At 34.7% G+C, this 57,671-nt stretch carries 54 protein-coding genes (2 of these 54 cut by a window edge); 16 read left to right on the plus strand and 38 right to left on the minus strand.

Features of this window, described 5'->3' with window-relative positions; all coding sequences use genetic code 11:
- The 3 genes from Q0093_RS04100 to Q0093_RS04110 form a co-directional block, all read left to right on the plus strand.
- Positions 1-40 carry the 3' end of an outer membrane lipoprotein carrier protein LolA gene (locus Q0093_RS04100; protein ID WP_294177467.1) on the plus strand. Its footprint begins 587 nt before the window's first position, so the window shows 40 of its 627 coding nt (coding positions 588-627); the start codon falls outside the window, past its left edge; its stop codon occupies positions 38-40.
- A 26-nt stretch (positions 41-66) separates the two neighbouring features.
- Positions 67-1,014 carry a thioredoxin-disulfide reductase gene (gene trxB, locus Q0093_RS04105; protein WP_294177466.1) on the plus strand — a complete coding sequence of 316 codons (948 nt, stop codon included), beginning with the start codon at positions 67-69 and terminating at the stop codon, positions 1,012-1,014.
- A gap of 190 nt (positions 1,015-1,204) precedes the next feature.
- Complete coding sequence (locus tag Q0093_RS04110; protein WP_294177465.1) at positions 1,205-1,906, plus strand: Crp/Fnr family transcriptional regulator; 702 nt, start codon at positions 1,205-1,207, stop codon at positions 1,904-1,906.
- 95 nt (positions 1,907-2,001) lie between these two features.
- Here the strand turns inward: Q0093_RS04110 and Q0093_RS04115 are convergent, their stop codons facing one another.
- The 5 genes from Q0093_RS04115 to Q0093_RS04135 all read right to left on the minus strand — a co-directional run bounded on the left by Q0093_RS04115 (position 2,002) and on the right by Q0093_RS04135 (position 6,619).
- On the minus strand, positions 2,002-2,907 hold the full coding sequence (locus tag Q0093_RS04115) for a dihydroorotate dehydrogenase (protein WP_294177464.1): 906 nt from the start codon (positions 2,905-2,907) through the stop codon (positions 2,002-2,004).
- On the minus strand, positions 2,895-3,677 hold the full coding sequence (locus tag Q0093_RS04120) for a dihydroorotate dehydrogenase electron transfer subunit (RefSeq protein WP_297928538.1): 783 nt from the start codon (positions 3,675-3,677) through the stop codon (positions 2,895-2,897). The genes Q0093_RS04115 and Q0093_RS04120 overlap by 13 nt, the downstream gene beginning before the upstream one ends.
- Positions 3,678-3,742: 65 nt before the next feature.
- Positions 3,743-4,219 (minus strand): helix-turn-helix transcriptional regulator, encoded by a 477-nt coding sequence (locus tag Q0093_RS04125; RefSeq protein ID WP_297303285.1) that lies wholly within the window; start codon positions 4,217-4,219, stop codon positions 3,743-3,745.
- Between the two features lie 586 nt (positions 4,220-4,805).
- The gene (gene holA, locus Q0093_RS04130) at positions 4,806-5,825 is read right to left on the minus strand and encodes a DNA polymerase III subunit delta (RefSeq protein ID WP_297928539.1); all 1,020 of its coding nucleotides are present in this window, start codon (positions 5,823-5,825) and stop codon (positions 4,806-4,808) included.
- 14 nt (positions 5,826-5,839) lie between these two features.
- Positions 5,840-6,619: an AMP nucleosidase gene (locus Q0093_RS04135; RefSeq protein WP_294177460.1), complete on the minus strand. Its 780-nt coding sequence runs from the start codon at positions 6,617-6,619 to the stop codon at positions 5,840-5,842.
- 61 nt (positions 6,620-6,680) lie between these two features.
- Between Q0093_RS04135 and Q0093_RS04140 the strand changes: the two genes are divergently transcribed.
- Positions 6,681-7,157, plus strand: coding sequence for a type I restriction enzyme HsdR N-terminal domain-containing protein (locus tag Q0093_RS04140; RefSeq protein WP_297928540.1), 477 nt, complete (start codon positions 6,681-6,683; stop codon positions 7,155-7,157).
- 345 nt (positions 7,158-7,502) lie between these two features.
- Here the strand turns inward: Q0093_RS04140 and Q0093_RS04145 are convergent, their stop codons facing one another.
- The 12 genes from Q0093_RS04145 to Q0093_RS04200 all read right to left on the minus strand — a co-directional run bounded on the left by Q0093_RS04145 (position 7,503) and on the right by Q0093_RS04200 (position 17,762).
- A complete protein-coding gene (locus tag Q0093_RS04145) occupies positions 7,503-8,267 on the minus strand; it encodes a C4-type zinc ribbon domain-containing protein (protein WP_294177458.1) in 765 nt (254 codons plus the stop codon).
- 4 nt (positions 8,268-8,271) lie between these two features.
- On the minus strand, positions 8,272-9,366 hold the full coding sequence (locus tag Q0093_RS04150; RefSeq protein ID WP_297928541.1) for a Nif3-like dinuclear metal center hexameric protein: 1,095 nt from the start codon (positions 9,364-9,366) through the stop codon (positions 8,272-8,274).
- 8 nt (positions 9,367-9,374) lie between these two features.
- Entirely contained in the window at positions 9,375-11,132 is a 1,758-nt protein-coding gene (aspS, locus tag Q0093_RS04155) for an aspartate--tRNA ligase (protein ID WP_297928542.1), read from the minus strand.
- A gap of 120 nt (positions 11,133-11,252) precedes the next feature.
- Positions 11,253-11,744, minus strand: coding sequence for an RNA polymerase sigma factor (locus Q0093_RS04160; protein WP_297928543.1), 492 nt, complete (start codon positions 11,742-11,744; stop codon positions 11,253-11,255).
- 291 nt (positions 11,745-12,035) lie between these two features.
- Positions 12,036-12,590, minus strand: a complete 555-nt coding sequence (locus Q0093_RS04165; protein WP_294177454.1) for an NADH peroxidase — start codon at positions 12,588-12,590, stop codon at positions 12,036-12,038.
- A 26-nt stretch (positions 12,591-12,616) separates the two neighbouring features.
- Positions 12,617-13,045 carry a Fur family transcriptional regulator gene (locus Q0093_RS04170; RefSeq protein ID WP_294177453.1) on the minus strand — a complete coding sequence of 143 codons (429 nt, stop codon included), beginning with the start codon at positions 13,043-13,045 and terminating at the stop codon, positions 12,617-12,619.
- 244 nt (positions 13,046-13,289) lie between these two features.
- Positions 13,290-13,748, minus strand: coding sequence for a hypothetical protein (locus Q0093_RS04175; protein WP_294177452.1), 459 nt, complete (start codon positions 13,746-13,748; stop codon positions 13,290-13,292).
- A gap of 107 nt (positions 13,749-13,855) precedes the next feature.
- A complete protein-coding gene (locus Q0093_RS04180; protein WP_297928544.1) occupies positions 13,856-14,794 on the minus strand; it encodes a phosphatase PAP2 family protein in 939 nt (312 codons plus the stop codon).
- A gap of 4 nt (positions 14,795-14,798) precedes the next feature.
- Positions 14,799-15,461, minus strand: a complete 663-nt coding sequence (locus Q0093_RS04185; protein WP_297928545.1) for a CDP-alcohol phosphatidyltransferase family protein — start codon at positions 15,459-15,461, stop codon at positions 14,799-14,801.
- A gap of 18 nt (positions 15,462-15,479) precedes the next feature.
- Positions 15,480-15,980 (minus strand): GtrA family protein, encoded by a 501-nt coding sequence (locus Q0093_RS04190; protein WP_294177449.1) that lies wholly within the window; start codon positions 15,978-15,980, stop codon positions 15,480-15,482.
- Complete coding sequence (locus Q0093_RS04195; RefSeq protein WP_294177448.1) at positions 15,965-16,438, minus strand: phosphatidylglycerophosphatase A; 474 nt, start codon at positions 16,436-16,438, stop codon at positions 15,965-15,967. The genes Q0093_RS04190 and Q0093_RS04195 overlap by 16 nt, the downstream gene beginning before the upstream one ends.
- Before the next feature lie 34 nt (positions 16,439-16,472).
- Complete coding sequence (locus Q0093_RS04200; RefSeq protein ID WP_294177447.1) at positions 16,473-17,762, minus strand: inositol-3-phosphate synthase; 1,290 nt, start codon at positions 17,760-17,762, stop codon at positions 16,473-16,475.
- A 779-nt stretch (positions 17,763-18,541) separates the two neighbouring features.
- Between Q0093_RS04200 and Q0093_RS04205 the strand changes: the two genes are divergently transcribed.
- The 4 genes from Q0093_RS04205 to Q0093_RS04220 are packed head-to-tail and all read left to right on the plus strand — an operon-like array spanning position 18,542 to position 22,418.
- A complete protein-coding gene (locus Q0093_RS04205; protein WP_297928546.1) occupies positions 18,542-19,384 on the plus strand; it encodes a prephenate dehydratase in 843 nt (280 codons plus the stop codon).
- Complete coding sequence (locus tag Q0093_RS04210) at positions 19,359-20,543, plus strand: aminotransferase class I/II-fold pyridoxal phosphate-dependent enzyme (RefSeq protein WP_297928547.1); 1,185 nt, start codon at positions 19,359-19,361, stop codon at positions 20,541-20,543. The genes Q0093_RS04205 and Q0093_RS04210 overlap by 26 nt, the downstream gene beginning before the upstream one ends.
- A gap of 23 nt (positions 20,544-20,566) precedes the next feature.
- Entirely contained in the window at positions 20,567-21,640 is a 1,074-nt protein-coding gene (locus tag Q0093_RS04215; protein ID WP_294177444.1) for a bifunctional 3-deoxy-7-phosphoheptulonate synthase/chorismate mutase type II, read from the plus strand.
- Between the two features lie 4 nt (positions 21,641-21,644).
- A complete protein-coding gene (locus tag Q0093_RS04220) occupies positions 21,645-22,418 on the plus strand; it encodes a prephenate dehydrogenase/arogenate dehydrogenase family protein (protein WP_294177443.1) in 774 nt (257 codons plus the stop codon).
- Between the two features lie 180 nt (positions 22,419-22,598).
- On the opposite strand, the gene Q0093_RS04225 is transcribed toward Q0093_RS04220, so the two are convergent.
- Positions 22,599-23,318, minus strand: coding sequence for a methyltransferase (locus Q0093_RS04225; protein WP_297928548.1), 720 nt, complete (start codon positions 23,316-23,318; stop codon positions 22,599-22,601).
- Positions 23,319-23,485: 167 nt separating this feature from the next.
- On the opposite strand from Q0093_RS04225, the gene lon reads away from it, so the two are divergent.
- The 4 genes from lon to pgk all read left to right on the plus strand — a co-directional run bounded on the left by lon (position 23,486) and on the right by pgk (position 29,818).
- On the plus strand, positions 23,486-25,939 hold the full coding sequence (lon, locus tag Q0093_RS04230) for an endopeptidase La (RefSeq protein ID WP_297303557.1): 2,454 nt from the start codon (positions 23,486-23,488) through the stop codon (positions 25,937-25,939).
- Between the two features lie 532 nt (positions 25,940-26,471).
- Entirely contained in the window at positions 26,472-27,581 is a 1,110-nt protein-coding gene (gene prfA, locus Q0093_RS04235) for a peptide chain release factor 1 (protein WP_294177440.1), read from the plus strand.
- Positions 27,582-27,602: 21 nt separating this feature from the next.
- Positions 27,603-28,433, plus strand: a complete 831-nt coding sequence (gene pyrF, locus Q0093_RS04240) for an orotidine-5'-phosphate decarboxylase (protein WP_297928549.1) — start codon at positions 27,603-27,605, stop codon at positions 28,431-28,433.
- A 122-nt stretch (positions 28,434-28,555) separates the two neighbouring features.
- Positions 28,556-29,818, plus strand: coding sequence for a phosphoglycerate kinase (gene pgk / locus Q0093_RS04245; protein WP_294177438.1), 1,263 nt, complete (start codon positions 28,556-28,558; stop codon positions 29,816-29,818).
- Between the two features lie 204 nt (positions 29,819-30,022).
- On the opposite strand, the gene Q0093_RS04250 is transcribed toward pgk, so the two are convergent.
- The 3 genes from Q0093_RS04250 to Q0093_RS04260 form a co-directional block, all read right to left on the minus strand.
- Positions 30,023-31,036, minus strand: coding sequence for a DUF6340 family protein (locus Q0093_RS04250; RefSeq protein ID WP_294177436.1), 1,014 nt, complete (start codon positions 31,034-31,036; stop codon positions 30,023-30,025).
- A 276-nt stretch (positions 31,037-31,312) separates the two neighbouring features.
- The gene (locus Q0093_RS04255) at positions 31,313-32,371 is read right to left on the minus strand and encodes a hypothetical protein (RefSeq protein WP_294177434.1); all 1,059 of its coding nucleotides are present in this window, start codon (positions 32,369-32,371) and stop codon (positions 31,313-31,315) included.
- A gap of 131 nt (positions 32,372-32,502) precedes the next feature.
- Positions 32,503-33,339 (minus strand): S1-like domain-containing RNA-binding protein, encoded by an 837-nt coding sequence (locus tag Q0093_RS04260; RefSeq protein WP_294177432.1) that lies wholly within the window; start codon positions 33,337-33,339, stop codon positions 32,503-32,505.
- A 186-nt stretch (positions 33,340-33,525) separates the two neighbouring features.
- Between Q0093_RS04260 and Q0093_RS04265 the strand changes: the two genes are divergently transcribed.
- The 3 genes from Q0093_RS04265 (at position 33,526) to Q0093_RS04275 (ending at position 36,958) form a co-directional block, all read left to right on the plus strand.
- Positions 33,526-35,121, plus strand: coding sequence for an alpha-galactosidase (locus Q0093_RS04265; RefSeq protein ID WP_294177430.1), 1,596 nt, complete (start codon positions 33,526-33,528; stop codon positions 35,119-35,121).
- Between the two features lie 70 nt (positions 35,122-35,191).
- Entirely contained in the window at positions 35,192-35,956 is a 765-nt protein-coding gene (locus Q0093_RS04270) for an EFR1 family ferrodoxin (protein ID WP_297928550.1), read from the plus strand.
- Positions 35,957-36,073: 117 nt separating this feature from the next.
- Positions 36,074-36,958, plus strand: a complete 885-nt coding sequence (locus tag Q0093_RS04275) for a DUF3298 and DUF4163 domain-containing protein (RefSeq protein ID WP_294177426.1) — start codon at positions 36,074-36,076, stop codon at positions 36,956-36,958.
- Between the two features lie 107 nt (positions 36,959-37,065).
- Here Q0093_RS04275 and Q0093_RS04280 read toward each other — a convergent pair whose 3' ends face one another.
- Positions 37,066-39,687, minus strand: a complete 2,622-nt coding sequence (locus tag Q0093_RS04280; protein WP_297928551.1) for a valine--tRNA ligase — start codon at positions 39,685-39,687, stop codon at positions 37,066-37,068.
- 164 nt (positions 39,688-39,851) lie between these two features.
- Here Q0093_RS04280 and Q0093_RS04285 point away from each other — a divergent pair, with 164 nt between their 5' ends.
- On the plus strand, positions 39,852-41,348 hold the full coding sequence (locus Q0093_RS04285) for a family 10 glycosylhydrolase (RefSeq protein WP_297928552.1): 1,497 nt from the start codon (positions 39,852-39,854) through the stop codon (positions 41,346-41,348).
- Between the two features lie 261 nt (positions 41,349-41,609).
- Here the strand turns inward: Q0093_RS04285 and Q0093_RS04290 are convergent, their stop codons facing one another.
- The 16 genes from Q0093_RS04290 to rfbD form a co-directional block, all read right to left on the minus strand.
- Positions 41,610-42,725 carry a DUF1972 domain-containing protein gene (locus Q0093_RS04290; RefSeq protein ID WP_294177419.1) on the minus strand — a complete coding sequence of 372 codons (1,116 nt, stop codon included), beginning with the start codon at positions 42,723-42,725 and terminating at the stop codon, positions 41,610-41,612.
- Positions 42,726-43,094: 369 nt separating this feature from the next.
- Entirely contained in the window at positions 43,095-44,177 is a 1,083-nt protein-coding gene (locus Q0093_RS04295; RefSeq protein ID WP_297928553.1) for a glycosyltransferase family 4 protein, read from the minus strand.
- Positions 44,174-45,442: a glycosyltransferase gene (locus tag Q0093_RS04300; RefSeq protein ID WP_297928554.1), complete on the minus strand. Its 1,269-nt coding sequence runs from the start codon at positions 45,440-45,442 to the stop codon at positions 44,174-44,176. The genes Q0093_RS04295 and Q0093_RS04300 overlap by 4 nt, the downstream gene beginning before the upstream one ends.
- Positions 45,443-45,453: 11 nt before the next feature.
- Complete coding sequence (locus Q0093_RS04305) at positions 45,454-46,665, minus strand: hypothetical protein (protein WP_297928555.1); 1,212 nt, start codon at positions 46,663-46,665, stop codon at positions 45,454-45,456.
- A gap of 16 nt (positions 46,666-46,681) precedes the next feature.
- On the minus strand, positions 46,682-47,674 hold the full coding sequence (locus Q0093_RS04310) for a glycosyltransferase family 4 protein (RefSeq protein ID WP_297928556.1): 993 nt from the start codon (positions 47,672-47,674) through the stop codon (positions 46,682-46,684).
- A gap of 4 nt (positions 47,675-47,678) precedes the next feature.
- The gene (locus Q0093_RS04315; RefSeq protein WP_297928557.1) at positions 47,679-48,242 is read right to left on the minus strand and encodes a hypothetical protein; all 564 of its coding nucleotides are present in this window, start codon (positions 48,240-48,242) and stop codon (positions 47,679-47,681) included.
- Between the two features lie 121 nt (positions 48,243-48,363).
- Complete coding sequence (locus Q0093_RS04320) at positions 48,364-48,648, minus strand: hypothetical protein (protein WP_297928558.1); 285 nt, start codon at positions 48,646-48,648, stop codon at positions 48,364-48,366.
- 67 nt (positions 48,649-48,715) lie between these two features.
- Positions 48,716-49,354 carry an acyltransferase family protein gene (locus Q0093_RS04325; RefSeq protein ID WP_297928559.1) on the minus strand — a complete coding sequence of 213 codons (639 nt, stop codon included), beginning with the start codon at positions 49,352-49,354 and terminating at the stop codon, positions 48,716-48,718.
- Positions 49,351-50,346 carry an acyltransferase gene (locus Q0093_RS04330; RefSeq protein ID WP_297928560.1) on the minus strand — a complete coding sequence of 332 codons (996 nt, stop codon included), beginning with the start codon at positions 50,344-50,346 and terminating at the stop codon, positions 49,351-49,353. Before Q0093_RS04330 ends, Q0093_RS04325 begins: the two co-directional genes overlap by 4 nt.
- Entirely contained in the window at positions 50,343-51,239 is an 897-nt protein-coding gene (locus Q0093_RS04335) for a glycosyltransferase family 2 protein (RefSeq protein WP_297928561.1), read from the minus strand. The genes Q0093_RS04330 and Q0093_RS04335 overlap by 4 nt, the downstream gene beginning before the upstream one ends.
- Before the next feature lie 4 nt (positions 51,240-51,243).
- Positions 51,244-52,401: a Coenzyme F420 hydrogenase/dehydrogenase, beta subunit C-terminal domain gene (locus tag Q0093_RS04340; protein ID WP_297928562.1), complete on the minus strand. Its 1,158-nt coding sequence runs from the start codon at positions 52,399-52,401 to the stop codon at positions 51,244-51,246.
- A 10-nt stretch (positions 52,402-52,411) separates the two neighbouring features.
- Entirely contained in the window at positions 52,412-53,521 is a 1,110-nt protein-coding gene (locus tag Q0093_RS04345; protein WP_297928563.1) for a polysaccharide pyruvyl transferase family protein, read from the minus strand.
- 4 nt (positions 53,522-53,525) lie between these two features.
- Positions 53,526-54,659: a glycosyltransferase gene (locus tag Q0093_RS04350; protein WP_297928564.1), complete on the minus strand. Its 1,134-nt coding sequence runs from the start codon at positions 54,657-54,659 to the stop codon at positions 53,526-53,528.
- 2 nt (positions 54,660-54,661) lie between these two features.
- Entirely contained in the window at positions 54,662-56,191 is a 1,530-nt protein-coding gene (locus Q0093_RS04355; protein WP_297928565.1) for a lipopolysaccharide biosynthesis protein, read from the minus strand.
- A 6-nt stretch (positions 56,192-56,197) separates the two neighbouring features.
- Entirely contained in the window at positions 56,198-57,340 is a 1,143-nt protein-coding gene (locus Q0093_RS04360) for a dTDP-glucose 4,6-dehydratase (protein WP_297928566.1), read from the minus strand.
- Positions 57,341-57,346: 6 nt separating this feature from the next.
- Positions 57,347-57,671: the 3' end of a dTDP-4-dehydrorhamnose reductase gene (gene rfbD, locus Q0093_RS04365; protein WP_297928567.1), read on the minus strand. Its footprint extends 536 nt past the window's final position; 325 of the gene's 861 nt are visible here — the last part of the coding sequence; its start codon lies off the right edge, out of view — the gene reads right to left on this strand; its stop codon occupies positions 57,347-57,349.

Raw genomic sequence — 57,671 nt, forward strand, 5'->3', positions numbered from 1 at the left:
GAAAAAATATCCCCAAGCTGAGCTGATAGACTTGAGATAAAGATCAAATCAATCAAATAATTAAATATGGAAACAAACGAAAGAGTACGTTGCCTCATTATCGGATCTGGTCCGGCCGGATATACGGCTGCCATTTATGCCGGAAGGGCAAACCTTGCACCGGTACTTTATGAGGGAATACAGCCCGGAGGACAACTGACAACTACGACTGATATAGAAAATTTTCCGGGATATCCCGAAGGAATTTCAGGAACAGAAATGATGGAAGACTTGAAAAAACAAGCTTCCCGTTTTGGTGCGGACATTCGGTATGGAATAGTTACTGCTACTGATTTCGGTAAAGCTCCGTATCAGTTAACGATAGATGGCTCAAATAAAATAGAAGCTGATACTATTATCATTGCAACCGGAGCTTCCGCAAAATATTTAGGACTTCCGGACGAAACAAAATTTGCGGGTTTAGGAGTATCGGCTTGTGCCACATGCGATGGTTTTTTTTACCGTAAAAAGGTTGTCGCAGTTGTTGGAGGTGGCGATACTGCATGTGAAGAAGCTGTATATTTGGCGCACTTGGCCAGTAAAGTATATTTAATTGTCCGGAAAGATTATCTGAGAGCATCTAAGATTATGCAAAAACGGGTAATGGACACACCTAATATAGACGTTCTTTTCGAAACTCAAACAATCGGATTATTCGGAGAAAATAGTTTGAAAGGAGCACATCTTGTCAAAGCAAAGGGCACAGACAGGGAAGAATATATGGATATTGCTATAGATGGATTTTTCTTAGCAATAGGACACAAACCGAATACTGACATATTTCTTCCAGCACTACATGTAGATGAAAATGGATACATAAAAACTGTAGGAAATACGACTGCAACGAATATTCCGGGAGTATTTGCTGCCGGAGATGTGGCTGATCCACGTTACAGACAAGCTGTTACAGCTGCAGCATCTGGTTGTAAAGCGGCAATTGATGCTGAAAAATATCTAATAGAGAATGAATTATAATACTCCTACAAAATAAAGGGAAAGGTTGCAAACATGCGAAAAATGTAATCTTTTCCTTTTTCTTTTGAAATTTTACTCATATTGAAATCGCCAAAGGAAACTATTTTTTTGCCATTTTTTTCAGATTTAAAGACACCTTTTTATTTTTTTTATTTACATTTGTGCTATACAACAGTGTTATTTAGCAAATATGGTCAAAAAGAGCACAATAGAGTCGATTATCCGTGAAGATATGGCCGATATGTGGGCATTGCTTAATCCGGATGAAAAACGTGTTATAACCGATAACTTTCACATTCAGACATTTAAAAAAAACGAGATGATTTATAGTGAGGGTGAAAAAGCTACTCAGTTGATGTGTCTTATTAAAGGAAAGGTGAAAATATTCAAGGAAGGTGTCGGAGGCAGAAGTCAGATAATTCGTTTGATACGTCCTGTTCAATATTTTGGATATAGAGCCTATTTTGCCGGAGAAAATTATGTTACTGCCGCATCAGCATTTGAAACGGCGACAATAGGTTTTTTGCCTATGAATATTATTGAGACTCAAATCAGAAAAAATAATCAATTGGCTTATTTTTTTATAAAGGAATTGGCGATGGATTTAGGTATATCTGATACGAGAACCGTAAATTTGACACAAAAACATATTCGAGGAAGACTGGCGGAGTCCTTACTTATGTTGAAAGATAATTATGGACTTGAAGAAGATGGAGCGACGCTCAGTATCTATATGGCAAGAGAAGATCTGGCAAACTTATCAAACATGACAACCTCTAATGCAATAAGAACTCTATCTTGTTTTTCCAATGAAAAAATTATTATAGTTGACGGCCGGAAGATAAAGATCATAGACGAAGCAAAATTACGTAAAATAAGCAGATTCGGATAAATTCAGCACTAATTATTTTATTCTTAGAAAGATAAAAAAATCGGGACATTTGTTTTAAAATACAAAAGCCCCGATTTTTATAAGATTAGAAAGGTTTATACAAGCCCGATAATTTCCTGTACGGAATTGTAGCCGTGCCGTTTAAGATAGTCATCAATACCGTCGATAACTTTAATCGTAATTTGTGGATCAATGAAATTCGCAGTCCCGATCTGTACGGCAGTCGCACCAGCCAATAAAAACTCAACAGCATCTGTCGCATTCATAATCCCCCCCAATCCGATTATCGGAACTTTGACTGCTTTTGCTACTTGCCACACCATTCGCAAAGCGATAGGCTTCACGCAAGCCCCAGATAGTCCTCCAGTAACAGTCGATAAAATAGGCTTACGTCGTTCTGCATCAATTGCCATTCCCAACAATGTGTTGATGAGAGACACACTATCTGCCCCTTCGGCCTCGACAGCCCGAGCAATCTCTGCAACGTCAGTTACATTAGGTGATAATTTGACAATCAGAGTGCCCGGATAAACCCGTCGAACTGCTTTTACTACATTTCCGGCACTTTTACATGAAGTACCAAACGCCATACCGCCCTCTTTGACATTTGGACAAGAAATATTCAATTCTATAGCAGGGATCTTTTCTAATGTCGCGATCTTGGCAGCTGTCGCTACATAATCGTCAATTGCAGAACCCGAAACATTTACAATTATATTCGTATCGATGTTTTTAATTTCAGGATAAATTGCCTGAATAAAATACTCGACCCCCTTATTCTGTAAACCGACTGCATTTAGCATACCTGACGGTGTTTCTGCCATTCTGGGGTACGGATTTCCTTCTCTATGATGTAACGTTGTTCCTTTTACTATTATAGCACCTAACCGAGATAAGTCTATGAAATCAGCAAATTCTAAACCGTAACCGAAAGTACCGGACGCAGTCATGACGGGATTTTTCAACGTCAGTGAACCTATTTTTACATTTAAATCTGCCATAAGAGTTTATTTATATTAAATATAGGGCCTTCTTTACATACACATATATGGCCTTCTTTTGTATTTTCTACACAACATAAACATGCACCGACTCCACATGCCATATTATTCTCTAAAGACACTTCACAATCAATATTATATGTCTTTGCATATTTTGCAACCGCCATCATCATTGGCTTCGGTCCGCATGTGTATATTTTATCAAACTTATTTTTTATTAAAACGGAATGTTGTGTTACATATCCCTTTTCTCCTAAAGTTCCGTCTTCTGTCGTTATAAAGATATCACCTAATGTCTCGAATTCTTTTAATTGTAAAATATCTGTAGCAGAGCGTGCACCCAATAGAAAAATAGGATTATATCCCTGTTGCTTTAACACGTATCCTAAATAAAGCATAGGAGCTGTTCCGACCCCGCCTCCTATGAGTATTAGTCGTGAAGCTTTATCTTCGGGAATAGTAAAAGTATTACCTAATGGTAAAACCATATTAACTGTTTGTCCGGGAGAAACGGTCGATAATTTTTTTGTTCCATCCCCAACTAATTGGATTAGCAGCCAAAGTTCATTGTTATCCATATCAATGTAGTTTATCGATATAGGACGTCTCAGAAAAGTAGTAGGAGACCCATCAACCCGAACCTCTGCAAACTGTCCGGGAGCCATTGGTGGAAGGAATGATCCGTCAACTGTCGTAAATTTCAGCAAAACATAATTTGTGTGTAATCTCAAATTCTCAGTTACTTTCAGATCCAAAATGTATTTTTTCATCCGATAGCTGTTTTTCATTGTTTATGCAAAGATATAACAGTTACTCGATATACTAAAATTATTATTTATTTGAAAAAGTCGGAAGAAAATGTTTCAAACGTATTATCCGAATAAAAAACCATGATTTTAATAACCTTCCTATTATCTTGAGCCTTTTGAGTTTCTATATCCGAATTCAGATTTTCCTCCTTATTTAACTTACTATCAACATTGTCAGATACATTTCTTAATTCGTTTGATTGGAAATCCTTTACATATTTAGCATCCTCAGGAGAATCGTCTGGTTTTGCCCAAATCTCATCGAATAAAGATGCCGGAGTTTTAAGTTTTTCTTTTATATAGGGTTCTCCTTCTCCAAACATCAACCAGTTTACCGATACCTGAGGATATGCATTATGTATCTTCAATATAATATCTTTACTTACGTCATTACGACCATTTAAGCAATGAGACAATGTAGCGCGTTTTATTCCTGTACGGTCTGCAAACTCAGCATCTGTCAGTCCTTCGTGTTCGATAATTTGCTTTATACGAGTATTCATTCCTCCAAAACTATCATTAAGTAATTTACAAACATAAATTTTTGTGTTCTACAAATGTAATTACAAATAAATACTTTTGCAAATTATAATTGTAAATACGACCATATACAATTATATATCAATATTTATATACAAAAATATAAATGAAATATATTATATAAAGTATTACTTAAATAAAATACTTTATATATCTGATTATTAATTAATAATATTCATAATATATTGTATTCAATCGACTTTTTAGAAGCGTTGAAACGATTAATAGGCTATATATAAAGTAATACTTTATATATAACTATATTAATAATTGATTATATGTGATTTATATGTTGAAATATATTGCGATATAGCTTTCTACATGCTTAATATACAAGTGTATTACATAAATTCATCTGCTTATATATTATATTGTGTATTATGATATATAATTACAAAAATATATATTCGGATATAACAATATCTGAATATATCTATATAAAATATCCATTTGTAAATAGAAATTGTAATAAATAACCGAAATAAAAAAGCTTTGATTACTGTTACATAAGTAATCAAAGCTGAATATATTGAAAATCTAAAAGTTTATTTAGTGAAGGATTTTATAGGCAAGTTCTTTTAGTAAAGATGCTTCAGTTGTTCCAGATGCATTCTCTACCCCTTTAGAACGAGCATCATATTCTCGTATATAAGATATTATATCCATACATTTATAAGCGTTATAATTCTGCATTGCTGTCAAATAGTCCCTTGCCTGAAAAATATTTCGTAGTTTTAACTCAGCCATGATATTAGACTCCGATTTATCTTGTATAAAATATAAAAGCATTAGATTAGCATAGAAATTAAACAAAACGCTTATTGTTACGATTAAAGGATTAGATTTCGGATTTTTCTCAAAATATGCAATGATTTGATTAACTTTATATATGTTCTTGGTGATAAAAGCATTGAGTAACTCAAAGTTATTGAAATCTTTACTTATCCCGATATTGTGTTCTATCAATGCAGCTGTTATTCGGGTATTTCCTTGTAGAATTATTGAAAGTTTGTCTAATTCTCCGGTTAATCGACTTAAGTCATTACCAATAGCGTCTCCGAGCATGGCGATAGCTTTTTGTTCAATGGTAAATCCCTTTTCTGTCACATAACCGTTTATAAAAGGAGGTAATTGATAATCATATAATTTTTTCGATTCATAAACGATACCTACAGAATTTAATTCAGCAAGTAGTTTCTTATTTTTCAAACTCCCGTTTTTATAATTAAAAACCAAAACCGTACTCGTCAATGGCTTCTGTAAATAAAACTGTAAATCATCCAATCCTTTCAGCATTTGAGCTTCTTTTACGACAACCAATTGCCTGGAAGCCATCATCGGATAACGTTTTGCAGCATTGATTACAGTCGAAATCTCTACATCAGCACCATAAACTATCGTCTGGTTGAAATCTCTGTCAGCGTCATCTAAGGCATTATCTATAATAGTATCCGTAATAAGGTCAATATAATAAGGTTCGTCTCCCATTAAGAAGTAGACAGGCTTAAAATTCTTCTTTCTTATATCCGATATTATCTGTAAATGTACATTTTGCTCTTTTTTTGCCATGGCCTAAAAAGTTTTTATTCTTCCTCGAATCGGAGATGCTTTACAGTAGTACGTTTATCAATAAGCATCTTTAATGATTCAAATCCGATCATTACATGTTCATCTACAAAGTTTTGAGTTACCTTTTTATCACTTTCTTCGGTTTTAACACCTGTAGAGATCATCGGCTGATCTGTTACTAACAAAAGAGCTCCTGTCGGAATTTGATTTGCAAACCCTACTGTAAATAAAGTTGCCGTTTCCATGTCGATGGCCATACTGCGGGTCCTTCTCAAATATTCTTTAAATGAATCATCATACTCCCAAACTCTTCTATTAGTCGTATATACTGTCCCCGTCCAATAGTCTTTCCCGTGATTTCGCACGGTTGTAGATACAGCCCGTTGCAAACTGAAAGCTGGCAGCGCTGGGACTTCCGGGGGGAAATAATCATTTGATGCACCTTCTCCTCGTATCGCCGCTATCGGAAGAATAAAATCACCTAATTTATTCACTTTTTTCAGACCTCCACATTTCCCAAGGAATAAAACAGCTTTTGGAGCAACAGCACTTAATAAATCCATAACTGTCGCTGCATTAGCACTACCCATTCCGAAATTGATGATCGTAACACCTTCTGCCGATGCGTTGGGCATATTCCCATCCTCACCTAAAATAGGTACATTAAAATGATTGGCAAATATTTCAACGTATTTTGAGAAATTCGTCAATAAAATATGCTTAGTAAAATCTTTTACATTGCGCTTTGTATAACGCGGTAGCCAATTTTGGACAATCTCTTGTTTTGTCTTCATTTTTCTGTAATTTTGAAGTAAAAATACGGAATAATAACTTTCGGAACAAATAATCTTTCTTATGATAACACTAAATTTGCCAACTTTTGAGTATAAATTAAAAGAAGATAATGGCAGATATTTTATTTTCGATATTTTGAGAAAAAGATATATTATACTTACACCGGAAGAATGGGTTCGGCAACATTTCGTGAATTATCTCATTACGTATAAAGGATATCCGGGAGGAAGAATCGGGAATGAAATATCACTTGATTTAAATGGTCGGAAACGAAGGTGTGATACCGTAATATATCGTCAAAACGGAACACCCTTCGTAATTATTGAATATAAAGCTCCACATATTCCTATTACGCAGGCTGTTTTCGATCAAATCGTCAGATATAATATTGCATTGCAAGTAGAATATTTAATGGTTTCGAACGGAAAGATACATTATTGCTGTCATATAAACTATAAAGACCAATCATATTTGTTTCTCGAAGATATCCCTGATTATGACTCTATATTATCATATACAAATAAGAAAACGGAATGAAGAAAATTGACGAAACAAAAAGAAGGCTTGCAAAGAGAGCAACAGTTTTTTCGAGCGGAGGTTTCAGACCGACAAACTCCGACACTGAATTTAGATAGAACGAGTATATCTATATAAAGAAGATGAGTCCATTCCGACTGATAACGATGGTGAACCAATGCTACCTTTACTTCAGATATGTCTTGAAAGATTGCCTTATGTCCCAATGACTCTTCAAGACACTAAAGTTTTAACTTGTGTCTGTCAATATCGGTTTACAATTATCAAGCCATTTATATATATCCAAAATAAAAAAAGCCAGACAATTTTTTGAAATTATCTGGCTTATACTTTGTCGAATCAACTTTATTCATTAACTCCTGCTAATTCCGGGTCTATCATAATACGCCCGCAATATTCACAAACGATAATTTTTTTTCGGAGTTTAATATCAAGTTGTCTTTGTGGTGGAATCTTATTGAAACAACCGCCACATGCGTCACGTTGAATATAAACAACAGCTAATCCGTTTCTTGCATTTTTTCTTATTCTCTTGAATGCAGCTAATAAACGAGGCTCGATATGTTGCTCCAACTTTTTCGCTTTTTCACGCAGCTTTTCCTCATCTTGTCTTGTCTCTGCAACAATTTCATCCAATTCGCCTTTCTTTTCCTGCAAATCAGCTTTTCTTTCCTCAAGAGTAACCTGACAGTTTTCCACTTCTTCTTTCTTGGCTTTTTCCTGTGCCGAAAACTCTTTGATACGTTTTTCACAAAGTTCGATTTCCAAAGTCTGGAATTCAATTTCTTTAGTCAAAAAATCAAATTCCCGATTGTTTCTTACATTGTTCTGCTGTGCAGTATATTTATCAATTAAAGTTTGCGCATTCTGTATTTCCACTTTCTTCGCAGCAATAGCAGATTGCAACTCTCCTATTTCTGCATGAAAGTTCTGAACACGAGTTTCGAGACCTGCAATCTCATCTTCAAGATCTTGTACTTCCAAAGGAAGTTCTCCTCTTAAAGTTTTGATTCTATCGATCTCCGAAAGCATTGTTTGTAATTCGTACAGTGCTTTCAATCGATCTTCCACTGTATATTCTTTTTCAACTTTTGTCTTATCAGTAGCCATATGCTTACAAATAATTTATCGGATTTGTTTCTACCTTTGTATAATGAATTGCAAAGTTAGGGAATTTTTTTGTAATAATATCACAAAATATATCTTTTGTGTATTGTTCGGTTTCGTAATGCCCTACTTCTGTCAATAATATATGCTCATCATACCCAAAATAATCATGATATCTAATTTCTCCAGTAATAAATACATCTGCATCCGATGCTATTGCTTGGGGAATCAAAAAAGCCCCAGCCCCTCCACACAATGCAACCCTACGAATTCTACGATTTCGGAGATTAGAATATTTTATACATCCAGCATGAAACACTGTTTTGGTACGTTGCAAAAAATCCATTTCATCCATAGGACACAAAAGTTCCCCTACTACTCCTGATCCAGCTTTAACCCATTGGTTTTCAATTTTTATAAAATCAAACGCCGGTTCTTCATAAGGATGAGCTTTTAAGAGTGCCTGAGTCACTACCTCTTTTAAATATTCGGGGAGAACCGTTTCGATCCGAATTTCTTCTTCTTGATGTAAATTCCCGATAGTCCCACGATAAGGATGCGAATCTAATCCTGCACGAAAAGTTCCGAATCCATTACTATTGTAGCTGCACAAGTCATAATCTCCGATATTTCCACATCCTGCAGTAAATAAAACGTTTCGTACAATATCGGCATGAGAAACCGGAACATAGACAACAAGCTTAAGCAATTTTCCACCTTGAGGCATCAAAATAGAAAGATTCGTCAATCCGAGTTTTTCTGCCATTTTAAAATTGACACCCGACCAAGCATTGTCCAGATTGGTATGTGAAGCATAAATAGATACATTATGTTGTATTGCTTTTATAACCGTTCTTTCTACGTAATTCTTGCCTGTAAGAGACTTTACTCCTTTAAAAAGTAAAGGATGGTGCGATATAATTAAATTAGCACCTAAACCGACAGCTTCATCGACGACTTCTTCAGTGACATCTATGCACAATAGTACTCCCGTAGCTTCAGAACATTTATCTCCCACCTGCCAACCGGCATTATCGTAATCTTCTTGCAAAGATAGGGGAGCTATTTCTTCTATACACTTTGTTATATCACTGACTTTCATATATATGATTATTTGTCGTGAATATCCAATTTTAATTGCAATTCTTCCAATTGAGATTCATCCAATACAGCCGGAGCTCCGCTCATAGTATCACGCCCGGAATTATTCTTGGGGAAAGCAATACAGTCACGGATAGAATCTAAACCGGCAAATAAAGAGACTAACCGATCCAATCCAAATGCCAATCCTCCATGAGGTGGAGCACCATACTTAAACGCGTTTATTAAAAATCCAAATTGATATTGAGCTTTCTCTTCGGTAAATCCGAGAATTTTAAACATTTTATCTTGTAATTCACTATCATGTATTCGAATTGAACCTCCCCCTAACTCGACTCCATTAAAAACCATGTCGTAGGCATTGGCTCTTACTTTTCCGGGATCGGTATCCAATAAAGCAACATCTTCAGGTTTAGGCGAAGTGAACGGGTGATGCATTGCATAATAACGCTGAGTTTCCTCATCCCATTCCAATAACGGGAAATCGATAACCCATAACGGTGCAAATTTGTCCTTATCACGAAGACCTAACCGATTGCCCATTTCAAGACGTAATTCGCAGAGAGCTTTCTGTGTCTTTATTTTATCACCGGCAAGAACCAAAATCAAGTCCCCAGGTTTAGCATTGAATCGTTCTGCCCATTTTTGCAGATCTTCTGTGCTATAAAATTTATCCACAGAAGATTTAAACGCCCCGCTTTCATCATAACGAACATATACTAATCCTTTAGCTCCAATCTGAGGTCGTTTAACGAATTCTGTTAGCTCATCCAATTGTTTTCTTGTATATGCCGCACATCCTTCAGCGCAGATTCCGGCAATATATTCAGCACTATCGAATACTCCGAAGTTTTTTCCGATAGTCAAATCCTTTAATTCGACAAAACGCATTCCAAAACGCAAATCAGGCTTGTCACTACCATAATATTTCATTGCGTCAGTCCACGTCATTCTGGGAAATGGCTCAGTAAAATCAATCTGTTTTATTTCTTTAAAAAGATGTTTTATCATTCCCTCAAAAGTATTTAGGACATCTTCTTGTTCGACAAAAGACATCTCACAGTCGATTTGGGTAAATTCGGGCTGACGGTCTGCCCGCAAATCTTCGTCTCTAAAGCATTTTACAATTTGAAAATAACGGTCAAAACCGGAGACCATTAACAATTGTTTAAACGTTTGTGGTGATTGAGGCAATGCATAAAACTCTCCGGGATTCATTCTCGATGGTACGACAAAGTCTCGAGCACCCTCCGGAGTAGATTTGATCAACATCGGTGTTTCTATTTCAAGAAAATTTTGCTGATCGAGATATCTACGAACTTCAAATGCCATTTTATGACGTAACTCTAAGTTTTTCCGAACACAATTCCGTCTTAAATCCAAATAACGATATTGCATCCGCAAATCATCACCTCCGTCACTGTCGTCCTCAATTGTAAAAGGAGGAACGTCAGATGCATGTAATATGGCTAAATTAGATACGCTAAGCTCAATATCTCCTGTTGGTATATTTTTATTTTTATTTGATCTTTCTTTAACAATCCCTGAAACTTGAATCACAAATTCTCGACCTAACTTATTTGCTTGATCACAAAGCTCAGGATTATTTTCATGATTAAATACCAATTGGGTAATCCCGTAACGGTCACGAATGTCAATAAACGTCATTCCCCCCATTTTTCGTGTTCGTTGTACCCAACCAGCTAACGTAACATTTTTGTCTGTATCGGATAATCGCAACTCTCCACATGTATGCGTTCTGTACATATTTATAGATTTTTAATTTATAACCTCTCTTTTCGGGCAGCTATGTGCCAGAAGATATTTATGCAAAATTACGACAAAACATCGTTTGTGCAAGCAAAGACGAGGGAAAGTTTTTACCACTTATATCAGTTCTTTTAATTGTTTTTTCAACGATATTTTTATATTATGAATCTGACTTTTTACCGTACCGAGAGGAATATCCAGTTTTTCAGCAATTTCATCATATTGATAACTCGATAAATATAAACCGAAAATTATACGATTTTTCTTGCTCATCCCTGCAATAACCTTGTTTATCCATTCTAAATCATAATTCGCATCGGTCCCGTCGATCATACAAGGTTCTGATTTCAAATCATCTATACAACAAACCGACTCATGCGCCAATAAGAGCTTTCGATAATCATTAATAAAAGTGTTTTTCATAACAGTACACATCCAAGCTCTTAAATTGGTGTTTCCTATGAACTTTTCCCTGTTTTCTAATGTTTTAAGTAAAGTCTCTTGCAACAAATCTTTTGCCGCTTCATGATTCTTGGTCAGGGAATAAGCAAATCGGTATAAGAATGGCTGTAAGTTGGTTAACTCGTCAACGAAATTTACAAATTTCATAATAGATTATTCGATATTTATGTAAAAAGCCTCCGCTGACAAAAAGTGATCTCACCTACTTTTTTTGGAAAAACACGATATGACGTGTTCAGCGGAGGCTTTATAATGCTTCTACTGCACGTCATTCGATATTTCCATTTTGTAAGTGAGATGCGCAAAAATAAGGATAATTTTTAATAATTCGTGATTTCTCGTAAAATATTACTTTAAAAAAAAGGAATAATAGTTCAAATAATAAAAGAGTCCGCTTACTGTTTGCAAGCGGACTCTAAAACATTATTCAAGTCTTTCTTATTTTTTGAAATAACGATTGTATAGGCCTTCAAAACCTTTACCGTGACGAGCTTCATCTTTACACATTTCATGAACTGTATCATGAATTGCATCTAGATTTTGTTGTTTTGCCAACGTTGCAATCCGTTTTTTGTCTTCACAAGCTCCAGCTTCAGCTTCCATCCGTTTTTTCAAGTTCGTCTTGGTATCCCAAACAACATCGCCAAGTAATTCTGCAAACTTAGCAGCATGTTCAGCCTCTTCCCATGCATAACGCTTAAATGCTTCTGCTACCTCCGGATAACCTTCACGGTCAGCTTGACGACTCATCGCCAAATACATACCGACTTCGGTACACTCACCCATGAAATGGGCATTCAATCCCTCTAAAATTTCAGGATCGACACCTTTTGCAATACCCAATACATGTTCGTCTACAAATTGTAAAGCCCCTTCTGTCTCTATAAGCTCTTTGAATTTGCTCTTCGGTTGTTTACATTGAGGACAAAATTCTGGAGCTTCTTCCCCTTCATGAACATAACCGCACACTGTACAAATAAATTTCTTTTTCATAATGTAAGAATTTGAATTTAACTAATTTATGTATTTTCTGTTTCTATATTCTTCAGACATTGCGCACAATAGCCTTTACAATATAGTTGAACTTCGGTAATTTTTATTTTTTCTGAATTTTCTTTGAATATAATATTTTCTTTTATCGGTAAATCTTTTATACAACCACATTTACAACATCTAAAATGAGCATGAGGAGTTATATCTGCATCGTATCTACTGTTTTTATCATCGATTGTCAGCATTTGTACCGCACCCTGCTCTACAAGTATTTTCAATGTATTATATACAGTTGTACGAGATAATGTCGGAATATCAGGATATAAATCACTAAATATCATATCTACAGTCGGATGGGTACTATTCTCTATCAAATAATTCATAATAGCAATTCTTTGGAGAGAAGGTTTTATCCCATGAGAAACTAATCTTGTATATCCTTTTTCTTGACTCATTTTATATTTGTAATAATTACAAATTTTAATTTGATGCAAATGTAAAATACATTTTTAATTTCACAATTACATTTACAAAGATTAACATAAATAAAAATACAAGAGATGTTTAATTATTTACCGCTTATTCTGGTTACAATTAAATCAGAGTCAACTTATTAATCTTTTATTTTAAAAATATTCCCCAATATGAAGTTAGTTTCATATTGGGGAATGATCAATATTGTATTTATAAGCTAAATCACTATTCTACATCCGACATCAATTTTTCAAAAAATTCATCCAATTCTTTATCCATCTTATCTAAAAAATCATCTTCCAAATAAATCATGTCTTTATCATATGTCACTAATTCACATATTTGCTCAAAATTATCATCAACTAATATTACAGAAAAAGGACCTACAAAATCAAGAGACTCGAATTTCTGCTTAATATTATCTGTATTTAAAACGTATTTTAAAGAATCGATAACAGCCTCTTCGAAATTTTCAGAGTTTTCTTTCAGATTATCCCAATCATCGATAGTCTCCTGAAGAAGGATATTCTCGGAATCATCATAAATAATAAATGACAAGTCATCATATTTTACACATACATACATATCTGTTAATGTACAACCTTCATTTGTTCTTACTGTTTCTATAGCATCCGTAAATACCAATGAAATGTCATTGTAAAGCTTTTCTTTTGTAGCTTCCATTACTTATCCTCCCATATTTTATTCAAAGATACATAAAAATCAAGAATCAGAGTCTAAAGCTGATTTATTTCTTACATTATTTCTAAAAATTCACGATCCAAATAGCATCAAGCCTCTATATAATGCTGATATCGGTTGAAAAATTTCATGAATCCGGGAATTTTCATCAATCCTTTTTCAAAAATGAGAATTCCTAACAATGCACATGTAATACCGAGTAGAACATCAATAATATAATGGTGTGAAGAATAAACTGCGGTAAACCAAATTCCACACATAAGGCTTGCAAAGATCATGATAATGACCGGATGGCATTTTTTTATTAATGCATAATAAAAAGCCACAACCATATATGCTGCATGCAAAGATGGTACTGCGGCAAAAACATTCGAATTACGGCTATATAATGAATCGAAAATCGGCAATCCTATCAATTCATCAAAACGACCAAGAGCTGCAGTATTGCCCGGTGTATTAAGTATTGCTTCGAAGCCATAGTTTATTGCATACCAAGGGGGTGCTGCCGGATGAATATAGTAACCTATAAATCCTATTAAATTCACCAATAAAAAAACCATTGAAAATCGGAGATATAAACGTCTGTCTTTTTTCAGATATAGCCATATTCCGAAAGCGATAGGCACAGGTACCCAACATAAATAAAAAAAGCCGGCAAAAACATCTGCTATTACTGAATGGTGTAAAGCAAAATATTCACATGGAATCAATAAAGCTCCATTTTCTTTTATTCCGAACAAAGATTTTTCAAGATTATATAAATTCTGCACATCAATAGGGTTGACTTCATAATTGGGATATACACGCATCCAATCATATGAAATTCCGAAGATAAAAAAAGGTAATAATCCTACAGCAAACTTTCTTGTCGACTTTCCTGCAAAAAACAGGATTAAGAAAACAGATACCATTAATAAATGTTCCGGACGCAATCCAACAAAAACAGAAGTTATTACAATAAATATAATTGCAATAACGATTACGGTTAAGATTTCATTTTTTGGAGGTAGAGAGTTCAATATTTTCATAAATTCACAAATTCATTACTTTTCGACAATGAGCTAAACGAGCAAATGCCGTAATGTTAGAAAAAATAGCAATAATGAGCAGTGCTGCCTCAAATATATAAATAGGATTCAATAAAGATTCTTCATGTATAAAGCAAGCAGACACACCACATCCTAATGCTCCAATAGCCGTTAATACAACCCGTTCTGGACGCTGCATAAACCCTACTTTACATTCTATACCAAGACCTTCTGCCCTAGCTCTTACATAACTGACCATTAATGATCCGACTAATGCAATAAACGCAATTATAAATCCGGCAATATACCCTTGTGCCATCATATAAGAACATATCCCAAAAAACACAATTAATTCACTATATCTATCAAGTACCGAATCATATAGTGCCCCAAAGGAAGAACTCATTTTTCCAATACGTGCAACTTGTCCGTCTAACATATCGAATAATCCGGCAAACAAAATAACCCCGCCAGCCCAACCGATGTAAGAAAAATCGTTTTTTTCTCCGTATATTCCTCCATAAATTAATATAATGGTTGAAACAATATTAAAAAATAATCCTGTAGTAGTTACGATATTCGGTGTTATTCCAACTTTTACTAATCCATGTACTACCGGATTAATGATTTTATAAATTACTTGTTGAGCCCAATCTCTAAATTTCATTCTTAGTATGTTTTAAATTTAATTTTTACGTTTAAAAGAAAATTTCAGTTCGTGATTTTTATAAACAAAAATACGTTGCATATTATAATTCCAAAAAAAAGCGACTGCCAAAGCTACTAATACCTTAGAAAATATAAACAGATTATCCAAATAATGTCCGAAAATATTCCGAATCCATATTACCTTAGTAGTAGCTTCTGTCACAAGAAATGTTCCCCCGACATTGAGAAAAAGGCTTCCCCACCAAACCAGAATATATTTGACTGCAATATTTATCTTTTTACAATTTTCTGGTCGGAATGTCCACTTATAATTAATGATACAATTGACAATTCCTCCGAAAAAAGAACCCGCAAAAGTTGCATAGACATAATAAACGCTAAACAACTTTGCGAGTCCTATTGTAATAATAAAATCTACTATTGTCGCCAATTGAGAGGACAACTGTGCTCTCAAAAACATAAAGAAACCGTCTCTTTCCGAAACTATTTTTGCATATTTTTTTATCCGATCAACCATCTTAACCCCATCAGTAAAAGAAAACTGTATATTCCGGCCAAAATATCATCCGCCATTACACCGATTCCACCGTCCAACTGTTCCATTTTACGAATGCCTAGTGGTTTAAATATATCAAAAAAGCGAAACAATAAAAAAGCAAACAGAATATACCAGATATTCCCTTCCGGTACGGCAAGTAATGCAATCCAAACTCCCACCATTTCATCTATGACCACTTTTGACGGATCTTTCCCCCATTCTGATTCCATCTTATCGGCCGACCAAATTCCGGCTGCAGTAAAAAGAACTATAAGTAAACTTGTTACTATTAATAGAGTATTAAACGGTATTACATAAAATAATACCGTCCAAATAATAATAGCAACAAGAGCCCCTACTGTTCCCGGAGCGAACGGAGAAAATCCTGATCCGAAACCGGATGCGATGATTATATGGAATAATTTGGCTCTCTTCATAAATCCATCCGATAAAATTATGCGGCTATTATGACTAATCCAAATAACTTGGAGCAGTCTCTCCTACCATATTTCTAAGGGTTTCTTTTACGATTCGCCATTGTTGGAACAGATCATGCACCGGTTGATGTTCGAAATCATGCATCGGACTTTTACAGAAGAATGACAACCAAGTTTGGATACCACACATTCCTGCACGCATTGCAAGATCGCTGAAAATGACTAGATCAAGAGCGATAGGTGCTGCAAGAATAGAGTCCCGGCAAAGGAAATTGACTTTGATTTCCATAGGATATCCCATCCATCCGAAAATATCAATATTATCCCACGCTTCTTTATTGTCTTTACGCGGAGGATAATAATTGATACGCACTTTATGATATACATCACCATATAAATCAGGGAATTTTTCAGGCTCAAAAATATTATCGATAACAGATAATTTGCTGACCTCCTTTGTTTTGAAATTTTCGGGCTGATCAAGTACTTCTCCATCTCTGTTTCCTAAAATATTTGTAGAGAACCACCCGCTAACACCCAACATTCGAGTCTTGAACATCGGTGCGAGAACTGTCTTCATCAATGTCTGACCGCTCTTGAAGTCCTTACCTGCAATAGGAACATTTTGTTTTTTTGAGAATTCCCACATAGCCGGAATATCTACACACAAATTCGGAGCTCCCATAATAAACGGAGCACCTTCTGCAATAGCCGCATAGGCATAGCACATGCTTGGAGATATAACTTCTGTATTATTGTCTTTCATCGCTTTTTCCAATGAAGCAAGAGACTTATGTTCCTCACTCATTGGAATATAAATTTCGGTACTTGCAGCCCATAATACGACGATACGATCGCAGTTATTTGCAGCTTTAAAGCTACGAATATCTTCACGTAACTGTTCTACCATATCCCAACGTGTAGCGGCATTTTTAATGTGAGTGCCGTTCAATCGTTTTGCAAAATTATGGTCGAACGCGGCAGGCATTGGTTTAATCGCCTGCAATTCATCTTTTACGAGATTCAAATCTTTTTCTTTCAAAACCTCTGCATATAAGGCTGCATCGTATGTATTGTCCGGGAAAATATCCCAACCTCCGAATACGATATCGTTCAGGTCAACTAAAGGAACAATATCCTTGATAAGTTTCTCGTTACCGTCTTGCATACGCATTGTAGCCATCTGTGTGATTGAGCCGATAGCTTTTGTCAATCCCTTACGAGCAGCTAATGTTCCTGTAATCATTGTAGTTGAGACAGCACCACCTACTCCCACAACCAAGACACCCAAACGACCGTTTGCCGGCTTAATTTCCTGTTTCATTTCTTCCAAGTTTATAAAATTATGCGAACCTCCCGGGATTTCCCTGAATATCCGCTAGTTTAGATATTATTATCAGTTAATTAATTATTCTTTATTATACACACTCTAAGATCTCCTTAGAAACCAGCAAATTAACAAAATTACTCATTTACGATTTCCGAGGAGAAATTCAAACCTATAAATAAGATTATACAAAAATCAGGGAAAAGCCTCTTTTTACCGTCCTTACCCCCAATTTTTTCAATTAAAATTGAATACGAAGGTACGGATTCTATAATGTATAAAAAAAGGTCTATTTGGTAGAAAAAATGTTCTAAAAAGGACATTGATTTTACCACATATTAACCTGACATATTAAATCAATGAGCATTTTCGGATAGCAAATAAAAATATTTTTATCCATAATGCAAAAAAAAGACAAAAATATTTTGATTGAAAAAACAAATCATTACTTTTGTAGCCATAAAAATAACATAGTTGCATGATGAACACTTTTAGCTTTACATATTTTTATTTCTATTTTTACTTTAAAAGAAAGTAAAACGGGATTTTATTATAGAACAAAAAAATACAATATATTGAGAATCCCGTTCGAATGAGCGGGATTTTTTAATTTTAGAATAATTGATTATGAAAACTTTTCAGCGATTTTACTTTTATTATTTTTATTACTTTATGAGTACATAAGGTGGGATTCTATATATCCGATATATAACAAAATAAAGTATCCCACCTTTCAACGAAAGTGTGGGATTTTTTTAATTAGAAAATTCTTATAAATGAAAAAAGTTGCAATACAAGGAATACCGGGTTGTTATCACGAAATGGCTGCCCGATCTTATTTCACCAATGAAGAAGTCGAGGTCGAGCCATGTTTGACGTTTCCCAGCTTATTCGAGAAAATGAGCAAAGACGATTCTCTTCTCGGAATAATGGCAATAGAAAACACGATTGCCGGATCTTTATTACAAAATCATGAGCTATTACGCAAAAGCGATTTGAGTATTATAGGAGAATATAAATTGAGAATTTCTCATGTGCTAGCGGCCCTTCCCGGTGAAACTCTCGAAAATATATCCGAGATAAATTCTCACCCGATCGCTTTAATGCAATGCGAAGAATTTCTGAATCAATTACCTAATATTAAAATTGTAGAAAAAGATGATACCGCGGCAAGTGCTCGTGAAATACAAGAAAAAGGTCTCAAAGGTCATGCTGCAATTTGCAGCCGTCTGGCAGCAGAAATGTACGGGCTTAACATATTAGAATCCGGTATAGAGACAAATAAACGGAATTTCACCCGTTTTTTAGTATTAGCGGACAGTTGGCAACGAGATGATCTTACCGATCGCCAAACTATAAACAAAGCATCTCTTATTTTTACTCTTCCTCACACTAACGGAAGTCTGTCAAAAGTCTTGACAATATTATCGTTCTATGACATAAATCTCACGAAAATACAGTCTCTTCCAATAATCGGAAGAGAGTGGGAATACAGATTTTATGTCGATATAACATTTTCTGATTATACTCGATACAAACAATCGTTAGAAGCGATCAAACCACTAACTAAAGATTTTAAAATACAAGGAGAATATGCAGAATTTACAGAAACTCTCTGATATATGTCCGGCTAACAGAGTAAGCCAAATCAAAGAATACTACTTCTCGAAAAAGTTAAAAGAAGTAGCTGATATGAATGCAAAAGGGTTAAATGTTATCAGTCTTGGAATTGGTAGCCCAGACCGTCCACCTCATATCCGAACAATAGACGCACTATGTGAAGATAGCCGAAGGGAAGATGCACACGGATATCAGCCATACATTGGTATTCCAGCATTACGGGAAGCATTTTCGGATTGGTATAAACGGTGGTACGGCGTAGAATTGAATCCCAAAACCGAGATACAACCTCTTATCGGTTCTAAAGAAGGAATTTTACATATATCATTAGCCTTTTTAAATCCCGGAGATGGAGTTTTAGTTCCCAATCCCGGATATCCGACATATACATCGGTCAGTAAACTGGCTGAGGCGCATATTATCAATTATGAATTAACCGAAAAAAACGGCTGGTTACCAGATTTTGAAGCAATCGAGAAGAACGATCTGTCAAATGTGAAATTGATGTGGGTCAATTATCCGCACATGCCGACAGGAACTCCCGCATCCATAAATTTATTTGAAAGTCTAGTTGCATTCGGGAAAAAACATAATATCATCATTATAAACGATAATCCTTATAGTTTCATTCTTAACGAAAAGCCTTTAAGTATTCTTTCTGTTCCCGGAGCTAAAGATATTTGCATAGAAATGAATTCGATGAGTAAAGCTCATAATATGCCGGGATGGCGTATAGGAATGTTAGCATCGAACCCTCAATTCGTCGAATGGATTCTTCGTGTAAAAAGCAATATTGATTCCGGGACATTCCGTCCTATGCAAAAAGCAGCGGTTGCAGCTTTGTCTTCCGGTCCGGAATGGTATGAAGAAATGAATGCGATATATCGAAAACGAAGAAAAATTGCAGAACAAATTGCAGATGAGTTAGGATGTTCTTTTAATCCAGAACAAACAGGAATGTTCTTGTGGGCAAAAATCCCTGATCATATAACCGATAGTTCGGAACTTGCGGACAAAGTATTATATGAAGCCCAAGTTTTTATAACTCCGGGAATAGTCTTCGGAAGTTTAGGAGATCGATATATACGTCTCTCGCTTTGTGCTAATGAAACGACTTTATTGGAAGCTCTTGACAGAATTAAAAGTCGCCTTAAATAAAATCAATAAATAAGAATATAATTATGACAGAAACATTAAACTTCGAATCAATTTTATTATCCGGCATAGAAGCTAAGCGCCCCCTTATAATGGCTGGACCTTGCAGTGCCGAAACAGAAGAACAAGTGTTAGAAACCGCAAAAGGTTTGGCAGCACAGGGAATTAAAATATTCCGAGCTGGAATTTGGAAACCACGGACGAAACCGGGCGGTTTTGAAGGTGTAGGAACAGAGGGACTGGCTTGGTTAAAGAAGGTAAAAGAAACTACCGGAATGTACACGGCAACCGAAGTAGCCAATCAACATCACGTATTTGAGGCATTGAAGCATGGTATTGATATCCTTTGGATTGGTGCACGTACCACGGCAAATCCATTTGCAGTACAAGAAATTGCCGATGCTCTTAAAGGCGTAGATATTCCTATTTTAATTAAAAATCCGGTTAATCCCGACCTCGAACTTTGGATCGGAGCAATAGAAAGAATTTATAATGCCGGACTTCATCGAATCGGGGCAATACATCGAGGATTCAGTTCTTATGATAAGAGACTTTACCGAAATCTGCCACAGTGGCATATTCCTATCGAACTTCGTCGACGTCTTCCGAATTTACCGATAATTTGCGATCCGAGTCATATAGGGGGAAAACGTGATCTTGTAGCGCCCTTATGCCAGCAAGCTATGGATATGGGATTTGACGGGCTGATTATAGAATCCCATTGTAATCCTGATTGTGCATGGAGTGACAAAAATCAACAAGTAACACCTGATGTTCTCAACTTTATTTTAAACATGTTGGTTATCCGGGAGACTACTCAAACTACAGAAAATTTAGCAGAACTTAGAAGACAGATTGATGAATTGGATAATCAATTACTGGAATTATTGGCTAAACGGATGCGTATATCCCGAGAAATCGGACAATATAAGAAAGAACATGATATGACAGTCTTGCAGCCGACTCGTTATGATGAGATTTTGAGTAAACGGATCAACCAAGCAATAGATTTGGATATGGACGGAGAATTTATGAAATCGGTTTTACAGGCAATTCACGAAGAATCGGTAAGGCAACAAATGAATATTTTGAATAAATAAAGCGATGAAAATACTTATTCTCGGAGCTGGGAAAATGGGCTCTTTTTTTGCAGATGTACTAAGTTTTCAACATGAAGTCGCACTTTTTGATACTGATCCTAAACGGTTGAGATTTGTATTCAATACTTACCGAATGACAACGTTAGAGGAAGTAAAAGAGTTTCAACCGGAATTGGTCATTAATGCAGCAACCGTAAAATATACAATCGCTGCATTCGAAATGATATTGCCCCATATCCCTGCTAATTGCATTATATCCGACATTGCCTCTGTAAAAACAGGACTTCCGGAATTTTACCAAAAGGCCGGACACCCGTTTGTCTCGACTCATCCAATGTTCGGACCCACATTTGCAAACCTCAGTGACTTAAGTACTCAAAATACGATTATCATTTCCGAGTCCGACCACTTAGGAAAAGTCTTTTTTAAAGACCTATACAGTAATTTGAGGTTAAGAATATTCGAATATTCATTTAAGGAGCATGATGAAACAATCGCCTATTCATTATCGATTCCATTTGCATCTACTCTCGTTTTTGCTGCCGTAATGAAGCCTCAAGACGCACCGGGTACAACATTCAAAAAGCATATGGATATTGCCCACGGGCTTCTTTCCGAAGATGATTACCTCCTCACGGAGATTCTGTTTAATCCGCACACGCCCGAACAGGTATCGCAAATTCAAAAACAGCTGGATATACTGCTCGACATTATAAAACGTAAGGATAGTGACAAAATGAAGGCATATCTGACTCGCTTACGGGAAAATATTCGATAAAAAAACGCGGTGTAATACCGCGTTTTTTTTAAATCTGTTTAAATTCTGCTTGTATCAGTTTTGAGAATTTCTTTCGAGGAAAATCACGGGCTATCTAATAAATGAAAAAGAGAAAGCAAACCGAAAGAAAACGCAAAAATGATCTGATAATATTTTTCATCGGAGAATTTGGACAAGCTCTTACATTTTTAAATAAAAATCTTTAGTTAAAGCAATATATTCCAATGTATATGTCAAAGGAGCTGTCTCTATAACAAGCTCGTCTTCTATATAGCTTACGGGATACTTCCCCCACTCTACTAAAACTCTTTTAGGTGAGACATTCGGACGTCCTTTTATCCAGACTTTCCGAGACACCCACAATTTGTTGCAGACAGCTATACGGGTCAACTGTCTATCTTGGTCTGCGGGGTATATAACGGAGATGTGACCTTCAGGTTTCAATAACCTTACTGCATTGGATACAAGCCCTTCATAAGTTAGTGAAGCTGTATGTCGTGCCATTTGCCGAGAGAGACTTTGGGGAGGCAGAGTATTATCAAAATAAGGAGGATTAGACACAATATGATCATAGAGAGTTTCTGACATTTCCGCATACTCTTGTAAAGAACAATTAATTACTTGTATTCTATTGCTCCATGGAGAAGATGATATATTCTCTTTAGCTTGCAAGTACGCATCTCTATCGATCTCAATTGCATCGATAGATACTTGAGAAAACGAAGATCTTTGCGCCGCCATTAATGCGATTATTCCTGTTCCAGTTCCTATATCCAATATATTCCCATTTTTCGGGATATTACACCAAGCTCCAAGCAGCACGCCATCTGTACCTACCTTCATTGCACAGCGGTTATGATATACGGTAAATTGTTTAAACTGAAAATAATGAGTTCCCATAAATAAAAATTTCAGAATACAAATAAACAAAAAATAATAACAATTTTATGGGGATCTAAGTATTGTTTATTTTTTGGCACACTCATTGTACTATAATATAACATTGATTTTTCAGGAGTGCTGACAATGTATTTAATCCTAATTACTGACAAAATGACAATTAACATATGAAAAAATTTTTTTCTGATAATAATCTGCTTGATGATGCTAATGATAATGCCACTACAATTATGCCGATTTTCGCCGAAGTAGAAGGTAATCCGGATATAGAATGTCCGGGGGTGGCAGAAGTCGATCTGCCCATACTGCCATTGCGCAATATGGTGATGTATCCGGGAGTAGCTCTCCCTGTATCAGTCGGAAGGGCCAAATCTCTTCAACTTATTAAAGAAGCATACGCTCAAAAACAATATATCGGTGTAACATGTCAAAAAGATATGTACGTAGATGAACCTGAATACAAAGATTTGTATGAAATAGGTACTATTGCGGAGATCGTAAAAATACTGGAAATGCCAGACGGAAGCACTACCGTTATTTTACAAGGCAAACGACGTTTTCATTTAGATAATCTGACAACATTCACTCCTTATTTAAGAGGCAATATCTCTCTATTGGAAGAAAAAATGCCCAAATCGAATGACAAAGAATTCGAAGCGCTCATATCTGCAATAAAGGACATGACATTCAATATTCTGAAAACTTTGGGTGAACCTTCACGAGAGCTGATGTTTGCACTAAGGAATATTGAAAATTCTCACTATCTGATTAATTTTTTATGTTCCAATATTCCTTTAAATACCCAACAGAAACAGGATCTGCTTAATATCGACTCGGTCAAGCAACGAGCATTCAGTTTATATACGGCACTGAGTAAGGAAGCCCAACTTATTGAGATAAAAGCAAGTATTCAATCTCGTACGAGAGAAGATTTGAACCAACAACAAAGAGAACACTTTTTACAACAACAGATAAAAACTATACAAGATGAATTGGGTGGAAGCGTTCAGGAACAAGATATACAGGAACTGAAGGAAAAAGCTTCTAAAAAGAAATGGGATGCTTCAGTAGCTGCCATATTTGAAAAAGAACTACGTAAATTAGAACGTCTTTATCCTCAATCTCCAGACTTTTCGGTGCAATATAATTACTTGGAAACATTGACCGATTTACCTTGGAATGAATTTACAAAGGATAATTTTAATCTGAAACATGCACAGAAGCAATTAGATAAAGACCATTACGGGCTTGAAAAAGTGAAAGACCGTATTTTAGAACATCTGGCGGTATTAAAACTGCGAGGGGATTTAAAATCTCCGATTATATGCCTTTACGGACCTCCGGGTGTCGGAAAAACATCTTTGGGAAAGTCAATAGCGGAAGCTCTGAAAAGAAAATATGTGCGTATTTCTTTAGGGGGATTGCACGATGAAGCGGAAATCAGAGGTCACCGACGCACCTACATCGGAGCTATGCCCGGTCGTATTATACAGGGTTTATTGAAAGCCGGTTCGTCTAATCCTGTGTTCGTTTTAGATGAAATAGATAAAATCGGAAATGATTTTAAAGGAGATCCGGCATCAGCTTTGTTAGAGGTTCTCGATCCGGAACAGAACAACGCTTTTCATGACAATTATTTGGATATTGACTATGATCTGTCAAATATTTTATTTATAGCGACTGCCAATAATTTGAATACGATCTCCCAACCTTTATTAGATCGAATGGAGCTTATCGATATAACCGGATATATTTTGGAAGAAAAAGTAGAGATCGGTCGAAGACACCTTGTCCCGAAACAGCTCGAGAATCATGGGCTCGTAAAAGGTGATGTAGACATTCCTAAAAAGACGATGGAGGTCATAGTAGACTCTTATACTCGGGAATCGGGTGTTCGGGAATTGGATAAGAAAATTGCCAAAATTATGCGGAAAATTGCCCGGAAAAAGGCATTAGAAGAAGAATACCCACATACGATTACAATAAATGACTTACATGAATATTTAGGAATAAAAGAGTATTCACGAGATAAATACGAAGGAAATGAATATGCCGGAGTCGTTACAGGTTTGGCATGGACTGCCGTAGGTGGAGAGATATTATTCGTAGAATCAAGTTTGAGCAAGAGCAAAGGTGAGAAATTAACACTAACAGGAAATTTGGGCGATGTTATGAAAGAATCGGCAATAATAGCGATGCAATACATAAAAGCTCATGCCGAGATGCTGAATATCAGTGACGACGTATTCGATAAATGGAATGTACATATTCATGTACCTGAAGGTGCTATTCCCAAAGATGGGCCTTCTGCAGGTATCACTATGGTTACGTCTATTGCTTCATCCTTTACACAACGAAAAGTTCGCCCGAATTTAGCAATGACAGGAGAAATTACTTTACGGGGACGTGTACTACCGGTTGGTGGAATAAAAGAAAAGATCTTAGCTGCTAAACGAGCAAATATAAAAGATATTATCTTATCGGAGGAAAATAAGAAAGATATAGACGAGATTAAAGAAAATTATATTAAAGGGCTTACATTCCACTATGTACGGAATATCAAAGAAGTTCTTGACTTTGCGTTATTGAACGAAAAGGTAGAACACCCCATACAGTTATAAAATAGTAATTGGTAATACATCGGGCGAAGAATCTTTACCCAAAAATTCTCCGCCCGATGTATTTTTTAGAGCTTGTTTAAATTGACGTATTAGGAGCAAGAGAACAGACCGCAAAGAAATTCAAAAAATTTTTGGAGAAAATTCAAACAGATTCTTAACAGATTTTAATTTGATTCTTACAACAAAATACCCACAATAATTGTTTCCTCAATACTACTACTCTAATAAATAGTCGGACAATATACCTGAAGGTATCATTTTTCAGGAAAATGCCCGGCTATTTTATTTCCTCATTTCAATAAACATATATTAAAGCCTGCTTTAAATTTTGCTTGAATCGGATTGGAGAATTCCTTTTGAAATTTTTTTAGAGGATGAAATGTAGGGACTATCCTGATAAATGAAAACGGGAAAACAGTCCAAAAGAAAACATCAAGACGACCTGACTGAATTGCCTTGTTGGAAAATTTAAACAGCCTCTTAGATTTATTGGTTCACATTTTATATATTTGTGGGTCGAAAATTGTAAATAATGAGTGAGAATACATTATTAGATAAATTAGAAGGCCTTTCGATCCGTTTCGAAGAAGTTGGGACTCTTATCACAGACCCGGCAGTAATATCTGACATGAAGCGTTTCGTTAAACTTACCAAAGAGTATAGCGATCTTGAGAAAATTATTAAGGCCAAAAATCAATATGAGAAATTATTAAACAATATCTCTGAGGCCAGATCGATATTGGAATTGGAAAACGACCCGGAAATAAGGGAAATGGCAAAAGAAGAATTGGATGAGTCTCAAGAAAAACTTCCGGTATTGGAAGAAGAGATAAAACTACTACTCGTTCCCACCGATCCCCAAGATAGTAAAAATGCCATAGTAGAAATTCGAGGAGGTACAGGGGGTGATGAAGCCGCTATTTTTGCAGGGGATCTGTTTCGTATGTATTCTAAATATTGTGAGACCAAAGGGTGGCAATTAAGTATATCCAGTTATAGTGAAGGCTCTTCGGGTGGATATAAAGAAATCATCTTTACGGTAAGTGGTGAAAATGTTTATGGTATATTAAAATATGAGTCCGGAGTACATCGGGTGCAGCGTGTCCCAGCAACTGAGACACAAGGCAGAGTACATACCTCTGCTGCATCTGTGGCAGTTCTTCCGGAGGCAGAAGAATTTGATGTTGAGATTAATGAAGGTGAAATCAAATGGGATACTTTCCGCTCCGGTGGTGCTGGAGGACAAAACGTTAATAAAGTAGAATCTGGTGTCCGTCTCAGGTACGTATGGAAAAATCCCAATACAGGAGTTTCAGAAGAGATTCTTATCGAATGTACTGAAACCCGTGATCAACCCAAAAATAAAGAACGTGCACTTACCCGTTTACGTTCTTTTATTTATGATAAAGAGCATCAAAAATACCTTGACGATATTGCAGCCAAAAGAAAGACAATGGTCTCTACAGGAGATCGTTCCGCTAAGATACGTACATACAATTATCCTCAAGGGCGCATTACCGACCATAGAATCAACTATACTATATATAATCTTTCGGCATTCATGGATGGCGATATACAAGACTGCATAGATCACCTAATTATTGCCGAAAATGCCGAAAGAATGAAAGAAAGCGAATTATAGAAAATTTTTTGTACCTATCTTATGAACAAACAACAACTCTTTGAGAACATAAAACGTAAAAAATCATTTCTTTGCGTAGGTTTAGATACCGATATTAAAAAAATTCCGACACATTTGCTTAATGAAAAAGATCCTATTTTTGCATTTAATAAAATTATTGTCGATTCGACAGCAGATCTTTGTGTCGCTTATAAGCCCAATCTCGCTTTTTATGAAAGTTTGGGCATTCAAGGTTGGGGTGCCTTTGAAAAAACAGTACGATATATAAAAGAAAATTATCCGGATCAATTTATTATTGCCGATGCAAAACGCGGAGATATAGGGAATACTTCAGAAATGTACGCTCGCAGTTTTTTTGAACATCTCGATATCGACTCGGTAACAGTTGCTCCTTATATGGGAGAAGATAGCGTAAAACCTTTTCTCGTATATCCAGGTAAATGGGTCATTGTTTTGGGATTAACGTCTAATAAAGGATCTCAAGATTTTCAATTTACGGCAGATGCTTCAGGAGAACGGCTTTTTGAAAAAGTAATGCGTATTTCCCAAACTTGGGCAACTGATGATCAAATGATGTTTGTTGTAGGGGCAACCCAAGGGAAATTATTTACGGACGTACGCAAAATAGTACCAGATCACTTTTTATTAGTTCCGGGAGTAGGCACTCAAGGCGGAAGTTTGCAAGATGTTGCTAAATATGGAATGAATAAGCAATGCGGTCTTTTAGTAAATTCCTCACGAGGAATCATATATGCCGATAAGAGTGAGAATTTTGGAATTGCAGCACGTGCCGAATCGAAGAAAATTCAGGAGCAAATGGAAGCCCTTTTGCAAGAAAGATCTCTAATTTGAATTATATAATATAAGCATAAATATTTACTGTAAACTCTCGCATTTTATAAAAAATATACCGATTTATTTTGTAAATTTGCAGACAGACAGAAAACAAATACATGTTTTAAAATTATTGTAATATGCAAACACTTGACAATTTCAATTTTGCCGGTAAAAAGGCATTTGTACGTGTTGATTTTAACGTACCTTTGGATGAAAATCTGAATATTACAGACGACACTCGTATGCGCGCAGCGTTGCCTACTTTGAAAAAAATTATTGCTGATGGCGGTAGCGTGATTATCGGATCACATTTGGGTCGTCCGAAAAAAGGTCCGGAAGACAAATTTTCATTGAAGCATGTAGTTGCACATTTGTCTGAATTATTAGGACAACCTGTAAAATTTGTTGATGACTCAATAGGTGAAAAAGTAAAAGCTGCTGTTGCAGAATTGAAACCGGGAGAAGTGCTTGTTCTTGAAAATCTTCGTTTTTATGCTGAAGAGGAAGGAAAACCCAGAGGACTTGCCGAAGATGCCAGCGATGAAGAAAAAGCTGCAGCTAAAAAGGCTATCAAAGCCAGCCAAAAAGAATTTACAAAGGAACTGGCAAGTCTTGCTGATGTTTATGTAAACGATGCATTTGGTACAGCTCACCGTGCACATGCTTCTACCGCTTTAATCGCAGACTATTTTACTCCGGAAAATAAAATGTTCGGTTACCTAATGGAAAAAGAGGTAAAAGCTGTTGAAAAAGTAATGAAAGACATCAATCGCCCTTTTACGGCAATTATGGGTGGATCTAAAGTTTCCTCAAAAATTGAAATTATAGAAAATCTACTTAATAAAGTGGATAACCTGATCATTACGGGAGGAATGACTTATACTTTCACAAAAGCTCAAGGCGGCAAGATCGGTAATTCTATTTGTGAAGATGATAAGTTGGATTTGGCTCTTGATCTGATGAAAAAGGCTAAGGAAAAAGGTGTAAACTTGGTATTAGCCGTAGATGCTAAAATTGCAGATGCATTCAGTAATGATGCAAATACTAAAATAGTTCCTGTAAATCAAATTCCTGACGGTTGGGAAGGTTTGGATATCGGTCCGGAATCTGAGAAAATATTCGCAGACGTTATCAAAAAATCTAAAACAATTCTTTGGAACGGTCCTACAGGTGTATTTGAATTTGAAAACTTTACCCATGGTTCACGTTCTGTAGGTGAAGCCATTGTTGAAGCTACTAAAAACGGAGCTTTTTCTCTCGTTGGTGGCGGAGATTCTGTTGCTTGCGTTAATAAATTCGGCTTAGCAAATGGAGTGTCGTATGTATCTACGGGCGGTGGAGCTTTACTTGAAGCAATCGAAGGAAAAATTCTCCCGGGTATTAAGGCAATTCAAGGATAAACATTAATAAAATTCTTCTATTATAGAAAGCCTGTTTAAGAAAAAATTTAAACAGGCTTTTCTTATTATTATTGTAATTTACACAAATGATAAAAAAGGATATGCACAATACTGTGATCCCATTTGATCTTTTCTCCTCCTATTCCACTAAAGATAAAAAATAAATTAAAGATTCTAGCATGAAAATAGAATGAATAAAATATTTCAGAAAGCCATTTGCCTATTTTCCTGAATACGGACATTTAATTGTTGCTGGTATTCCAAAAGATATTCTATATAATTAGAATATTTCTCAGGAGATTCCATAAATATATCTAAAGATTTCTTCACCCAATCCAAAGCAGAATCGTATTGATCGTTAAGCTCCTCATATAAAGCCATATTAGCAGCAGCTTTAGCTTTTCTGTCCATTTTCTCCGTATTTTCGTAAATATACTCCCATAAATAAGAAGCATCTTCATAATTGCCTCTATTCCAGTAAGAATTTGCCTCTTTCATCAAAGGATATGGTGTAACAAAATAAAAACGATCTACATTATCAATATATGGATAGAATTTTTTACTTGCTTGATATCCCGAATAACTCGTTGCATCGATTAAACAATTTTGAAAAGATGGAAATCTGTCTAAAGTACGATTTTCCGTTTCACCATACGATTGCCAAGATACAGTATCTTTACAAGAAAAAACATCCGGCAAATATTTGTCTTTCATATAAAGTTTAAGATCTGCACGAACAGCAATATCCAAATCTCCGAAAAACAGAGCCTCATCCACTTGCCTTAAACGAATAGACGGAATAACAGATAATCCGTCTAAAGACAAAACGGCATCTGCATTTAAACTGTCTTTGATAGCTTGTATTTTATTATTCGATAAAATATACTCCGTCACAGAATCATTCTGCATCGAAACTACCGATAAAGTCCTGCCTGAAGCTTGCTTTAAAGAAGATGATATGCTTTTTATAAAATGGGGAATGAGATTTTCTCTTTTTATTTGCAATCGTTGACGCTCATTGTAAGCGTCAATAATTTCTCCTTCATCTTCTATCGGCGTACGTTCAGTAGTATTGATTACTATGGCTAACGTCCGAAGAGAATCAGGTAATGTTGTTTCTGACGGCCGTAATATTTCGAGCGGTACATAAACGGCTGTTGCACAAGATGCAAACAATAAAACAAAAAGTAAACTTATAGTATTTAGACAATAACGCATAAATATCAAGGTTTATGAATAGCTTTCTTACAAACATACAAATTTATTTCATGTATGAAACACTCATTTTTTATAAAAAAACTAAGAGTCTGTTTAAGAGCTCATCTAAATTTTATAAAAAGATTTACGGAACTGTTCATTCCCACTTAAATAAGTTCAAAACCTCCAGAAAAAAACAGGAAAAAATATGATTTTATTTCATTAATAGAAAATGAGAAACACAGGCAAACGAATCCGTTTACCTGTGTTTCTCAAACAAAATATAACCACAATTATTTAGTAATTCCATTGACAAGCGATCATACGCAGATTGTTATCCCCTATCGTGCGCAAATCTATGAGTTGATTAAATCGACAGTTGATATATACCAAATTCGGACAAAATGAAACATCCAACATGGTCAACTGATTTTGATTACACAGTACCCGTTGTAACAAATAGCGATTGCTCAAATCAAGTGTTGTCAAATCGTTATAAGAGCAGTCAACAAAAGTAAGTTTATCCGTTCCGTTAAGATTTAACCGGGTAAGATTATTATATGAACAAACTAAATCGGTAAGAGCATCACAATTCAAAACATCGAGTGTCACCATATTGTTATCGCTACAAAATAAGGTGAAAAGATTCGGTTGTTTTGACATAATCATTGTACGGATATTATTATCATCCATATTCAGGTTTTGCAAATTAACAGTCCCGAACAAATTCAAATTTGTCAAACGATTATACCCGCAATAAAGATTCTTCAAATTAGTACAACTGTCAACATTAAGAGATTCTAAATGGCATCCCTGAACATTAAGAGATTGTAAAGCAGATGAACCTTGAATATTGAATTCAACAAAAAGATTATTAGAACAATTTAAATTTTTTAATTGAGGAGATGTCGAAAGATCGATTTCGGTAAGGCGATTTTTATAACAATCAAGCTTGATTAATGCAGTACAACCCGTTAAATCAAGCTCTGATAATTTATTGCGGCTGACATTCATCTCTGTAAGAGCAGAACAGTCCGTTGCATCGACTATTGTAATCTTGTTTCGAGAGAGATTGACTTTTTGCATAGCAGAGAAACCATTCAGATTTATATCCCCTGCTAAATCTTTATCTTGCCACTCTATAGAAACTACTCTCCCGTTATTCCATGTAACCCCCTTCCATGCTGCCGGAGTATTAATACTTACGATTTCCAGCCGATCGGCATTGGAATCTCCCTTAGCAGATTTTTGCTGTAAAAAACTTTGCAGTTGTTTCACTTCATTTTTGTTATACTTCTGAGCAAATAGCACTGTGCTTCCCAGGACTAGTGCCACAATTAATAAAACTCGCTTCATAACTTCTTTTATTTTATTAGACTTATTGTCGGTTAATATTCTCTTCTCGATATTAACTTTACACTCATTAAAACAATAAAGTCGAAAAAAAGTTTTGAAGAACGAATTTTGTAAAAAATGAAAAGCAAAAATTACTTTTCATTCAATCTAATCCCATTCTCAAGAATTATAATCAATCTTTGCTTATATAACGCCCCTATGGCTTTTTTGAAATTTTTCTTGCTACAAGAGAAGTATTCGGCAATCTGCTCGGCCGAAGATTTATCAGAGAGTGGTATATAACCTTTACTTTCATGTAAAAATCGAAGAATTTCAGAAGATAATGTGTCTATCTTTTCATATCCTACCGGTTGCAAAACAACATCTATTTTTTCATCTTCACGAATATGTTTTATATATCCTTTTATGCGATCGCCTTTTTCTATATTACAAAATATCTCGTTGTGGTAAACCATGCCCCAATGTGCATTATTGATAATGACCTTATATCCTATCTCGGTCTCTTGTACTACCAACAGATCGACTTCCTGATTTATTTTATAATCAATCGGAAGATTATTCAAAAATTTATTCAGTTTAGCCGAAGCAACGATACGCCCACTTTCGTGGTCAAGATAAGCATAAACAGTATAATAATATCCTTGTTTCATATCGACTCGTTGTTCACGGAAAGGAACTAACAGATCTTTCATTAATCCCCAATCTAAAAATGCACCGACCCTATTCGTCGATTTCACTTTTAAATATGCAAACTCTCCAACTTGAATATAAGGCTTTTCTGTAGTAGCAATAATTCGATCTTCAGAATCAAAATAGATAAAAACATCTATTATATCTCCTATACGACAATTTTCAGGAATATATCGAGCAGGAAGTAATATCTCGCCTTTATCTTCTCCATCTAAATACACACCGAAATCTACTGTTTTTATAACCTTTAAGACATTATACCTTCCTACTTTTACCATAATCTGTTTCTTTTGGAGCAAAAGTAAATAAACTTCAGATATTATAAAAGCTCCTTCACAGGAATATGGAGAATATATTTTTATGAAGTTTTTCAGAATCATCAAATTTTTCTAAAATCATGACGTACGATATGATCTTTCAGCATTTATTTTTACTTTTGTATATAAACCTTAAATATTAGTAAGATGAAGAATCTACAATACTTATTCATCATAGTTTTATGCTATGTTGCAACGACAGGTAAAGCTCAAAATAATAGTTTTACACCTCCTATTATGGGATGGAGTTCTTGGAATACTTATCGTATAAACATCAATGAACAACTTATAAAAAAACAAGCTGATGCAATTATCGATAGAGGACTGAAAGCCGTTGGATATCGATATATAAATATCGACGACGGTTTTTTCGGATGGCGTGATGAGTCGGGAATACTTCATATTCATCCCAAACGTTTTCCCAACGGATTGGAAAACATCGTTAAATATATACATGATAAAGGTCTAAAAGCCGGTATTTATTCTGATGCAGGAAGTAATACTTGTGGTTCGATTTGGGACAACGATCCAAATGGAATAGGAGTCGGACTATATGGGCACGAGAAACAGGACGCAGACCTCTTTTTTAACAAATGGGGTTTTGATTTTATCAAAATAGACTATTGTGGTGCCGGACAGGAATTAGCATTAGATGAACAAAAGAGATATACTGAAATTTATCAAGCTTTCAACGATGTTTGCAACCATAAAATATCATTGAATATTTGTCGTTGGGCTTTTCCCGGCACATGGGCTAAAGATATCGCAACTTCATGGAGGATAAGTGTCGATATTACTCCAGAGTGGGCATCTATCAAACATATAATAAATAAGAACCTTTATTTATCGGCCTATGCACGACACGGTCATTATAATGATATGGATATGCTGGAAATAGGAAGAGGTCTGAAACCTGAAGAGGAAGAAGTTCATTTCGGTATGTGGTGTATCATGAGTTCGCCCTTACTTATCGGTTGCGATTTAACTACGATTCCGGATAAATCTTTAGAATTACTGAAAAACAAAGAATTAATAGCTATCAATCAAGATTCGTTAGGTCTTCAAGCTTATGTAGTTCAACACGAAAAAAACGGATATGTATTAGTCAAAGATATTGAACGAAAACGAGGTAAAGTCAGAGCTATGGCTTTATATAATCCATCAGACTCAATTTGCTCGTTTTCTGTTCCTACTACATGTTTGGAGTTAGATGGAACAATAAAAGTCCGAGATTTGATAAAACATAAGACCATTAATACAAATAAAGAATATTTAGAATATGAGTTACCTCCTCATAGTGCAAAATTTTTTCGTTTAGAAGCGGAAAATCGTCTGGAACCATCACTTTATGAAGCCGAATGGGCTTATCTTCCATGCTATAATGATTTGAATACTCATCCTAAAAATATTCGTTATACTCCATGCGAAAAAGCTTCCGGAAAGATGGTCGTCAGTTTTATTGGCGGGAGTTCCGAAAATTATGCAGAATGGGATAATGTTTACAGTAAAAAAGGGGGTATATATGAAATGAAAATTTTTTACTTACCCGAAAAAGATCGTAAATTAGAAATTAATGTAAACGGGAAGTTATATTTCTTTAAAAATTTAGAAACAGATAACACAAAAGGTATTTCGACTGTTACACTTTCGGTAAAATTGAATCGTGGAGAAAATATAATTCGTATAGGCAGTTCTTATTGTTGGGCTCCCGATATAGATTGTTTTACATTAAAAAAACAATAATTCACTGCTTCATGTTTATAGAAGCAAACGAAAGAATAACTTATCTTTGTAAATTACAAAAATTCTCAATATGATATTCTATTTTTCGGGAACAGGAAATTCTGAATGGGTTGCAAAAGAAATAGCAAAAGCACAAAATGAAACAACATGTTTTATTCCTGAAGTTATGCAAAAAAAAGAATTTTATTATCGAGTCTCGGAAAAAGAAAAAATAGGATTCGTATTTCCCATATATTCTTGGGGGCCGCCTAAACTTATTCTCGATTTTATTAAGCTTATGCAATTAGAAATGAAACATAATAACTATGTTTTTTTTGTTTGTACTTGTGGTGATGATATCGGACTAAGCAAAAACATCTTTGTGAAAGCATTATCGGCCAAAGGAATTATTTGTAACAGTGGATTCTCTGTTATAATGCCAAATAATTATATATTAATGAAAGGGTTTGATGTAGATTCTCCGGTTTTGAAAGACAAAAAATTAAGAGAAGCTGTACCCAGGATGAAACAGATAAATTCATGGATAAGTAATAATAAATCAGGTTTGTTCGATTGTAAACAAGGCCATTTCCCTTTCTTTAAAACTCGAATTATATGGCCATTTTTCAATAAATATCAAATATCGGATAAAGATTTTTATGCCACAGATCAATGTAATGGTTGCAAGCTGTGTGAACAGAAATGCCCTGTCGGAAACATAAAAGTTAATAAAAAACCGGAATGGAAACACCATTGTGTCCTCTGTTTGGCATGTATTCACAGATGCCCGCAAACAGCAATTCAATATGGAAAAGAAACACAAAAAAAAGGTCGTTATTATTGGGGAAAGAAATGAACTAATAAATGGTCGTTCTTTACAGCACAATGATGTATAAAACTTTTTATCTCAAACGAAATATAAATCAGAAGCTTTTATATATATTTGTAAATATGTCAACTAAATCATTTAAATATGAAAAATAGATTTCTTCTTTTATCCGGATTCTGCCTTCTCCTTTTATGTATAAACTCTTGTAAGCAGAAAAAAAATCATCCGGACAAAACAGATTCGGATCAGCAAACGGAATTGACCGATACGGTTATTTTTATAGAGAAAATAGATACGTTATCTTTTGCTCTTTATGAAAACGAGAAAAAATATCATATCAATAATGATACGGCAATGCCGGCCTGCACATTTTCTATCGACATGATTTATCCGGACAGTTATCCGAACAATATAAAATTAAAACAAATACAAAAATATTTTGTGAAGAGTATTTTCGGAGAAGAATATGAAAGTTTCGCCCCTAAATTGGCTGCAGAAAAGTACATGCAAAATTATATAGATACCTACAAAAAAGACATGTCTCAATATAGTCGTTCTAAAAAAGATATCGGTGCATGGATGAATTATGAACTATCTGTAGGTAGTCGTTCTCTTTATAATAATCATGATATATGGAGTTACGAATTATCGACCTATGTATTCACTGGCGGAGCACATGGCATTTACACAACGACATACCAAACTTTTGATTTACAAAAAGGAAAAAGTCTTCTTTTAAATGATCTTATTAGCGAAAAAGACAGAACGGCTGTAGATGAATTGTTGCAAAAGAAATTGGCAAATGATCTCAAACTAACAAATGTCAATGAATTGAGCAAAAAAGATTATAGTCTTGAAAATATCGTCGCTACAGACAATTTTTACGCAGGAAAAACCGGAATTACATGGTTGTACAACCCGTATGACATTGCACCTTATTATTTAGGTCAAACACGAATTACCCTACCATACTCCGTATTGCGTCCTTACCTTTTACCAGAATGTCCCGTGAAACGTATTTTTGAATAACACAGTCTTCACAATAATTATTTTATGAAGCAATAAAAAACGCCAATAATTTTTTAATAAATCATTGGCATTTTTTATACAATCAATTATATAAGTATTTAAACTACTTATTTCTTCAATGCGGCAATACTTTCCTCTAAAGATTTTATTTTACTTTCTGCATCGGCTTGTTTTTTCCGTTCCATTTCAACGACTTGAGCCGGAGCATTATTTACAAAACGCTCATTACTTAATTTAGCAATGACCGATTTTAGAAAACCTCGTAAATATTTCAGTTCCTCTTCTTGCTTTTTCAATTCGGCTTCTACATCGATATTATTTCCTAACGGAACGGCATACTCAGTTGTGCCCACCAAAAATGAAGCTGCTGTAGCATCTTTTTCGTTAACCGACAAAATAGCTGACAAATTAGCAAGTTTAGAAATTACCGCATCATTTCCCGAATTGTGCTGTCCGATAATTTGTAATTCTAACGTATCCTTATTCGGGATATTCTTTTGAAGACGAATCGAACGCACTCCGGAAATTATTTCTTTTGCCGTCTCAATTTGTGCCAATAGAGCTTCATCATAAGTCTCTATTACTGGTAATTGAGCGATCATGATACTTTCCCCCTCTTTACGATCACAGATGTGCTGCCAAAGTTCTTCCGTAATAAAGGGCATGAATGGATGCAGAAGTTTCAGTAAATCATCAAAAAACGACAAAGTCTTTTCGTATGTCGTAGCATCTATCGGCTGTTGATATCCGGGCTTGATCATTTCCAAATACCACGAAGAAAATTCGTCCCAGAACAATTTATATACAACCATCAGGGCTTCCGAAAGACGGTATTTAGAAAACAAATCTGCAATCTCGATACTTGCTTTTTTCAGCATAGCATCAAACCATTTTACTGCGACCTTAGTTGATTCGGGCTGACTTACGGACGAATCTACCGACCAACCTTTTATCAATCGGAAAGCATTCCATATCTTATTATTAAAATTACGTCCTTGTTCGCATAACGTATCGTCAAACAAAATATCATTTCCGGCCGGGGCGGAAAGCATCATTCCCATACGAACCCCGTCAGCCCCGTATTTATCGATCAATTCTAACGGATCAGGAGAATTACCCAATGATTTCGACATTTTCCGGCCTAACTTATCACGAACAATTCCTGTAAAATAAACATTTTTAAAAGGCATCTCTTTCTGATACTCATAACCGGCGATAATCATACGGGCTACCCAAAAGAAAATGATATCGGGAGCGGTAACTAAGTCACTAGTAGGATAATAATAATTCAGTTCTTCGTTCCCGGGATGATTAATACCGTCAAACAGAGATATAGGCCATAACCAAGAAGAAAACCATGTATCGAGACAATCTTCATCTTGATGCAAATCTTCTATCTGTAAGGCAGAATTACCTGTTTTCTTTCGGGCCAGTTCCAAAGCCTCCTCTTTTGTTGCCGCCACAACATATCCGCCTTCGGGAAGATAGTATGCCGGGATTTGATGTCCCCACCAAAGCTGACGGGAAATACACCAGTCCTTAACATTTTCCATCCAATAGCGGTATGTATTCTTATACTTTGCCGGATAAAACTTTATATCATCATTCATTACAGCCTCTAAAGCAGGTTTAGCAAGATCGGTCATTTTTAAAAACCATTGCATAGAAAGTTTGGGCTCTATCACAACATTCGTACGTTCCGAATGACCGACTTTATTAGTATAAGCCTCTGTTTTTTCCAATAGTCCGGCAGCTTCCAGATCTTTTTCTATTCGAACACGGACATCGAATCTGTCCATACCGACATACATTCCGGCAGCATCGCTTATCGTACCATTATCATTAAAAATATCGATACTCGGCAGATTATACTTTTCGCCCAGCATATAGTCGTTGACATCATGTGCCGGAGTGACTTTCAGGCAACCCGTACCGAATTCGATATCTACATAATCATCTTCAATGACGGGAATCACCCGATTTACCAACGGTACAATAACCTTCTTTCCTTTTAAATGCTGATTTTTGGGATCGTTCGGATTGATGCACATCGCCGTATCTCCCATAATCGTTTCAGGACGGGTCGTTGCAACTACAGCATATCCATCCTCACCTTCAATTTTATATCGTAAATAATACAACTTCCCATGTTCTTCCTTGTAAACGACCTCTTCATCGGAAAGAGCAGTCAAAGCTTTCGGATCCCAATTTACCATACGGACACCCCGATAAATAAGTCCTTTATTATATAAATCGACAAAAACCTTCAAGACACTTTCACTACGAAGCTCATCCATAGTAAAAGCCGTTCTGTCCCAATCACAAGAAGCACCTAATTTACGAAGTTGCTGCAAGATAATTCCTCCGTGAGTTTCTGTCCACTCCCATGCATGTTTCAGAAATTCGTCTCGCGTAAGGTCGGTTTTCTTAATTCCCTGAGCTGCCAATTTGTTCACAACCTTAGCTTCGGTCGCAATCGAAGCATGATCAGTACCCGGTACCCAACATGCGTTCTTTCCGGTCATACGGGCACGACGGATCAAAATATCCTGAATCGTATTATTCAGCATGTGTCCCATGTGCAATACACCCGTAACATTTGGCGGAGGTATGACTATCGTATAGGGTTCACGGCCATCGGGTTTTGATTTGAAATATCCGTTTTTGAGCCAATATTCATACCATTTTCCTTCAACATCGGCAGGATTGTACTTCGTTGCAATTTCCATTCTATTTCGTAATTTCTTGTTTTTTATTTTATACAGAACAAATGAGACAAAAATCTCCAAAATGCGACACAAAAGTACAAAATATTCGAGACAGAAAGAGAGAAAAAGAGCAAATTTCACAAGAAGTTTTTCTATTTTTGTCGAACATTAATAAGATACTCACTATGAAATATCGGTTCTACTTTATCACATTAGCAATTTTACTATTCGTTTTTCCATTAAAAAGCCAACAGTCTCCCAAACGAGAATTCCGGGGTGCATGGATACAAACTGTTCATCAGTCTCAATACCAGAACATGGATAAAGCTACTATGCAGACATATCTTACAGCAATGCTGGACGGCCTGCAACAAATGGGTATAAATGCCGTCATATTTCAAGTAAGACCTCAAGCAGATGCGTTTTATCAATCATCGTTAGAGCCATGGAGTCGTTTTTTTACCGGGACACAAGGCATAGCGCCGACTCCGGTATGGGATCCGATGCAATATCTCATCGAAGCTTGTCATGAACGAAATATGGAATTTCACGCATGGCTCAATCCGTATCGCGTAAAAAGTAACCTAAACGAACAATTAGCACCCGGACATATTTATCATAAACACCCCGAATGGTTCGTAACCTATGGTAATCAGCTTTATTTCGATCCGGGATTGCCCGAATCCCGTAAATTTATCTGTCAAGTAGTAGATGATATCGTATCTCGTTATGATATAGATGCAATACACATGGATGATTACTTCTACCCCTATCCCATTGCAGGAAAAGAATTTCCCGACCAAAAAAGTTTCGCTCGATACGGAAACGGACTGAGCCTATCTGATTGGCGTCGGAATAACGTAAATTTTTTAATTCAAGAACTTCATCAGACCATTTCGCAACGGAAACCTTGGGTTCGATTCGGAATCAGTCCGTTCGGTATATACCGAAATAAGAAAAATGACGCAAATGGAAGCGATACGAACGGTTTACAAAATTATGATGATCTGTATGCAGATATACTGATGTGGACTCGTAACGGGTGGGTCGATTACATGATGCCTCAATTATATTGGGAAATAGGACATAAAGCAGCTTGTTACGAAACTCTTATTTATTGGTGGAATCGTCATGGTAACGGACGTCATCTCTATATCGGACAAGATGTAAAACGAACGATGAACGCAGCGGACGTAAATCCGAAATATTCGCAACTAAATCATAAAATACAATTGAGTCGTTATCTGGACAACATCTCCGGTAATTGTTTCTGGCCGGCGCATCCTCTGTTAGAAAATTACGGAAATGTAGGCAACGCCCTGAAATATGACCACTTTGCTTTTCCCGCAATAATACCGGCATACACATTTATCGATGATAAATGTCCGGCAGAAGTGAAAAGCTTGAAAGCCCGTTGGATACCGCAAGGCTATGTCTTGGAATGGAAACGTAAAAATACGAAAGACGAAATGCAGAAGCAGGTTTATTTCTGTATCTACCGATTCGCAGAAGGTGAACCGATAGATCTGTCGAACGGAAGAAATCTTGTTACGACAACACGGGAAACCGGATATTTACTGCCCTATCAAAAGGGGACAGAAAAATATACTTACGTCATAACCGCAGTAGACAGAATGCACAATGAAAGTAAAAAGGGTAAAAAAGTAACCGTAAAATTATAAAAACAAAAACTGAACTTTTTGAGAAAAAGGCAGGGGCAGAAAAACTACACGTTTCTCTGCCCCTGAAATATTTTTGAACGCAGCTTTTTTCGGTCTGTTTAGAAACTGTTTAAATTTTATTCAGGTCAGGTTTGAAAGATTCTTTCGAAGATGTTTTTCTATTTCCATAGAAAAAATCGTGGATTATTTAGCGAATGAAAACGTAAAAATAACCTGAGTTATTTTATTAGAAAATCCAGACTGGTTCTTAAGTACAGAAATTTATCGGTCGGCCTTAACCGATACAAGATCAAACTGTTCCAGATATTGCCTCGATACCACTTCCCACAGATAACGGCGGTTTGCAATTTCAGACATATCTCTTGCAGACTTCTCCAACAATAAAACATCATCGTTCCTTAAAAGAGCAATCAGTTGTTCTGCATCCTGAAAATAAAAAGCTTTATTTTCGGTTGTTTCTCGATTATATATGACATCATAAGCCAAAATCGGACAATTAAAAAACATAGCCTCCACTAATGAAGGATTCGTGCCTCCGGCACTATGTCCATGAATATAAAAGCGGCAATTATTCCTCAATACATACAAAACATCAAGATCATAGACCGGATCGATCAATTGAATATTCCCGATCCCGCTATACTTCCGTTTCAGCTCTTGCCCGTATGCACTTTTGTTCCAATTACCGATAAAAACCAAGATATCGCCACTTTTTGCAAAAGCTTCTAAAGTAATATGACAGTTGTTTTCAGGCTCGATACGGCATACCGTGAACGAATATTCTTTTCTTTTCAAACCATAAAGGTCCAATATTGCGCGTTGCCTCTCCTCTCCGACCGACCGTTTTACATGATCCCCTCCGTAAGCGATCAATGCAGAATCTTTTCCGTAAACATCAAGAATATAATCTTGAATACCTTTATTATCCGCAACGATCACATCTGCAAAACGAACAGCCATAGCCTCGGAAAATCTCAAAAACCAACGGGCGAATCTTCCCCATTTTGCCCGCCGATGCTCTAATCCGTCAATATTTATAACCAAACGTTTACGGCAAAACAAGCGAAATATCGGCAGAAATATACACCCCGATACACCTAATATGACAATCACGTCATATCCTCGCACCACTTTCAACAAAGACCAAATATCGTACGGAGTACTCTGGAAACCATTTGCGTGTAACGGGATATACTTCAAAAAAGCACCTTTATAAGATAATAAACGCTCTTCTTTTTTAAAGTCTTTACTACTGCAAAATACCGTATATTGCACTTCAAGAGGACAATTTTTCCCAATGATGTTTTCTACCAAAGTCTCAAAACCGCCATATCTCGCAGGAACACCTTGAGTGCCCACGATAGCAACATTTTTCATAAAACGTAAAGTGTTGAAAATCTATAAGATTCTATTCTGTTTAAATTTTGAACAGCCTCTTTTTAAGAGTAGCTTTCGAGCATATTTTTTATTCCGATAAGGAGCATAACAGAGTACGTGACACGTAAGAAAAGCAAGTTCAAAAAATAACTCTAAGTATTTTTTTATCGAAAATTTTAAACCGGCTCTCAAACGTGTCCATTTTTCGGGGAATAATGGCAAGTACTTCACCCCCATTTCATACGTCAATATGTAAGGTGATAGTGATGATTCGGAGTATTTGATAACACTCTCAAAAAGACGTCAGAAATATAAGAGTAAGACCTTGCCATACCCCGTATAGAGTATAAAAAAATATCTGTAAAAAAATTAGTCGAATAATGATAAAATAGATTCGGTCATTTTATCGATATCGAAATTTTGAGAATAGGCAGAAGCATTGTTCGACAGTTTATTATATAACTCTTGATCGGATAAAAGCAGATGAATATATTCGACAATTTTATTCAAATCCTGCACATCGATCTTATACCCGTTCTCTCCATCCGTTACCATTTCGGCAATTCCGCCTTCTGTCGGTACAATCACGGGGAGTCCGGCACTCATGGCCTCTAATGCAGTCAAACCAAAAGTTTCAACAGCCAATTTTTTATCAGTCAAATTAATTACTATCGAAGCCTCATTATAAAATGAAACTACATTATTTTGACGTGGATATATAATTAAATTTTGGGAACAAAAAATATTATATTTATAAAAAAAAGAGTCAATATTTTCTTGAACATCATTAATAACAAGACAAAACCGATATTCAGGTAACCTGTTAGCCAATTCAATAAATTCCCGTGTACCTTTATATTCTTTTAATGATGAAAGCATTAAGACAGTTTGTCGTCCGAATGCGGCTTCTGCATCTGGATGCAATCGGCTTGTAAACTCATTAGGCAAAGCATTCGGAATAACACATACCCCACTTTTTCTACCCAAAAACGATCTCTGATATTGCGACACACAAATAATTTTGTGTGCCAACTTTTGCATAACCGCCGCCAAAACTTTATAAAACAACCCTTTCGCAAAAGCGTTTTCATGATAATGATATATCACCTTCTTACCCATTATACACCCTGCCAATGCAGGACCTACCGGAAGTAACGTGTTAATATAAAATACGGTCTGTTTTTGAAATAAATAACGAAAAGCAATAAGAAAAGTATATACCTGAACACCCGAATACCGTAACATAGTTATTACCGGATTAGCAGAAAAACGATAACCATACGATACTTTTTTCAAATTTGCATGTCCGGTAAGTTCATCCAAGACTCCCCCCTTTGAGGTTATCAAATCTACTCTATACCCTTTATCCAATATTCCCTGCAATACCATTTTCAGCACTTTCGGGCTGCCGCTATAATCATTGAAAAGATGAAAGCAAACAATATGTTTCATACGATTCTATTCTTAAAATTTTCTATAGCTTGATCATAACATTTCAATAAAAAGAGTTCTCTATCATCCCAAGTATATTTTTTTGCACATTCTAAAACTCCATACGCTAATTGTTCGAATTTTTCCGGATGCTCCAATAAATAATCGATATTCTTCGCTAAATCAGAAACGCACTGCTCATAAGAATGGATGGGTATTTTTATTCCACAACATTCACAAATTGTATCATGCATACCACAATGATCAAAACTCATAGTCGGGACACCATGACTCATTGCTTCCCAAATAGTAGTCGGATTTCCTTCACTCAAACTAGTTATTATATGAAAATGAGCAGAATTGAATATTTTTATGGCCTCTATTCTTGATAAATGACCATGCCATCTAATTATGTAGTCTATATTTTGTTTTCTTGAAAATTCCTCTAATAAAGATCTCGTAGGACCATCCCCGATAATATCGATAATCAGTAAATCTTTATGTTTAACAAGAATAAGAGACTCTAATAGAATATGTACAGCTTTTCGTTCAATTAAGCTCCCTATTACCACAAAATGGTATTTGCCAGTATTAAATTTCTCAATATTTAAAGAAATATCTGCTGCAATTGCATTCTCTGGCAAATAAGAACTTTTCTTATGTAATATCCTCTCAATTTTTTTTTGGTTTTCTGTCGTAGCTGTCAACAATAAATCTGTATTTTCTAAAGCTAACTTTAATCTTTTATTCTTCCTGAGCTGTATTTCATTTATTACGTTTCTTAATCTAAATTTAAACTGTGCCAATAAAGAGGTATGTTTCTGCAAAATGACATTCGTTTTATTACTTCCTCCAATTGGTCCCCACAAATAAGGTATTCCAAGTTTCCATAAATATCCAGGTTCTCTATACCCAATCGGTCCAACAAAATGTATCAAGTCAAAATGATTATTTTCCATTAAATTTTTAACTTCATAATATACTTGCTTTTGCCAAGATCGATAAGCCCAATAAAATGTATAATTAAAAAAATTATGACGATTACACCAATTTAGTATGTTAGTTTTCCGATTCGGACTTACACATAAAAATTTTACGTTGGGGAAATAATTCCTTTTTAGATATTCTTCCATTTCACCACAATCCCCAAGATGTTCGTCTGACACTCCATATATAACTGTCAACCGATTATATTTTGACATACGTGTTACATAATTCCAAGCTACAGAATATTCTGAACCTTTAGTAGGTGAAATTTGATATGCCAAAATCAATATATCTTTCATAAATAAATTTTTTAACTAAAACAGTGACAGCGTTTGAGGATTTCCTTATTTGTATAAAATAACATTATTACAGCCCATGTGATCTGTAGATTTATACCTGTTAGGAAAACAGAAAAGAACCAGAATGCAATACTTGCAATTTTATTAGAAGTGTCATAACAAATCTTAAATGAGAATAGTGTAATTAGAATAAAAGGTAAAAAACCATATTCTACAGCGTACAATAATAATCCTCCTCCTGTATAACCTTGCTGAACCCCCCAAATATATTTAGACATTATTGTCGAAATAAAATCTATTCCTTTCCCAAACCAACCATCAAAACTAGCCAAGTTTATTTGGTCAAAGCACACCATTGCAGGAATAATTCTCAAAGCCCCACTATGATCGGCTCTCACCATCTCTCTCATATCAAAAGAAAATGTGGCAACCGCTAATCTGTATGTTCTCATAAAAGAATCTAATTCAAATATCTGCACTATAACTATAATAATACCTAAAAGGATAAGTAACGAGAATAAAGTTTTTCGATTAAAAAACTTAAACAAAACTATTAAAAGAAACAAATAAGCTCCCGCACTCATCATTGTAATCATAGACCACAAAAATGCAATCCAGACCCCTTTATCATCTCTCCATTCCTCTTTAAGTATTAAAACCTTTCTTGCTACGTTTTCTTTGATAGTTAAATATGAATACATTAAAACCGCCATCATTCTCCCGCTATGCTCAGGTTCAGACATCAATGAATTTAATTTCCACGGGGTCTCAGGATTATAATTGCTGACATTCAATATCGGAAGTCCTGTCAATACACATATTTGCTGAATTACCAATACTATAAAGTAAGCAAAAATTAGAACTTTTAAAAATCTCAAATAACCGTCAGCATCTATATCCGAAATGTATAAAACCTTTGTAAGTGTCATAAAGTAAATAACAAACATACATCCATACAGAGCAGAACTCCATCTCATTGATTCCGGATGATTAAGAAGTGGGAAAAATATGCTCATCAATATAAATATAATGAGCGGTAAATCTGTCTTGATTTTAATAATCGGATAGAATAAAAATAGAATCGGAGATATGCCCATTGCAATAATAAGCAATAAATTCCGAGCTCCATCACCTAAGGCGAAAGCTGGAGATATAAGCAGTAATGTAGTGCCTATAATAAATATTTTCCGTGATATATTAGGGGATACAGATGATAATACCATTTTTAGTATCAAATTATTATAATACAATAGAAAAGGCCATTTCCAATTGTTCGGAAATATTTTTAAGAGAATAATTTTCTAAAATATATTTTCTTAAATCAGGTTGAAAAGTTTGTCCTTGCATCAATTGAGAAACTGATAATCCGATTTCATCTATACTATATGGATTTACTTCTACTGCCATATTATTATAATACTCTTTGGGACCTCCTAATTGAGTAATAACAATATCGCATCCCATTGCCGCAGCATCAAGTGCAACAATGCCTACTCCTTCATAAATGCTGGGAAGTGCAAATACTTTAGCACGCTTATACAGATCTAACATTGTATCGTAAGAAATATATCCCACGTAAGTAACATTAGGTTTATCTCTTATCCAGCTATCAAGCAGCTTTTTCTCTTGTTCGTTCCGTAAAATTCCTCCTAATACTAACTTAAAGTTATACTTTACAGATGCATCAATTAGCCTCTTTACGTTTTTTCGAGCATCACATAACAGACTAATATGTAAACAAAAAGGTTCTCGCTCATTCTCAAATGATTCAGGATTAACATTATAAGATAATGGTATTATCCGGCATTTAGAAGCAGGAATACCAAAACCCTGTGAAAGATATAATTTTTCATACTCAGAACGCACAAGAAACTGTTTTACTTTCTCTTTACAACTACGCAATGCATGATAAGGATTATTTAAACGTAATTTATTACATCCCCAATGTGAATAACACTTCAAAGCAATTAAACTATAATTGGGATCAAGTATAGGGGCTACCACAATATGAGGATTTATGGGATATAGCCATTTGATTATATCTTGCATATATTCATTAAATCCGAAAAATAATATTATATCGAATTGTTTCCAATTATTTTCTTCCCACATATTTATAAGCGTCACTGCATGACCTAATTTTTCAAGCCCTTTTTTCCATGTATTAGCTTGGCCCACAACACCATCTGTCGGAACAATTCTCGGATATGATAAGATAAATGCTATTTCCATTTTTTTATATTAATATTTTGTCATCATTTATATCTCTCCATACACCGGTCTTTATCAACCTTGCAGGAAATCCCGCTAACAAACTATAAGTCGGAATGTCATAATACTTGTTTAATAAACTACGAGCCGCTACAATCGAGTAGGCAGGTACTCTCGTCCCTTGTAAAATTAAACACTGTGAAGCAATCCAGACATTTTCTTCTATAATCACTTCTTCATAACCTTTTCCTAAAAAATTCCCGTCTAAATCCTTAATCCGATGCATTGTGCTATCCATAACCGAAACATCCCATCCGATTCTGACATTTCTACAAAATATAATTCTATAATCACAGTTTAAACGTAAGGATGCAGCATTCCCAAAGTTGTCCCCAAACTCAAGATAACTGTTCTCTCGCAAAACTGTAATTGCAGAGTTAGCACCTATGGCAGCTCTCCCCTTAAAAACTATTGTCCCTTGGTTATGCCATCGAATTCCACTGTTGGGATACTGATTGGTTATAAAAATTCCTAACCGTATCATCCCGAATGATATAACCGAAGAATCTATAATAACTTTTCCTTTCATACAATAGAAATGAGGATTGTATATAATAATGGGAATTTTTATTGCTTGCCTAAAAGGCAAATATTTCAAGCAGAAAAATAAAGACGGTATAAGAGCTAATAATGTTCTTAGTTTCATTTTACTAAATATTCCATTTATTGAAAATATGTTCCTGAATCCAGTTCCCTATATAGTAACTTAAAATAGAAACCATTATAAATACTGCAAAATTGACATAATAATTATCAAATAAATTTTCATTGCCTAATAAAGGCTTTCCGATCAAAACTATAAAATTAAAAAGATATACAGCTAAATTCAGGTGCAAAGCCATTATGTGCAAAGAACATTTTCCCACCCGAGACAAAGATTCCATCCAATAACTGCTTTTACTTTTCAAAATAATTTGAGATAAACTTATCACCATAAAAGATCCAATTAATCCGCAAGAAAAAAATTTCCAAAAACATCCTACTTTGTTAAAAGAAACCGCATTATATTCGGGTGAGAATAAGGCAAGGTACAAAATCCCCCCCAATAATTAACAATATTTCACGTTTTAACTTTTTAAATTTATCATAAATTCCATATTGTTTAAAATCATGTCCCATACAAAAAAATGGCAAACCTAACAGAGCCGAATTAAAATATAAAGGATTTTGACTTTGAGAAGAATACGGTATCAGCAATAATAATGTTATAATAATATAACGAATTCTTATAGAACATTTAGAAAGTAAAGACCATAATACAAATATATAAAACAAAGAGAGTAGAAACCATATAGGTCCTATATTATAAAAAACAGAATCAATATTTGTAAACCAAAGAGATTCTATTGTAAACTTACCAGACAAGAACAATCTTCCTATTTTCATCAAAACAGCATATAAATAATAAAAAATAAACGGAAGTAACAGCCGATATCCTTTCTGAAAAATCGTGTCTTTAAGTGACATTTCTTTTACAAACATTCCGCTTAAAAAAAAGAAAAGCGGCATGTGAAATGCATATATATATTTATTTATCGGATTCTGAAGATGTCCGAGAACTACTAATAAAATGGCGATGCCTTTTGCAATATCAATAGTAATATCTCTATTTTTGGGGGACGATAGCGTCATATTATTCATAAATATTGTACTCTTATTTTAGCAAACTTATTCCAATTGTCAGATATATATTTAATTATGTATGCTGATATCAAGGATAAAACAATAAAAATTCCCCAAGGAATATTCCAAGAAAATGTGTTTATTGTACATAAAATCATCCAATGAGTAAGATATATCTCAAGACTAAAAGCACCTAAATAGTTACATATTTTAACAATACCCCCCCCATATTTTACACTATTTAAATAAGATAATATCCTAGATAATAATATCGTTAAACCTGGAGTAATAAATATAAAGAAAATAAAATGTACCCCTGTATCAGATAAAATTCGTCCACCATAAAGCCAAGCAATTAAAGACATTAGACAATAACTGAAAATAGATAATAACACGAGCACTGTTACCTTAAATTCTTTTTTGAGAAATAGACTTGAATACATCCCTATAAAGAAAATAGGCATTCTTCCTAAAAAAAACTTGAGAGGAGGAAAGATTTGATATAACAAAAGTCCTAAAACCGAAATAATAATAGTGGATAATAACGGATATTTAGAAAAACAATATTTATAATACGGATATGAAATCAAATAAAAGGCAAATATTGCACTGACATACCAAAACGTATTTTTCTCCTGAATTCCTAATAACGGACTCCAATAACTTAAAGTCGATACATCCAACCAAAAACTTTGTACCGTTGTATTATAAATAATATGTTCAATAGTTACAGCAATAAAAAAAGCAGGATAAACTCTATTGAATCGTTTCGACAGAAATTGAGATAAAGAAGGTTTTTTATTTAAAGATAGAGCAATACCTAATCCGGAAAGAAATAAGAATATATCTACTCCACCCCATCCAAATGTAATAAAAGGTTTAAAGTAATTTAAATATTCCCATTGTCTCTCTCCTACGGTACCAATACTATGACTACACAATATCCAAAAAGCGGCAAAAGCCATAACTGATGATCTGTATTCTAATATTTCTACTACTGGTCGTTTCATTTATAATATGCCTTATATATTAATTCTCGAAATTTTTTGTATTCTTTTTTTAATTCCCTGTTATTATTCAATGTATATAGTATACATCTGAGTGTCACACCACATAATAATAATATGTTGGCAATTTTAAAATACACTACACCACGAGTCTTTATATAATATTTCTTCCGTCCGTCAAGTTCCATTAATTTGCGATGTTCTACAATTTGAGAACTCTTTCCTTCCAAATGAACAATCTTAGCTTGAGGTACATTGATATTTTTATAACCGGCCTTTCTAATTCTCCATGATAACTCGCTCTCTTCGCAATACATAAAAAAATCAGGATCAAAAATACCCACTGTATCTAAAACCGATTTTCTGAGCATCATATCGGCACCGGAAATATTTCCTACTTCTATCGTGTTCTCCGACGTATTATAAAACGGATATTCCACAAATCGTCTGCTAAATCCCATTGTTAATACAGAAATTTCATATGATCTTATTCCATACGGAATTTTATGATAAGAATATGTATGCTGTAATTGCGCATTATATAAATTTCCTCCACAAGATCCGACATCAGAATGAGTATCCATATACTGCATAAGTATATAAATAGCATTATTTATTAAATATGTATCGGTATTCAGTAAGAAGATATATCGTCCTTTTGCAATTTTTATTCCTTCGTTATTTGCTTTCCCAAATCCTATATTTTCAGATAATGGAATGAATATAATTTTATTTCCATATTTTTCTTTAATTTCTTTTCTCGGATTTTCAGATGAGTTATTATCAACGACAATTACCTCAAATGTAAATCCCGTACTTTTTTCATATATAGAATCAATAGCTTGTAACAATAATCGGGTAGTATTATAATTCACTAAAATGATAGATACATCCATAAAATTAAAATGATTTTTTATGTAGTAATTTTTTTAATTCTGTCATTAACGTATTCCGAAAAATATATTTCCATAAAACTTTTGTAATAGCCTTTTCCCAACCATATTTTTCATATAACACAAGGAATTTATCTCTTTTTATATTTCTCTTTGCAGGCTTTCTAAAACTTTCTCCACCTTGTACAGCTTCTTCATACTCCCTTTTTTCTACATAAAGATTTTGCATGAAATTTCTAAATTCTGAAAAATAATATTCACCTTTAGATGTATTCAACACAACAACAGATGCGTTATGAGCATTTCCGGTAAAAGGGTATGACTTCCCTAATCCTATAAAATCACCTAATGTTATATCCGATATACGTTGTTCTACAGTATATCTGCAGGAATAACAGCTTTCTCTAAGAGTTATGGATGTCAAGAAAGCTGTAAAATAATACGATAAAAAAGCTCTTTTGTTATACAAAACTTTTTCATTATTCCATAATGAAAAATTGTAATTATATTTATCGTTTCCTCTAAAACGACAATTTGTCGCAAGTTCTATTTTTCTTCCCAATATACGTTTTATTTCTCCAGATAAATAATCAGGAGAAGGTACCCCATGACATAATAAATCACAAGTAAGTAAATTATCATAATCTTTCCCTAAGAAACTTTTTAATCCAGCTATTTGACAAGGAGTCCCAATAAATAAAACATTTTTTCCAGATTGTAAATCAACACCAACTTCCTTATATTTGAAATTAACGTATGCTTGTACATATTTAGACCCTTTCAGATCTTCTAGACCAGAGATGGAAGTTACTTTATCAAAAATAGGTCGTAATTGTTTATCCCATTTAACACCATATACGATTCCATTTTTATTTTTTATCATATATTGTGAAAAACAAGTAGCAACACCACCTGAAGCACTTAATCGTCGATCTTTTTCATTTTTATTCCAAACAGCATAACAACCTATGGGAACTTCCCATCGAGGTTCTGTCCTGACAGGACATTTTTTTACGCATAGTCCACAATCTATACAAAGATCTTGATTTATTTGTGGGTGTAATTCACCAAACTTATCGGAAACAAGTTTTACACATTTACGAGGACAAACATTCTGACATGTAAAACAACCTGTACACTTTTCATATTCACAAATAGTTTCCATATCAAAAATATTAATTATTTACAATATCTCTTAAATAAGCAAACGAATCCTCCCGATCTTTTTGCAATATTAAGTTTGTTTTCTTATAATCTATTGGCGTTATAAAATCTTTATTTATATCTTTCTCATCTATATACAGTCTATCATGTAAACAATAATGAAAAAGAAGATTTTCAATTCTTGAATTTTGAGAAGATTTATCATTGCTTTTAAAACGTAAAAACGTAACAAAATTCTTATTTAGGTTTATACTAATGGCTGAAGCATGAAAAGAGTCGGTACAAATTAAATTTGCATGATTTATAAGATAGATAAAATCCTGTAAACCTGCATCTTCAATAATCTCTCCATCTATTGTAAAGTGACTGGGTTTCATTGGTAATATAACAATACGATGAATTTTTGTACTTTCTTGTATTCGTTTTAAATTCTTTATATACGATGAATTTTCTGCTATGAAATAGCATAATATGTACGGAGAACTTATATTAAAATTTTCTAACGTTTTTTCCTCAGCAAAAGATTTCCATTCATCAGCAGATAATAAAAATGTAGGATCTAGAACTTTAAAAACTTTTTTACCCGATAATTTTTCAAGAATATTAACAGCCGTTTCTTCTCGAGAAGATATTTTTTCGTATTTTGATAAAATATTCTGATATAATTTAATCTTATCTGTAGGGAATTCCTCAACACCTATACTTGAAGCATAAGAATATTTTGGAATATTAATACCTTGTAATAAAAGATAGGGCTCTGTATAATAAGGATTCCAAATTTGGTCACTTCCGGCAACAACACAATCAAGAGTTGAAATATCTCTATTAAAAAGGAACTTTCCTATGATCCCTATTCTTTGTGGAAAACTTTTAAAATGAAGTTTTTTAAGTTGTTTTATTTTCCGTTCTTTTTGGGGATGTAATCCATTTTGTATATTTTGTAATTTATTTCTTTTTATGCGAATCAAAATTAGTCTTGCGACATTACGCCATGTCAAACATTTTTTCATCAAAAAACTTTCTGCTCCAAGCTTTAGAATTACATAATTTAATGCAAAAGCCTGTAATGATGTTCCATAATTACTTCCTCCAAACCAAGTAACTAAACCTATTCTTTTCATATAATTACATATTTCTAATTTCCGCGAATAAGGAAATGAATTTTCGAGCTTGTTCTACCGGTAAATATAAAGATTCTAATTTTTTCGATATATCACTAAGAGTTTCCGGACTGTCTGGATTCTGCAAAAGATTATATATGGTAGAGGACAAAACCTTATAGTCTTTCGCCGGTTCATAATAATGAAATAATCCCTTTGAAGTTTCAAGAATTACAGGTATTTTAGTTGTAATTACAGATGTTTTATAAATAGCTGCTTCAATTGGAGTATAACCAAATCCTTCCATCAATGAAGTTGAAACAAATATTTCAGCTTTGTTATACAAGAATGCCATTTCCTCATCAGATAAATTTTTCTCATATAATACTACTCGATTCATTAATTTCAGATCATTAATGAGAGGTATCATCTTTTTCTGCCAAAACTCTGTTGAACGAGCTTTTATTAATAGGATGTGTGGTATTTTATCTTTAATCAGAAAGAATGCACGTATAAGTGTTTCTATATTTTTATATTCCATCAAAGTATTTACAAATAGAATATACTTTTGATTTTCAATATCCTTTACTCCTATCATTTTCCGTGATACAATCACACTGTTGTGTATTAAGTATAATGGAGCTTTTATATAAGGTAATTGTTTTTGAATATTTTTACGAGCTTCTTCTGATATTGTAACAATAAATTTATTCTTATCAAGAATCCGATCCATAAAGAACTTATATATCTTCCCTTTCACAAATTGATTTTTCTTTAAAATATAAGTCTGTGCATCATGAAGAATTCCGATTTGTTTAGCCTTTGAACAAAATAATGAATCAATACTCATATACGGACAAAAAAATATATCTATATTTTTTTTGACAATATATTTATCAATAAAAGAGCTGTAAATATAACCCTTTAAATGTGGGATTTTCTTTACTACCATAGACAAATGTTTAGGCAATAACAGTAACGTAAAAGAGGAAAATAATTTTGTGAAATATTCTTTTTCCTGTGGTTGTATTATTATATGTATTTCTAACGCAACATCATTCAAATCTTTAAATCCATTCAGCAGTCTATACGTACAATTGTATACTCCGGAAATCTGAGTACTGTCCATAAATGAACAATCTATAAGAATCTTCATCATATTTATCGCTTTATAACTCTCTTGATTTTATTAAGAACCAATATTTTTTCTTTTGATGATAATCCTATAAAAAATATTATTATTGCACAATACAACCCGGAAAAAATAATTGTAAAAAACAATCTATGTATAGTTGGAAGGAAATGAGAATGTATGATATATACAGGAATCATAACCATACAAAAAACAGCCAAAGCCTTAAACAATACATGTCTAAAATATTTTTGCACATTAAAAGGAACAAGAGTTTTAACAACAAGCAGTCGACATATCAATGCAATAGCTTCCATAAAAAGGGCAACTTGAAAAACAGAATCAGAATTATATCCTAATTTTAAAAAAGTATATGATATGGGAATATTTAATAAAAATACACTATTGACTATCAATTGAAATTTACGTATATTGCCAGAAGACGAAGCTGCTGTGATTATTGGAGATGAAAATGTTGTCAATAATCCGGTCAATAATACATATCTACAAAAAGCTACAGTATGCTCAGGAACAACATTCAGCCATAAATAAAGAATTTGTTCCATCTCTGTGAAAACAGGTACTACCAAAAATAAAAATAAAAAAAATGATATTTTAGATGATACAAATATTAATTCTTGAAAATATGTAAAATCTTTTGAAGCGTATGATTTTACAATCTGAGGATTTACAGATGTCTGAAAACTAGAAATAAATGAATATAATGCATGAGTAACTTGAATTGCAATTCCTCTTGCCGCATTTACTATAGGACCTCCAAAAATGTTTAATAATATATTTTGGCCTTGTGTATTGAGAATATTAACTATTCCTCCAAAAATATTCCAACCTGTAAAACCTGTAAGTTCCTTATAAATAGTCATGTCTTTAACTAAATAAAATCTACAGATAGAAATTTTTCTATTACAATATATAGAATATACAGAGAATATTATAAAAACAACTGAACACATTAAGATAGCATAGATCTTAAGTTTTTCCCAAAGAATCCATGTAAGTATTAAAGCCATTAACAGTTTTAATATCGCCTCAACAATACTTATATAAGCATAAACCTTCATACGCTCATACGCGATTATTGTTGCTAATAAAGGAACTTGAACGAGAGAAATCATTGAAGACAATACAGCAAATTGAAATACCCAGTTTGCTGCATTTATTTTATCATCGGGAATTTCAAGTCTATTATTTAAAAACCATAAACCAATTGTTTCTGCCAGTAATAATATAAAAATCGCAATTATTGCATGAATAGTTACAGAAGCATTAAAAACTTTATTTAATTGAGAAATATTTCCCTTGCCTAACTCATAATTTAGAAATCGCTGTGTACTTGAAGCCATCGCAACATTTAAAAAACCAAACATACCAACGACCCCTCCAACAACATTGTATATACCGAAATCAACAACACCAAGAGCATTTAGTACAAGACGTGAGGTATACAAAGAAACTCCCATCGTGATAAACATTCGAACATATAAAACCAACGTATTCTTTATAACAAGATTACGTTGACGATTTACTTTATCACTCATTTCTAACTATCTCCCTTTATACATCTCCTCATAATACTTCTCATATTCGCCGGAAGTGATGTTATCTATCCATTCCTGATTATCTAAATACCAACGGACTGTTTTCTCAATGCCTTCCTCGAACTGCAAGCCGGGTTCCCAACCGAGTTCGTTTTTCAGTTTGGTACTATCTATGGCATAACGTAAATCGTGTCCTTTGCGGTCGGTAACATATGTAATCAGGTCTAAAGAATAACCTTCGGGATTACCTAACAAACGATCGACAGTTTTTATAATGACTTTGATAATGTCGATGTTTTTCCATTCGTTAAATCCTCCTATATTGTAAGTATCGGCTATCTTGCCTTTATGGAAAATCATATCGATGGCTCGAGCATGGTCTTCGACGTAAAGCCAATCCCGGACATTCTCGCCTTTGCCATATACCGGTAACGGTTTACGATGACGGATATTATTGATAAACAGAGGTATCAGTTTCTCGGGAAATTGATAAGGTCCGTAATTGTTACTGCAATTGGTGACGATGGTCGGCATACCGTAGGTATCGTGAAATGCCCGCACAAAATGGTCGCTCGATGCTTTTGATGCCGAATAGGGACTGTGCGGATTGTATTTCGTATCTTCATAGAAGAAATCTCTGCCATAGGCAAGATGGTGTTCTATGGAGGATGCTGTCGTCGTGAACGGAGGTTTTATTCCTTCGGGATGCGTCAGTTCCAAAGCTCCATATACTTCATCGGTAGAGATATGGTAAAAGCGTTTTCCGGCATATCCTTCGGGTAAAGATTCCCAGTATTCTTTTGCTGCCTGCAACAGACTCAATGTCCCCATAACATTGGTGCGGGCAAAGGTAAAAGGGTCTTTAATGCTACGATCTACATGGCTTTCTGCCGCCAAATGTATAATGCCATCTACTTCGTACTGTTTTACCAACTCCTGTACCTTTTCAAAATCACATATATCGGCTTTTACAAAAGTATAGTTCGGTTTGTCTTCTATATCTCTGAGATTCGCCAGATTTCCGGCGTATGTCAGTTTATCGAGATTGATAATGCGGTAATCGGGATATTTATCGACAAACAAGCGAACAACATGCGATCCTATAAATCCGGCACCTCCGGTAATGATGATATTGCGTTTAAATTTCATGATCGATTATTCTTGTTTAAGTTCTTCTATGCATTTCGCTAAAGAGTCTTTCCAATACGGGACTGTAATGCCGAATGTCTTTTTTACTTTTGTCTTATCCAATACCGAAAAATGCGGGCGTTTCACTTTGCCGGGGAATTCATCGCTATGACAAGGTCGTATATCGCAACTGTTTCCGGAAAGTGCACATATCTCTTTTGCAAAATCATACCAAGAACAGACTCCCTCATTGCTGTAATGATAGATGCCTTGCCGGTTTAGAAGATTGTCTTCTATGATTTTGCAGATCAATGCCGCCAAATCACCGGCATAGGTCGGTGTACCGACCTGA

Origin of the sequence: uncultured Coprobacter sp. (assembly GCF_947855755.1) — a bacterium.
GTDB lineage: Bacteria > Bacteroidota > Bacteroidia > Bacteroidales > Coprobacteraceae > Coprobacter.

Excerpts from the sequence above, each read along its gene's own strand:
- trxB (WP_294177466.1), top strand. The coding sequence starts at position 67 with ATGGAAACAAACGAAAGAGTACGTTGCCTCATTATCGGATCTGGTCCG.
- Q0093_RS04110 (WP_294177465.1), top strand. The coding sequence starts at position 1,205 with ATGGTCAAAAAGAGCACAATAGAGTCGATTATCCGTGAAGATATGGCC.
- Q0093_RS04115 (WP_294177464.1), bottom strand. The coding sequence starts at position 2,907 with ATGGCAGATTTAAATGTAAAAATAGGTTCACTGACGTTGAAAAATCCC.
- Q0093_RS04120 (WP_297928538.1), bottom strand. The coding sequence starts at position 3,677 with ATGAAAAAATACATTTTGGATCTGAAAGTAACTGAGAATTTGAGATTA.
- Q0093_RS04125 (WP_297303285.1), bottom strand. The coding sequence starts at position 4,219 with ATGAATACTCGTATAAAGCAAATTATCGAACACGAAGGACTGACAGAT.
- holA (WP_297928539.1), bottom strand. The coding sequence starts at position 5,825 with ATGGCAAAAAAAGAGCAAAATGTACATTTACAGATAATATCGGATATA.
- Q0093_RS04135 (WP_294177460.1), bottom strand. The coding sequence starts at position 6,619 with ATGAAGACAAAACAAGAGATTGTCCAAAATTGGCTACCGCGTTATACA.
- Q0093_RS04140 (WP_297928540.1), top strand. The coding sequence starts at position 6,681 with ATGATAACACTAAATTTGCCAACTTTTGAGTATAAATTAAAAGAAGAT.
- Q0093_RS04145 (WP_294177458.1), bottom strand. The coding sequence starts at position 8,267 with ATGGCTACTGATAAGACAAAAGTTGAAAAAGAATATACAGTGGAAGAT.
- Q0093_RS04150 (WP_297928541.1), bottom strand. The coding sequence starts at position 9,366 with ATGAAAGTCAGTGATATAACAAAGTGTATAGAAGAAATAGCTCCCCTA.
- aspS (WP_297928542.1), bottom strand. The coding sequence starts at position 11,132 with ATGTACAGAACGCATACATGTGGAGAGTTGCGATTATCCGATACAGAC.
- Q0093_RS04160 (WP_297928543.1), bottom strand. The coding sequence starts at position 11,744 with ATGAAATTTGTAAATTTCGTTGACGAGTTAACCAACTTACAGCCATTC.
- Q0093_RS04165 (WP_294177454.1), bottom strand. The coding sequence starts at position 12,590 with ATGAAAAAGAAATTTATTTGTACAGTGTGCGGTTATGTTCATGAAGGG.
- Q0093_RS04170 (WP_294177453.1), bottom strand. The coding sequence starts at position 13,045 with ATGAGTCAAGAAAAAGGATATACAAGATTAGTTTCTCATGGGATAAAA.
- Q0093_RS04175 (WP_294177452.1), bottom strand. The coding sequence starts at position 13,748 with ATGGAAGCTACAAAAGAAAAGCTTTACAATGACATTTCATTGGTATTT.
- Q0093_RS04180 (WP_297928544.1), bottom strand. The coding sequence starts at position 14,794 with ATGAAAATATTGAACTCTCTACCTCCAAAAAATGAAATCTTAACCGTA.
- Q0093_RS04185 (WP_297928545.1), bottom strand. The coding sequence starts at position 15,461 with ATGAAATTTAGAGATTGGGCTCAACAAGTAATTTATAAAATCATTAAT.
- Q0093_RS04190 (WP_294177449.1), bottom strand. The coding sequence starts at position 15,980 with ATGGTTGATCGGATAAAAAAATATGCAAAAATAGTTTCGGAAAGAGAC.
- Q0093_RS04195 (WP_294177448.1), bottom strand. The coding sequence starts at position 16,438 with ATGAAGAGAGCCAAATTATTCCATATAATCATCGCATCCGGTTTCGGA.
- Q0093_RS04200 (WP_294177447.1), bottom strand. The coding sequence starts at position 17,762 with ATGAAACAGGAAATTAAGCCGGCAAACGGTCGTTTGGGTGTCTTGGTT.
- Q0093_RS04205 (WP_297928546.1), top strand. The coding sequence starts at position 18,542 with ATGAAAAAAGTTGCAATACAAGGAATACCGGGTTGTTATCACGAAATG.
- Q0093_RS04210 (WP_297928547.1), top strand. The coding sequence starts at position 19,359 with ATGCAGAATTTACAGAAACTCTCTGATATATGTCCGGCTAACAGAGTA.
- Q0093_RS04215 (WP_294177444.1), top strand. The coding sequence starts at position 20,567 with ATGACAGAAACATTAAACTTCGAATCAATTTTATTATCCGGCATAGAA.
- Q0093_RS04220 (WP_294177443.1), top strand. The coding sequence starts at position 21,645 with ATGAAAATACTTATTCTCGGAGCTGGGAAAATGGGCTCTTTTTTTGCA.
- Q0093_RS04225 (WP_297928548.1), bottom strand. The coding sequence starts at position 23,318 with ATGGGAACTCATTATTTTCAGTTTAAACAATTTACCGTATATCATAAC.
- lon (WP_297303557.1), top strand. The coding sequence starts at position 23,486 with ATGAAAAAATTTTTTTCTGATAATAATCTGCTTGATGATGCTAATGAT.
- prfA (WP_294177440.1), top strand. The coding sequence starts at position 26,472 with ATGAGTGAGAATACATTATTAGATAAATTAGAAGGCCTTTCGATCCGT.
- pyrF (WP_297928549.1), top strand. The coding sequence starts at position 27,603 with ATGAACAAACAACAACTCTTTGAGAACATAAAACGTAAAAAATCATTT.
- pgk (WP_294177438.1), top strand. The coding sequence starts at position 28,556 with ATGCAAACACTTGACAATTTCAATTTTGCCGGTAAAAAGGCATTTGTA.
- Q0093_RS04250 (WP_294177436.1), bottom strand. The coding sequence starts at position 31,036 with ATGCGTTATTGTCTAAATACTATAAGTTTACTTTTTGTTTTATTGTTT.
- Q0093_RS04255 (WP_294177434.1), bottom strand. The coding sequence starts at position 32,371 with ATGAAGCGAGTTTTATTAATTGTGGCACTAGTCCTGGGAAGCACAGTG.
- Q0093_RS04260 (WP_294177432.1), bottom strand. The coding sequence starts at position 33,339 with ATGGTAAAAGTAGGAAGGTATAATGTCTTAAAGGTTATAAAAACAGTA.
- Q0093_RS04265 (WP_294177430.1), top strand. The coding sequence starts at position 33,526 with ATGAAGAATCTACAATACTTATTCATCATAGTTTTATGCTATGTTGCA.
- Q0093_RS04270 (WP_297928550.1), top strand. The coding sequence starts at position 35,192 with ATGATATTCTATTTTTCGGGAACAGGAAATTCTGAATGGGTTGCAAAA.
- Q0093_RS04275 (WP_294177426.1), top strand. The coding sequence starts at position 36,074 with ATGAAAAATAGATTTCTTCTTTTATCCGGATTCTGCCTTCTCCTTTTA.
- Q0093_RS04280 (WP_297928551.1), bottom strand. The coding sequence starts at position 39,687 with ATGGAAATTGCAACGAAGTACAATCCTGCCGATGTTGAAGGAAAATGG.
- Q0093_RS04285 (WP_297928552.1), top strand. The coding sequence starts at position 39,852 with ATGAAATATCGGTTCTACTTTATCACATTAGCAATTTTACTATTCGTT.
- Q0093_RS04290 (WP_294177419.1), bottom strand. The coding sequence starts at position 42,725 with ATGAAAAATGTTGCTATCGTGGGCACTCAAGGTGTTCCTGCGAGATAT.
- Q0093_RS04295 (WP_297928553.1), bottom strand. The coding sequence starts at position 44,177 with ATGAAACATATTGTTTGCTTTCATCTTTTCAATGATTATAGCGGCAGC.
- Q0093_RS04300 (WP_297928554.1), bottom strand. The coding sequence starts at position 45,442 with ATGAAAGATATATTGATTTTGGCATATCAAATTTCACCTACTAAAGGT.
- Q0093_RS04305 (WP_297928555.1), bottom strand. The coding sequence starts at position 46,665 with ATGGTATTATCATCTGTATCCCCTAATATATCACGGAAAATATTTATT.
- Q0093_RS04310 (WP_297928556.1), bottom strand. The coding sequence starts at position 47,674 with ATGGAAATAGCATTTATCTTATCATATCCGAGAATTGTTCCGACAGAT.
- Q0093_RS04315 (WP_297928557.1), bottom strand. The coding sequence starts at position 48,242 with ATGAAAGGAAAAGTTATTATAGATTCTTCGGTTATATCATTCGGGATG.
- Q0093_RS04320 (WP_297928558.1), bottom strand. The coding sequence starts at position 48,648 with ATGGTGATAAGTTTATCTCAAATTATTTTGAAAAGTAAAAGCAGTTAT.
- Q0093_RS04325 (WP_297928559.1), bottom strand. The coding sequence starts at position 49,354 with ATGAATAATATGACGCTATCGTCCCCCAAAAATAGAGATATTACTATT.
- Q0093_RS04330 (WP_297928560.1), bottom strand. The coding sequence starts at position 50,346 with ATGAAACGACCAGTAGTAGAAATATTAGAATACAGATCATCAGTTATG.
- Q0093_RS04335 (WP_297928561.1), bottom strand. The coding sequence starts at position 51,239 with ATGGATGTATCTATCATTTTAGTGAATTATAATACTACCCGATTATTG.
- Q0093_RS04340 (WP_297928562.1), bottom strand. The coding sequence starts at position 52,401 with ATGGAAACTATTTGTGAATATGAAAAGTGTACAGGTTGTTTTACATGT.
- Q0093_RS04345 (WP_297928563.1), bottom strand. The coding sequence starts at position 53,521 with ATGAAAAGAATAGGTTTAGTTACTTGGTTTGGAGGAAGTAATTATGGA.
- Q0093_RS04350 (WP_297928564.1), bottom strand. The coding sequence starts at position 54,659 with ATGATGAAGATTCTTATAGATTGTTCATTTATGGACAGTACTCAGATT.
- Q0093_RS04355 (WP_297928565.1), bottom strand. The coding sequence starts at position 56,191 with ATGAGTGATAAAGTAAATCGTCAACGTAATCTTGTTATAAAGAATACG.
- Q0093_RS04360 (WP_297928566.1), bottom strand. The coding sequence starts at position 57,340 with ATGAAATTTAAACGCAATATCATCATTACCGGAGGTGCCGGATTTATA.